General features: G+C 65.2%; 51 protein-coding genes (2 of these 51 cut by a window edge). 23 read left to right on the plus strand and 28 right to left on the minus strand.

Annotated features, from left to right (window positions below; genetic code table 11):
- Together BMW89_RS04820 and BMW89_RS04825 are read left to right on the plus strand one after the other, a co-directional pair.
- Positions 1-917, plus strand: the 3' portion of a protein-coding gene (locus BMW89_RS04820; RefSeq protein ID WP_092023425.1) for a cytochrome c. Its footprint begins 13 nt before the window's first position; the window shows 917 of its 930 coding nt (coding positions 14-930); its start codon lies beyond the left edge, outside the window; the stop codon is at positions 915-917.
- Positions 918-1095: 178 nt separating this feature from the next.
- Positions 1096-2691, plus strand: coding sequence for a nucleotidyltransferase family protein (locus BMW89_RS04825; RefSeq protein WP_244547520.1), 1596 nt, complete (start codon positions 1096-1098; stop codon positions 2689-2691).
- On the opposite strand, the gene BMW89_RS04830 is transcribed toward BMW89_RS04825, so the two are convergent.
- The 5 genes from BMW89_RS04830 to BMW89_RS04850 form a co-directional block, all read right to left on the minus strand.
- Positions 2666-3346: a glycosyltransferase family 2 protein gene (locus BMW89_RS04830; RefSeq protein ID WP_092023160.1), complete on the minus strand. Its 681-nt coding sequence runs from the start codon at positions 3344-3346 to the stop codon at positions 2666-2668. The genes BMW89_RS04825 and BMW89_RS04830 overlap by 26 nt on opposite strands.
- A 6-nt stretch (positions 3347-3352) precedes the next feature.
- On the minus strand, positions 3353-4345 hold the full coding sequence (locus tag BMW89_RS04835; protein WP_092023427.1) for a hypothetical protein: 993 nt from the start codon (positions 4343-4345) through the stop codon (positions 3353-3355).
- The gene (locus BMW89_RS04840; RefSeq protein ID WP_244547521.1) at positions 4335-4751 is read right to left on the minus strand and encodes a PqqD family protein; all 417 of its coding nucleotides are present in this window, start codon (positions 4749-4751) and stop codon (positions 4335-4337) included. Before BMW89_RS04840 ends, BMW89_RS04835 begins: the two co-directional genes overlap by 11 nt.
- A gap of 108 nt (positions 4752-4859) precedes the next feature.
- Positions 4860-5105 (minus strand): Lrp/AsnC ligand binding domain-containing protein, encoded by a 246-nt coding sequence (locus BMW89_RS04845; protein WP_045008738.1) that lies wholly within the window; start codon positions 5103-5105, stop codon positions 4860-4862.
- Between the two features lie 88 nt (positions 5106-5193).
- Positions 5194-7245, minus strand: a complete 2052-nt coding sequence (locus tag BMW89_RS04850) for a hybrid sensor histidine kinase/response regulator (RefSeq protein ID WP_244547522.1) — start codon at positions 7243-7245, stop codon at positions 5194-5196.
- Positions 7246-7438: 193 nt separating this feature from the next.
- On the opposite strand from BMW89_RS04850, the gene thiD reads away from it, so the two are divergent.
- From thiD to BMW89_RS04870, 4 genes are all read left to right on the plus strand, one after another.
- The gene (thiD, locus tag BMW89_RS04855) at positions 7439-8239 is read left to right on the plus strand and encodes a bifunctional hydroxymethylpyrimidine kinase/phosphomethylpyrimidine kinase (protein ID WP_092023166.1); all 801 of its coding nucleotides are present in this window, start codon (positions 7439-7441) and stop codon (positions 8237-8239) included.
- A gap of 217 nt (positions 8240-8456) precedes the next feature.
- Positions 8457-9269, plus strand: coding sequence for a UDP-2,3-diacylglucosamine diphosphatase (locus BMW89_RS04860; protein WP_092023168.1), 813 nt, complete (start codon positions 8457-8459; stop codon positions 9267-9269).
- Positions 9269-10312 carry a glycosyltransferase family 4 protein gene (locus tag BMW89_RS04865; RefSeq protein ID WP_092023170.1) on the plus strand — a complete coding sequence of 348 codons (1044 nt, stop codon included), beginning with the start codon at positions 9269-9271 and terminating at the stop codon, positions 10310-10312. Before BMW89_RS04860 ends, BMW89_RS04865 begins: the two co-directional genes overlap by 1 nt.
- Positions 10313-10375: 63 nt before the next feature.
- Positions 10376-11359, plus strand: a complete 984-nt coding sequence (locus BMW89_RS04870) for a threonine/serine dehydratase family protein (RefSeq protein WP_177195817.1) — start codon at positions 10376-10378, stop codon at positions 11357-11359.
- 73 nt (positions 11360-11432) lie between these two features.
- Here the strand turns inward: BMW89_RS04870 and BMW89_RS04875 are convergent, their stop codons facing one another.
- Positions 11433-13211 carry a caspase family protein gene (locus BMW89_RS04875; protein WP_177195818.1) on the minus strand — a complete coding sequence of 593 codons (1779 nt, stop codon included), beginning with the start codon at positions 13209-13211 and terminating at the stop codon, positions 11433-11435.
- Between the two features lie 170 nt (positions 13212-13381).
- Here BMW89_RS04875 and BMW89_RS04880 point away from each other — a divergent pair, with 170 nt between their 5' ends.
- Together BMW89_RS04880 and BMW89_RS04885 are read left to right on the plus strand one after the other, a co-directional pair.
- Entirely contained in the window at positions 13382-13825 is a 444-nt protein-coding gene (locus BMW89_RS04880) for an RbsD/FucU family protein (RefSeq protein WP_092023176.1), read from the plus strand.
- 100 nt (positions 13826-13925) lie between these two features.
- Positions 13926-14285: a hypothetical protein gene (locus BMW89_RS04885; protein ID WP_177195819.1), complete on the plus strand. Its 360-nt coding sequence runs from the start codon at positions 13926-13928 to the stop codon at positions 14283-14285.
- Here the strand turns inward: BMW89_RS04885 and BMW89_RS04890 are convergent.
- Both BMW89_RS04890 and BMW89_RS04895 read right to left on the minus strand, forming a co-directional pair.
- A complete protein-coding gene (locus BMW89_RS04890) occupies positions 14282-14635 on the minus strand; it encodes an ADP-ribosylation/crystallin J1 (protein WP_092023180.1) in 354 nt (117 codons plus the stop codon). The two genes, BMW89_RS04885 and BMW89_RS04890, sit on opposite strands and share 4 nt — an antisense overlap.
- Before the next feature lie 125 nt (positions 14636-14760).
- On the minus strand, positions 14761-16107 hold the full coding sequence (locus BMW89_RS04895; protein ID WP_177195820.1) for a hypothetical protein: 1347 nt from the start codon (positions 16105-16107) through the stop codon (positions 14761-14763).
- Between the two features lie 75 nt (positions 16108-16182).
- On the opposite strand from BMW89_RS04895, the gene BMW89_RS04900 reads away from it, so the two are divergent.
- Positions 16183-17379: an MFS transporter gene (locus BMW89_RS04900; RefSeq protein ID WP_092023184.1), complete on the plus strand. Its 1197-nt coding sequence runs from the start codon at positions 16183-16185 to the stop codon at positions 17377-17379.
- Here BMW89_RS04900 and dgcA read toward each other — a convergent pair.
- Positions 17349-18344 carry an N-acetyl-D-Glu racemase DgcA gene (dgcA, locus tag BMW89_RS04905; protein ID WP_092023187.1) on the minus strand — a complete coding sequence of 332 codons (996 nt, stop codon included), beginning with the start codon at positions 18342-18344 and terminating at the stop codon, positions 17349-17351. The two genes, BMW89_RS04900 and dgcA, sit on opposite strands and share 31 nt — an antisense overlap.
- 143 nt (positions 18345-18487) lie before the next feature.
- Here dgcA and BMW89_RS04910 point away from each other — a divergent pair, with 143 nt between their 5' ends.
- Genes BMW89_RS04910 through BMW89_RS04920 form a run of 3 tightly spaced genes read left to right on the plus strand, consistent with a single transcriptional unit; the run spans position 18488 to position 21307 of the window.
- On the plus strand, positions 18488-19621 hold the full coding sequence (locus BMW89_RS04910) for an MlaE family ABC transporter permease (RefSeq protein ID WP_092023189.1): 1134 nt from the start codon (positions 18488-18490) through the stop codon (positions 19619-19621).
- A 2-nt stretch (positions 19622-19623) separates the two neighbouring features.
- Complete coding sequence (locus BMW89_RS04915) at positions 19624-20406, plus strand: ABC transporter ATP-binding protein (protein ID WP_177195821.1); 783 nt, start codon at positions 19624-19626, stop codon at positions 20404-20406.
- A 16-nt stretch (positions 20407-20422) separates the two neighbouring features.
- Entirely contained in the window at positions 20423-21307 is an 885-nt protein-coding gene (locus tag BMW89_RS04920; protein WP_092023193.1) for an MlaD family protein, read from the plus strand.
- Positions 21308-21600: 293 nt separating this feature from the next.
- On the opposite strand, the gene BMW89_RS04925 is transcribed toward BMW89_RS04920, so the two are convergent.
- Entirely contained in the window at positions 21601-27315 is a 5715-nt protein-coding gene (locus BMW89_RS04925; RefSeq protein WP_092023195.1) for an apolipoprotein A-IV repeat region-like domain-containing protein, read from the minus strand.
- Positions 27316-27712: 397 nt separating this feature from the next.
- Here BMW89_RS04925 and BMW89_RS04930 point away from each other — a divergent pair, with 397 nt between their 5' ends.
- A complete protein-coding gene (locus BMW89_RS04930) occupies positions 27713-28087 on the plus strand; it encodes an Hpt domain-containing protein (protein WP_092023197.1) in 375 nt (124 codons plus the stop codon).
- Positions 28088-28201: 114 nt separating this feature from the next.
- Positions 28202-28522, plus strand: a complete 321-nt coding sequence (locus BMW89_RS04935; RefSeq protein WP_092023199.1) for a 2Fe-2S iron-sulfur cluster-binding protein — start codon at positions 28202-28204, stop codon at positions 28520-28522.
- A 26-nt stretch (positions 28523-28548) separates the two neighbouring features.
- Here BMW89_RS04935 and BMW89_RS04940 read toward each other — a convergent pair whose 3' ends face one another.
- Positions 28549-29016, minus strand: coding sequence for an acyl-CoA thioesterase (locus BMW89_RS04940; RefSeq protein WP_092023201.1), 468 nt, complete (start codon positions 29014-29016; stop codon positions 28549-28551).
- Positions 29017-29198: 182 nt separating this feature from the next.
- Here BMW89_RS04940 and BMW89_RS04945 point away from each other — a divergent pair, with 182 nt between their 5' ends.
- A complete protein-coding gene (locus BMW89_RS04945) occupies positions 29199-30227 on the plus strand; it encodes an NAD(P)/FAD-dependent oxidoreductase (RefSeq protein ID WP_092023203.1) in 1029 nt (342 codons plus the stop codon).
- 107 nt (positions 30228-30334) lie between these two features.
- A complete protein-coding gene (locus BMW89_RS04950) occupies positions 30335-30958 on the plus strand; it encodes a DUF2147 domain-containing protein (protein WP_177195822.1) in 624 nt (207 codons plus the stop codon).
- A 95-nt stretch (positions 30959-31053) separates the two neighbouring features.
- On the opposite strand, the gene BMW89_RS04955 is transcribed toward BMW89_RS04950, so the two are convergent.
- Complete coding sequence (locus BMW89_RS04955) at positions 31054-32193, minus strand: hypothetical protein (RefSeq protein ID WP_092023207.1); 1140 nt, start codon at positions 32191-32193, stop codon at positions 31054-31056.
- A gap of 356 nt (positions 32194-32549) precedes the next feature.
- Between BMW89_RS04955 and BMW89_RS04960 the strand changes: the two genes are divergently transcribed.
- On the plus strand, positions 32550-32906 hold the full coding sequence (locus tag BMW89_RS04960) for a hypothetical protein (protein WP_092023209.1): 357 nt from the start codon (positions 32550-32552) through the stop codon (positions 32904-32906).
- Positions 32907-32957: 51 nt separating this feature from the next.
- Here BMW89_RS04960 and BMW89_RS04965 read toward each other — a convergent pair whose 3' ends face one another.
- The 10 genes from BMW89_RS04965 to BMW89_RS05010 form a co-directional block, all read right to left on the minus strand.
- Complete coding sequence (locus BMW89_RS04965; protein WP_177195823.1) at positions 32958-33227, minus strand: hypothetical protein; 270 nt, start codon at positions 33225-33227, stop codon at positions 32958-32960.
- 191 nt (positions 33228-33418) lie between these two features.
- Positions 33419-34624: a mandelate racemase/muconate lactonizing enzyme family protein gene (locus BMW89_RS04970; protein WP_092023213.1), complete on the minus strand. Its 1206-nt coding sequence runs from the start codon at positions 34622-34624 to the stop codon at positions 33419-33421.
- Between the two features lie 34 nt (positions 34625-34658).
- Positions 34659-36200 (minus strand): galactarate dehydratase, encoded by a 1542-nt coding sequence (garD, locus tag BMW89_RS04975; protein ID WP_092023215.1) that lies wholly within the window; start codon positions 36198-36200, stop codon positions 34659-34661.
- Between the two features lie 118 nt (positions 36201-36318).
- Positions 36319-37767: an aldehyde dehydrogenase family protein gene (locus BMW89_RS04980; protein ID WP_092023217.1), complete on the minus strand. Its 1449-nt coding sequence runs from the start codon at positions 37765-37767 to the stop codon at positions 36319-36321.
- 18 nt (positions 37768-37785) lie between these two features.
- Positions 37786-39129: a glucarate dehydratase gene (gene gudD, locus BMW89_RS04985; protein WP_092023219.1), complete on the minus strand. Its 1344-nt coding sequence runs from the start codon at positions 39127-39129 to the stop codon at positions 37786-37788.
- A 23-nt stretch (positions 39130-39152) separates the two neighbouring features.
- Positions 39153-40097, minus strand: coding sequence for a 5-dehydro-4-deoxyglucarate dehydratase (gene kdgD, locus BMW89_RS04990; RefSeq protein ID WP_092023221.1), 945 nt, complete (start codon positions 40095-40097; stop codon positions 39153-39155).
- A 130-nt stretch (positions 40098-40227) separates the two neighbouring features.
- Positions 40228-41133: a LysR family transcriptional regulator gene (locus BMW89_RS04995; RefSeq protein WP_092023223.1), complete on the minus strand. Its 906-nt coding sequence runs from the start codon at positions 41131-41133 to the stop codon at positions 40228-40230.
- A 126-nt stretch (positions 41134-41259) separates the two neighbouring features.
- Positions 41260-42612 carry an MFS transporter gene (locus BMW89_RS05000; protein ID WP_177195824.1) on the minus strand — a complete coding sequence of 451 codons (1353 nt, stop codon included), beginning with the start codon at positions 42610-42612 and terminating at the stop codon, positions 41260-41262.
- Positions 42613-42885: 273 nt separating this feature from the next.
- On the minus strand, positions 42886-44841 hold the full coding sequence (locus BMW89_RS05005) for an SGNH/GDSL hydrolase family protein (protein ID WP_092023429.1): 1956 nt from the start codon (positions 44839-44841) through the stop codon (positions 42886-42888).
- Positions 44842-44942: 101 nt separating this feature from the next.
- Complete coding sequence (locus BMW89_RS05010; RefSeq protein WP_092023227.1) at positions 44943-46025, minus strand: lysylphosphatidylglycerol synthase transmembrane domain-containing protein; 1083 nt, start codon at positions 46023-46025, stop codon at positions 44943-44945.
- A gap of 427 nt (positions 46026-46452) precedes the next feature.
- On the opposite strand from BMW89_RS05010, the gene BMW89_RS05015 reads away from it, so the two are divergent.
- Positions 46453-46959 (plus strand): YciE/YciF ferroxidase family protein, encoded by a 507-nt coding sequence (locus BMW89_RS05015; RefSeq protein ID WP_092023431.1) that lies wholly within the window; start codon positions 46453-46455, stop codon positions 46957-46959.
- 177 nt (positions 46960-47136) lie between these two features.
- Complete coding sequence (locus BMW89_RS05020) at positions 47137-49536, plus strand: bifunctional diguanylate cyclase/phosphodiesterase (RefSeq protein WP_092023229.1); 2400 nt, start codon at positions 47137-47139, stop codon at positions 49534-49536.
- A gap of 4 nt (positions 49537-49540) precedes the next feature.
- Here the strand turns inward: BMW89_RS05020 and BMW89_RS05025 are convergent, their stop codons facing one another.
- Positions 49541-49975, minus strand: a complete 435-nt coding sequence (locus BMW89_RS05025; RefSeq protein WP_092023231.1) for a hypothetical protein — start codon at positions 49973-49975, stop codon at positions 49541-49543.
- An 80-nt stretch (positions 49976-50055) separates the two neighbouring features.
- On the opposite strand from BMW89_RS05025, the gene BMW89_RS05030 reads away from it, so the two are divergent.
- Together BMW89_RS05030 and BMW89_RS05035 are read left to right on the plus strand one after the other, a co-directional pair.
- Positions 50056-50643: a hypothetical protein gene (locus BMW89_RS05030; protein WP_092023433.1), complete on the plus strand. Its 588-nt coding sequence runs from the start codon at positions 50056-50058 to the stop codon at positions 50641-50643.
- Between the two features lie 80 nt (positions 50644-50723).
- Positions 50724-51323: a YdcF family protein gene (locus BMW89_RS05035; RefSeq protein ID WP_092023233.1), complete on the plus strand. Its 600-nt coding sequence runs from the start codon at positions 50724-50726 to the stop codon at positions 51321-51323.
- An 11-nt stretch (positions 51324-51334) separates the two neighbouring features.
- Here the strand turns inward: BMW89_RS05035 and BMW89_RS05040 are convergent, their stop codons facing one another.
- The gene (locus BMW89_RS05040) at positions 51335-52678 is read right to left on the minus strand and encodes an aminotransferase-like domain-containing protein (protein WP_092023235.1); all 1344 of its coding nucleotides are present in this window, start codon (positions 52676-52678) and stop codon (positions 51335-51337) included.
- A 186-nt stretch (positions 52679-52864) separates the two neighbouring features.
- Here BMW89_RS05040 and BMW89_RS05045 point away from each other — a divergent pair, with 186 nt between their 5' ends.
- Complete coding sequence (locus tag BMW89_RS05045) at positions 52865-53098, plus strand: DUF1127 domain-containing protein (protein ID WP_092023237.1); 234 nt, start codon at positions 52865-52867, stop codon at positions 53096-53098.
- A 135-nt stretch (positions 53099-53233) separates the two neighbouring features.
- On the opposite strand, the gene BMW89_RS37225 is transcribed toward BMW89_RS05045, so the two are convergent.
- The 4 genes from BMW89_RS37225 to BMW89_RS05060 are packed head-to-tail and all read right to left on the minus strand — an operon-like array spanning position 53234 to position 55002.
- Positions 53234-53455, minus strand: coding sequence for a hypothetical protein (locus BMW89_RS37225; protein WP_143062716.1), 222 nt, complete (start codon positions 53453-53455; stop codon positions 53234-53236).
- A gap of 30 nt (positions 53456-53485) precedes the next feature.
- Complete coding sequence (locus BMW89_RS38330; RefSeq protein ID WP_244547523.1) at positions 53486-53953, minus strand: hypothetical protein; 468 nt, start codon at positions 53951-53953, stop codon at positions 53486-53488.
- A 29-nt stretch (positions 53954-53982) separates the two neighbouring features.
- Complete coding sequence (locus BMW89_RS05055; RefSeq protein WP_092023239.1) at positions 53983-54408, minus strand: universal stress protein; 426 nt, start codon at positions 54406-54408, stop codon at positions 53983-53985.
- 57 nt (positions 54409-54465) lie between these two features.
- Positions 54466-55002 carry a SixA phosphatase family protein gene (locus tag BMW89_RS05060; protein WP_092023241.1) on the minus strand — a complete coding sequence of 179 codons (537 nt, stop codon included), beginning with the start codon at positions 55000-55002 and terminating at the stop codon, positions 54466-54468.
- 173 nt (positions 55003-55175) lie between these two features.
- Here BMW89_RS05060 and BMW89_RS05065 point away from each other — a divergent pair, with 173 nt between their 5' ends.
- Positions 55176-56476, plus strand: the 5' portion of a protein-coding gene (locus BMW89_RS05065; RefSeq protein WP_092023243.1) for an NAD(P)/FAD-dependent oxidoreductase. Its footprint extends 157 nt past the window's final position; 1301 of the gene's 1458 nt are visible here — the first part of the coding sequence; the start codon lies at positions 55176-55178; its stop codon lies beyond the right edge, outside the window.

Consider the following 56476-nt stretch of genomic DNA (forward strand, 5'->3'; position numbering starts at 1 on the left):
CAATTCTGGCGGCGCTGTTTGCAGCGATTGCCGCTGTCGGTGTCTATTGGTGGCTCAGCGCGCCGGTGGTCGCCGCCGTCAACGCCGGGCCGGCCCATGTGCCTGACCTCGCCAATGGCGAGGTGATCTTCAACGCCGGCGGCTGCGCGTCCTGCCATGCCGTTCCCGACCAGCCCGATCGTCTCAGGCTCGGCGGCGGGGTCGCGATCAAGTCGCCGTTCGGAACGTTCTACGCGCCGAACATCTCCTCAGATCCGACCTACGGCATCGGCAAATGGAGCGAGGCCGATTTCGTCAACGCGGTCATGCACGGGGTCTCGCCTGGCGGGCAGCATTATTTCCCGGCCTTTCCCTACACCTCCTACCAGCACGCCAAGCGCGCGGACGTGCTCGATCTCTTTGCCTATCTGAAAACGCTGCCGGCGGTTGCAGGAAAAGTGCGTGATCACGATTTGCCCTTTCCGTTCAATATAAGGCGCAATGTCGGCATCTGGAAATTCCTGTTTCTGGACGGCAAGCCGTTCGTCGCCGATGGCGGCAAGTCGCCGCAATGGAATCGCGGCGCCTATCTCGTGAATAGCTTTGGCCATTGCGCCGAATGTCACAGCCCGCGCAATGTGCTGGGCGGCATCATCTCGAGCGAGTGCTTTGCCGGTGGGCCCAATCCGGAAGGCGAGGGATGGGTGCCGAACATCACGCAGAAGCGCCTTGGCGAGTGGAGCGTGAAGGATATCGCCTATTTCCTCAAGACTGGCGAATTGCCCGACGGCGACAGCGTCGGCGGCGCGATGACGCGCGTGATCAAGAATACGTCGCAATTGTCCGACGACGACCTTGCCGCGATGGCGGATTACCTGAAGTCGCTGCCACCGGTGGACGGTCCGCCGCGACCGAAGCGCAAGGAGGGCGGCGCCTGACGCAGGCCCTTTCCAATTGACACGCAAGGGGCGCGCCCGCATGTTTTGTTGCCGGTTGAGAATTGGAATTGCGTCACGATGGGTTGTCTGGTCTCTGCGCGAGTAGTGCCTGTTGTTTCGACGCGTGATTGTACCGGGTCGGATGCAGTGGGCCTCGCGGTTCAACCGTTTGGTTGAGATGGCGCGCACAGCAAAGCTCCCGACCGTGCTCCATGGGCGTTTCCTGACGCTGTTTCGGGCCGCTCTCGGACAGGGGCAGACCGCTGTCGACGCCTATCGGAACTGGCGCGCCTCCGAGCCGCTGGAGGCTGCCGACGAGATCGTCTACCGCACCATGCCGTTGCTCGTCGCCACGGTCGACAGGGCCGGAATTGTCGATGCCGATACCAAGCGGATGCGCGGCGTCGTCAAGCATGTCTGGCTGTCGAACGCGACGCGGGTGCGCGATCTCGTCGAGGCCAATCGAGCGCTCGAAAGCGCCGGCATCGCCGCGCTGCTGATCAAGGGCGGTGCGCTGTTTGCGCGCGACGAGAGCTACATGGCGAAGCGCATGACGGGGGATTACGATCTCCTGGTTCGCCGCGTTGAGGCGCAGCGCGCCATCGAGGTGCTGCGGCAGGCTTCGTTCCGCAGCCATGGCATGAAGGTCGAGCTGTTCTCGGAGTCCGATTTCGACCGCGACATCCATGCTGTCGCGATGTCGCGCGCCGGCTTCAGCCGGGCCATCGACCTGCATTGGCGCGCGATCTTCTGGCTCGACGACACCGGTTTCACCGAAGAATTGTTCAGGACCGCCGAGCGGGCGAAGCTGCTGACCCATGACGTGTTGATCCCGGGTCTTGCCGAGCAGCTGGCGATCGCGGCCATGCGGCCGGAGCCCGCCGATCAGAAGGAGATGGTTTTCCGGGCGCTCGAGGTCGTCCACGTGCTGGAAAACTACGGCGACAAGGTCGATTGGGATCGCTTCCGCTCGATCGTGACGCGTTACAACGGCAGCCTGTTCGCGGCGCAATTGCTCGACGTCGTCGCGCGGGAGATGCCGGCGCTCGTGCCGGATGGTCTGGTGGGCCAGTTGTGGCACTACGGTCCGCCCGGGAAATCCGTCGAGATCGCGGTGCGCAGCGTGCCGCGGGCGCAGCGCACGCAATGGCAGCAGTTCTGGGTCGCCTTCTTCGCGGCGTTGCGCGCGCAGTTCAAGGCGCCGTTTCGCGGGTTGGATTGGCTGAGGCTGCCGGGCGCGGCCATCGCCGCGTTCGACGCCAGCGTCATGCATTTCCCCTTGTTTCGGGACGCGATCCTGAAGCGGGTCTGGCAGCAGGCGGCCGATACGCCGCATCCGCGGCGCGGAAAAGGCGTCTGGTTCGGGCAGGGGTTTTCCATTCCGGAAGACGAGGGGCGGTGGACTGATCATCAGTTCGCGGTCATCGACGTGCCGATCGACGGACAGGCGCAGACGTTCGCTGAGGTCGAGCTAGGCGTGATCCCGTTCCTGCCGCCGGGCACGGAAAGCTTTCGCTTTGCGGCCTATACCGGGACCGGTGAAGTGTTGCAGATGATTGCGGGGCGCAACGATCCGATGCCGTTCAAGCTGACGCTGAAGGCGAAGATCGTCGGCACAGGCGAGCGGAAGATCGTCGTTGCGTTGCGCATGCTCGATACCGGCCGTCCGATGGATATCGGCCATTCGATCGACCATCGCCTGCTCGGATTGTTCGTGAAGTCGGTGTCGGTCAACGGCGTGCCGGTGTTCACTCCGGCGGCCGCTGCGCCTTGATCGCCTTGCGCAGCGCCATCAGCGTCTGGAGGTTTTGAGCCTCCGTATTGGTGCGGCCGCCATTGCCGAGATGCAGTCGGCGCCGGACGACGATGTCATCGACATGGGCGGTTTTCATCCCGCCCTGCTTGGCGTGACCGAGCCAGGCGATGAAGAAGGTCGCCGGCAGCGTCTCGTCGAACGGGCCGGCCCGGTCGAGCGCAGCGCGGTGGATCAGCATGCATTGCTTCAGCTCGCCCGGCATGATCTCGACGGCGGGCTTGATGCGCGCGCGGTGCTGTTCCGGCACATCGGGGCTGACGAATTGCTGCACCTTGCCGAACGCGGCCTCGATGCCGCCGTCATGGTCGAGCAGCGCCAATTGCAGTTCAAGCTTGCGCGGGGTCCAGAGGTCATCTGCATCGCAGAAGCCGATCAGCTCGCCGCGTGCGCGTGCCAGGCCCTTGTTGACGGCGACGGCCTGACCGCTGTTGGCCTGGCTGAGCGCGACGATGCGACCACTGAAGCCATCGAGAATGCCGCGCGTGCCGTCCGTGGAGCCGTCATCGATGACGATGACCTCATCGGGCGGGACGGTCTGGCCGAGCACGCTCTCGATCGCCTCGGCGATGTAGGCCTCGGAATTGTAGGCGGCGATGACCACGGAGACGCGCATGCGGCCTCACAGCCGTTCCAGCTGGTGGGCGAAGGCCGCAGGAATCTCCATCGGCGCGGTGCCGGTGTCGACGAAAAACACCGGCGCGAGGCCTGCGATCTTCGCGACCTTGTCGGCGATTTCGTTCGGCCATCCCGGCAATTCGTAGGCGGTGGTCGGCAGCAGCGCGCGAAACGCGTCCGACTGTTTTGCCGGCGCAAACTCGGGAGACGCCGCGCCACGCCGACGCGGGATGAACGTCGCGCGCAGCCTGCCGCCGCCGATGCGGTCGCCGAGACCGGCGAGGCTCAGCTCGTGGCGCGGCTCGCCGTTGAAATCCGAGACCGCCGTGGTTTCGCCGATGAAATTCTGAAAGGTCTCGACGAGGGCAGGGCGCAAGCGCGCCGAGCAGAACAGCGGCTCGATCTGGCCGGTGGCGCTGTTGACCGCGACAAAGTCGTCACCCGCATAGCGCCAGCCGGCCTTGGTGCAGGCCAGCGCCGCCGTGGTCTTGCCGCTGTGGCCTTCGCCCGCGAGCAGCGTAAAACCTGCGTCGTGTCCCACGGCCGCGCCATGGACGGCGCACCAGGGCGTGTCGTGCATCATGGCATGGATCAGCGAAATCGCCGGACGGCTGCGGATCCAGGGCGGCGCGTCGCCCTTCGGCAGCCAGGCAATGCCGCGCTTTGCGGTGAGATCGACCGCATAGAGCACGGGAATGACGGCGGGCTGCCATACCGAATAGATGCCGTCCTCGATCAGCAGGCGCGGCTTCTCGGCCGCCTCCGGCACCAGCGCGGAGAGATCATGGTGGGCGGCGGTTATGACGCGCAGGTCGAGATCGATCGTGCTGGGCGTGGACTGGATATAGGCCGGCAGGAACATGCCGGCCAGATCCTGTGAGGCAAAGCCGATGTGCATGCCGAACGGGCCGCAGCGGGCGTACGCTTCGACTGGCACCGACGCCGTCTCGGCGAAGATCGCCGCGATCTCCTGCCGGATGAGGCCGCTAGCTTTCATGAGGCTCGCGCAGCGGCCAGCCTTCGTCGCCGGCGTCATGCACGGGATCCATCAGCAGCAGCTCCCTCAGATTGTCGAAGCGCTGGAATTCCGGGGCGACGAATGCGCCCGACAACACCGGCGCCCAAGCCTCAATGGAGGCCTCACTGCGCGCATCGGCTACGCCTTCGGCGATGAGCCCTTCCGCCAGCATGCTGTCGACGAAGGCCTGCACCTGTTGTGTGATGGACGGCACATCGCCAGCGGTCGCGGTCGCGACGGCGCTGCCGATCTCCTCAACCGTTCGGTTGGCCTTGAGGCCGAGCCAGACTTGCGCGGCGCTGCCGTCGAGGTTGTAGTAGACGCCGTTCTGATAGTTGGCGAGCACCACTTCACTATCAAATTGCTGGCTGATCAGCAGCGGCACCGACGTCGTGAGAGCCATGACTTGCAGTACTCAGTTCAATTTCAACGGCCGAACGCTAGCACAGGCGGCCGGCTGCGCAACCATGCGGCTTGCGCCAAAGGCGGGCAGTCAGCTGGCGCCAAAGGCCTTGAAGGTGATGATGGTGAGGGTGTCCTGGATGCCCGGCAGCACCTGCACCTTCTCGTTGATGAAGTGGCCGATGTCGGTGTCGTTGTCGACGTAGAACTTCACCAGCAGATCGTAATGGCCGGCGGTGGAGTAGATCTCGGAGGCGATCTCGGCTTCGGCAAGCGCATTGGCGACCGTGTAGGACTGGCCGAGCTTGCATTTGATCTGGACGAAAAAGGGAACCATTGCAGTCACTCCGAAAGCGTAGCTGGCGGATAATAGGCCAAAACTGCCCCGCTTTAGCAAGCGGACTTGCCGGCCGCCAGTCCGGCGCTCAGGAGGTCACGGTCGCCGCGGCAAATGCGTCCCTGAGCCGCTCCGCCAGCTCGGCCTTGCGGTAGGGCTTGGTCAGGATGATCGCCTGCGCCTGCGCGCGGCCCTGCTCGACCAGGGCCTCCAGCGCATAGCCCGAGGTGAACAGGACCGGCAGCGAGGGGCGAAGCCGCCGGGCCTGTTCGGCGAGGTCCCAGCCGCTCATGCCGCCGGGCATGATGATGTCGGTGAACAGCATGTCGATGCCGGGGTCGGTACGCAGCCGCTGCAAGGCCTCCTTGCCGTTGACGGCGGCGACGACGCGATAGCCGAGCGCCTCCACCCTCTGGATCACCGAGGAGCGCACGAACGGATCGTCCTCCGCGATCAGGATCGTCTCGTGGCCGCGCGGCGCGGCCTCGTCGTTCTCCAGCATGTCGCCTGAGGATTGTCCGGCGCCGGCGCGCGGCAGGTAGATCCGGACCGTCGTCCCCAGCCCCTGCTCGCTATAGATCGAGACGTGGCCGTCGGATTGCTTGGCGAAGCCATAGACCATCGAGAGCCCGAGTCCCGAACCCTTGCCCACGTCCTTGGTCGTGAAGAACGGCTCGAAGGCATGCTCGACGACCTCAGGCGTCATGCCTTCGCCGTCGTCGGTGACGGAGATCAGGGCGTAGCTGCCGGACGTCACCTCCGGGTGCATAGCGCGATAGTCCTCGTCGATCGCGGCGAACTCCGTGCTCAGCGTCAGATGTCCTCCGGATGGCATGGCGTCTTGTGCGTTCAGCGCAAGGTTCAGCACGGCGGATTCGAGCTGGGCGCGGTCGGCGAATGCCAGGACCGTGCCGAGCCCGAAGGCCGTCCTGATCTCGATGCTCTCGCGCAAGGTGCGCTTGAGCAGCTTGACCATGGATTCGAGCAGCTCGCGGCAATCGATCGCTTGCGGCTGGAGGAACTGGCGGCGGCTGAACGCGAGCAGCCGCTGCGTCAGCTCCGCGCCGCGTTCGCCGGACTCGCAGATGTCGTCGGCAAACTGCCGCAAGTCGGGGCGGGCCTTGAGCTGCTCGCTCAGATGCTCGGCATTGCCGATGATGACGGTCAGCAAATTGTTGAAGTCGTGGGCGATGCCGCCGGAGAGCTGGCCGACCGTTTCCATCTTCTGTGCCTGCTGGAGCTGCTGCTCGGTCAGCTTGCGCGCGGTCAGGTCGTGGATGATTCCGACGAAGATCAGTTCGCCGTCCTGCGTCGCCTGTCCGACCGACAGCTCCATCGGAAAGGTCGATCCGTCCTTGCGCAGGCCCGTGGCTTCGCCGCCGGTCGCGAAATGCCTGGCGTCGCGGTCGGGCAACATGCTCGCTCCGCCGGGCATCAGCATTCTGACGTTGCGGTTCATCACCTCGCTGGCGTTGTAGCCGAACAATCTTTCGCAGGCCGGGTTGAACAACAGGATGCGGTCCTGCGCGTCGAACAGGATGACCCCGTCGACTGCGGTCTCGACGATCGCGGTGAGGCGGGTCATGCTTTCACGCGTCGCGCGCTGGGCATCTCTGACCTGCCGGAGCAGCAGCGTTGCGTCCCGGCTCTTGATCTCCTCCTCCTCGAGCGCGGCCTGGACCTTCTGGAGCTCGAACGGGGAGGGGATCGTCAGGATCTTCGGCAACAGCGGCCAGAGCGCCCCGGCCGTGAAGATCGATGCAACCGCCGTCGCCGCCTTGACCAGGCCCTCGATGCCGTAGACCGGGACCCAGAGGGTGTAGATCGACAGCACATGGGTCAGGCCGCACGCCATGATGAAGATCGCGAAGGCCCAATAGACCCAGCCGAACTGGAGGTCGCGCCGCTTGGTGACGAGGATCGTGAGGGCAAACGGAATCGAGAAATAGGCGGCCGCGATGAGGGCGTCCGAGACCACGTGGAGCCAGATCAACTCGGGCTCCCACAGCAAGCAGATGCCGTGCGGTGAAAACATCGAGGAGTCGAGGATGCGTTCGAAGTAGGCCCACATGATTCCACCCCGGGAGAGCTGCGGGCCGGGGGTGGCCCGCAACATGGTGTCGCTGGACGGTTCCACCACCTAACTTCTCACTCATCGATGTGGACGCCAAGGCCTAAGCTAAATCGCCCTTATATTTTGCAGCCTGTGCACGATTCCGGGACGACAAGGCCGCGCCGCATTGTCTCCGCCTGATTCGTCCGGCTTGCCGGCGTTCCGTGGTCGCGCTAGGACAGGCCATGGCGGTGTCCCTCTCAAGCGAATGTCTCCGGCGATGACAACTGCAGTCGCGCTCACCATTGCGGGCTCGGATTCGAGCGGCGGCGCCGGCATCCAGGCCGACCTCAAGACCTTTGCCGCGCTCGGCGTCTATGGCGCCTCCGCCATCACGGCGCTCACCGCGCAGAACACGCGCGGCGTGACCGGCATTCACGCGGTGCCCGCCGAATTCGTCACCGCGCAGATCGATGCCGTGTTTTCCGATCTCGACATCGGTGCAGTGAAGATCGGCATGGTGGCGCAGGCTGCCAGCATCGATGCGATCGCGGCCGCGCTGTCGCGCTGGAAGCCTCAACACATCGTGCTCGATCCCGTGATGGTCGCAACCTCCGGCGACCGCCTGCTGGCGTCCGAGGCCGTCGAAGCGTTGCGCAAAAAACTGATGCCGCTCGCCTCGGTGATCACACCGAACCTGCCGGAGGCCGCGGCTCTGCTCGACGAGCCCATTGCACGAAGCGAAGCCGAGATCGAGAGCCAGGGGCGGCGGCTGATGGCGCTCGGCTGCCGTGCGGTCCTGATCAAGGGCGGCCACGGCGAGGGTGCCGAGAGCACCGACTATCTCGTCGATTCCCGGAAAACGATCGCGCTCGCCGCGCCGCGCGTCGCCACTCAAAACACCCATGGCACCGGCTGCTCGCTGTCCTCGGCGGTCGCGGCGGGGCTCGCCAAGGGCGAGGATCTCGAGCACGCGGTGCGCAATGCCAAGGCCTGGATCAGCGCCGCGATTGCGGCCGCCGACCGTTTCAGCGTCGGTCACGGCCACGGGCCGATCCATCATTTCCACAAGTTCTACTGACGCCGGCGGCGCGCGGCGCCACTGATCCCGGCATGAACCACCAAGGCCGTGCGATTCCGCAGCTTTGCGGAGGCCGCCGCGGCCCCATGTCGCCTGATTGTCGCATGCGACTGATATTCGCGGGGAGGGCGAGGCAAGGTCTGATTCGTATCTGAGGGTGCCTCAAGGGTTCAATCTGTCATCCCCCTGTCACGGGACATTTGTTACAGGCTGACGCATGGGAAGTTACGATGTGAGTGACGAGAGCCCGGAACGGCGCTTTCGCACGTTGTTTATCTCCGACGTCCATCTCGGAGCCCGCGGTTCTCAGGCCGACCTTCTGCTCGACTTCCTGCGTTTCCATGATGCCGACACGATCTATCTCGTCGGCGATATCGTCGACGGCTGGGCGCTGAAATCGAGCTGGCACTGGCCGCAATCGCATAACGACCTGGTCCAGAAGCTGCTGCGCAAGGCGCGCAAGGGCGCCAAGGTCATCTACATCCCCGGCAATCACGACGAATTCCTGCGCAACTATTACGGCACCCATTTCGGCGGCATCGACGTGGTCGAGAACACCGTCCACACCAGCGCGGACGGCAAGCGCTACCTCGTCATCCACGGCGACATCTTCGACCTCGTGGTGCAGAACGCGCGCTGGCTCGCGCATCTCGGCGACAAGGCCTACGACTTCGCGATCCAGATGAATCGCTTCGTCAACTTCTTCCGGCGCATGTTCAAGGTGCCCTATTGGTCGCTGTCGCAATGGGCCAAGCAGAAGGTGAAGAACGCCGTCAACTATATCGGCGCGTTCGAGCAGGCGCTTGCCGCGGAAGCGCGCCGCCATGACGCCGACGGCGTGATCTGCGGCCACATTCACTACGCCGTGATCCGTGACGAGGGCGGCATCCGCTACATGAATTGCGGCGACTGGGTGGAGAGCTGCACCGCGCTGGTCGAGCACGACGACGGCCATTTCGAGATCATCACCTGGGCGGATCACGCGCAGAAGCCTGCGGAAGTCCCGCAGGTCGCGGCAAGGGCTGCCTGATGCGCATCCTGGTCGCGACCGACGCCTGGCACCCGCAAGTCAACGGTGTGGTTCGGACGCTGACCAAGCTTGCCGACGCAGCCGAGGCGCTCGGCGCCGAATTCACGTTCCTGACGCCGCAATCGTTCCCAACATTTGCGATGCCGAGCTATCGCGACGTGCGGCTGGCGATGCCGCGCCCGGCGCGAATCGCAAAGCTGATCGCAGAAGCACGCCCGGACAGCATCCACATTGCGACGGAAGGGCCGATCGGCCTGATGGTCCGCCGATATTGCCGCCAGCGCAAACTGCCGTTCACGAGCAGCTTCCACACGCGCTTTCCCGAATATGTCCGCGCCCGGATGCCGGTTCCGGAATCTCTGATCTGGCGGGCGCTGCGTCGTTTCCATGCGCCCAGCCGCGCCGTGTTGGCGGCAACCCCGGCACTCGCCCGCGAACTGACCGACCGCGGCTTCGACAATGTGCTGCTGTGGCCGCGCGGCGTCGACACCGGTTTGTTCCATCCCCGCGCCATCGATCTCTGCCTGCCGGCGCCGGTGTTCCTGTCGGTCGGCCGCGTCGCGGTGGAGAAGAATCTCGAGGCGTTCCTCGACCTCGATCTGCCCGGCACCAAGGTGATCGTCGGCGACGGACCCGCACGTGTCGCGCTGGAGGAAGCCTATCCGGATGCGATCTTCCTTGGGGAAAAGCACGGCGAGGCGCTGGCGGACATCTATGCTGCCGCCGACGTGTTCGTGTTTCCCAGCAAGACCGACACGTTCGGTCTGGTCCTGCTGGAGGCGCTCGCGAGTGGCCTGCCGGTTGCGGCCTTCCCGGTGAAGGGCCCCCGCGACGTGATCGGCGATGCGCCGGTTGGCGCGCTGGATCACGACCTGCGCAACGCCTGCTTCGCGGCGCTCGACGTCTCCCGGCAGGACTGTGTGGAGTTCGCCTCCAACTACACCTGGGAGGCCTCGGCGAGGGCCTTCATAGACAGCATTTTGGCGGTCGGCGCGGTGCTGCCGGGCCGAAACGGCACGGAACAGCCACGCTTCGTCGCCTGAGGGGAAGAAATCCTCACGCCGGGGTGTCTTGCCCGGGCCTCGATAGCCGCGGTACAGTCGGCAATGACCGAACAGCTCCTCCCGATCGGGCCTGCCGATATCGATGCCGCGGCGCGCGTGCTCGCGCCCTTCGCCGTCCGCACCCCACTGTTGTCCTTTCCCGTGCTCAACGAGCGCGTCGGTGCAAAAGTGTTCCTGAAGCCGGAGATGCTCCAGCGCACCGGCTCCTTCAAGTTCCGAGGCGCCTTCAACAAAGTGTACTCGATCCCGCAGGACAAGCGCGCCGGCGGCGTCGTCGCGTTCTCGTCCGGCAATCATGCGCAGGGCGTGGCGGCGGCGGCAAAGATCCTCGACATGCACGCAACCATCGTGATGCCCGCGGACGCGCCGCTGTCCAAGCGCGAGCGCACCAAATCCTATGGCGCCGACGTCGTGCTGTACGACCGCTACAACGACGACCGCGAGGCGATCTCGCGCGGCATCGCCGAGAAGCGCGGCGCGACTCTGGTCAGGCCCTACGACGATCCCTTCGTGATCGCGGGGCAGGGCACCGCCGGCCGTGAGATCGCCGAGGACATGGCAACGCTCGGCCTTTCGCCTGACATCGTGGTAGCGCCGGCCTCGGGCGGCGGCCTGATCGCAGGCGTCGCGACCGCCGTGAAAGCGCGCTATCCGCTGGCCGAGATCGTGGTGGCCGAGCCCGAAGCGTTCGACGATCACAGCATTTCGCTGACTGCGGGGCACCGTGAGCCGCATGCGCCTGCGGGCCGCACCATCTGCGATGCGCTCATGGCCCTGATCCCCGGTGAGATGACCTTTGCGATCAACAGCAAGCTGCTGGCGCGCGGCGTGACCGCCTCGGACAAGGAAGTCGGCGCGGCGGTTTCGTTCGCCTACCACGAGCTGAAGCTCGTGGTCGAGCCGGGCGGCGCCGTCGGCCTCGCCGCGTTGCTCGCGGGGCGTCTCAACGTCGCCGGCAAGAACGTGGTCATCGTGCTCTCCGGCGGCAATGTCGATGCGGATCTGTTTGCCGAGCTGGTGGCCTGAGTTTCTAAGCTTTTGACATGAAGAAGGGGCAGAGCGTTTCCGCTCTGCCCCTTTGTCGTTTGGCGTGTGGCGATCAGTGCATGAAGCCGCGGTGGTTGTTGCCGCCGCCATTGTTGCCCTGCGACTGGTTCATCGACTGGCGGAAGTTGTTGCTGCCGCCATTGCCCGTCGCGTTGAATTGCGGCCGGTTGTTCTGCTGGGTATTCTGAACCTGCACCTTGTTCACCGGGTTATTGTTGATCTTCGCGCCATTGTTGATGCGGATCGGGTTGGTCTGCGTCTGAACGACCGGCTTCGTATCGACCGTCGTGCCACCCTTGCCGACATTCACCGGCATGCTCACGATCTTGCCAGGAGTGCCGTTGGCATTGCCGGCGTTCGGCGTAGTGTTGGTCGCAGGCAGCGTCACGATCTTGCCGATGCCGCCATTGGTGTTGGTCGGCGCAGGCAGGGTGACGATCTTGCCCGGGGTTTGCGACGACGTGCCGTTCGGCTGGTTGTTGCCGGCCGGCAAATTGACGATCTGGCCGCCATTGCCGAGCTTGCCGATGACGTTGCTGTCGACCGGCTTCTGCACGACCGGCAGATTGCCGTTCATCTGCGACCCGCCATTGCCCTGCTGCATCAGCGGCATGTATTTGGGCTGGCCGAGATTGCCGATCTTGAAGATCGGATTGACGTTCTGTGGCGCCAGGAACTTGGTGGCCTGCATCAGGGGGATTTGCTTCGGCTGCGCCTCGAGGTTCAGCGCTACCTTCGCATAAGGGGTGTTGCCGTAGCTGTCGTAGAAGTTCTTGTAGCCGAGCGGCGAGTTCGCGAGTACCGCCTTGTGCCAGGCCTGCGTGAGCAGCAGGTTGTTCAGCAGCCAGCGGACGTGGTCGCACAGCGGGTCGTGCGGATACATCTGGATGAACTCCTGATAGTACTCCGGCCGAGCCTCGGACACGACGTAGTCATAGGCCTGCCGGGTCGAGCGGCTCGGCAGGTTGGAGGCCATCTGCACGACGGGCGCATTCACCGGCGCGCGGTTGGCGGCAATGGCGGTGTCACCGAAGAAGGTGAAGTCAGACGTCAGCGACGAGCTCTCCCACGGGATCTGCGCGCCGAGGGTGGTCTGGTTCACTTCGAGGCGCACGCGCTTGAACAGCTGCTCGATCGGCACGTTGGGCTCGCGCGCAACGTTCAGGAAGGCCTGGGTGTAGGGGCTGTGGCCGCCGGTGCCGTCCTGCGCTTCCGCGCCCGGGGCGGTCGAGTAGCCGACGATCGAGCCGTTCGGGGCATCGACGATGGCGAGGCCGCGGCCGGCATCATTCACGTTCGGGAACGGGTTGTTGCGGCAGGCATCGAGGATGACGATACGCATGCGGCTCGGGATCGTCTCCAGCGTCGACATCACGTCGACGAGACGAACCGAATTGTTGACGAGTTCGGTCTGGCTGGAGACCTTGGCATCGACCGGAACCAGATAGTTCTCGCCGGCGAGCTGCACGCCGTGGCCGGCGTAATAGATCATCGCCACCGTGTTCGGACCGCGCGCGGAGACTTTTGCGGAAAAGTCCTGCACGACGCGGAGCATGTCGTTCTGGGTCAGGTCGGTCGCCGCAACCACCTCGAAGCCGGCCGAGTTCAAGAACTGCGCCATCGACTCGGCATCATTGTCGGGATTGGCGAGCTGCGGCGCGTTCTGGTAGTTCGAATTGCCGATCACCAGCGCAACCCGCTGTTCTGGGCCTTGCAGCGCGGTGGGGGCCGGCTGGACCGGGGCGACTTGCGCGGAGACAGGGCCGCAGGCGAAGCCGAACAGGCTTCCCACGAGGCTAGCCGTCATCAGGAAAGGCTTTAGGCGGAACATGGCGTGCTCCTCTGGCACTGATCTCGATGCGAGATTGGTTGCGAGGAAGCCTGGCCGCGTTCGAGGCGGAGGTCCGTGATGGCGATCACCATGGTAGGCTGCGTGATCTGAATCACGCTTGGAACCTGCTATGGTGAGCGGAAGAGACGCTTGGGAGGACATTCCGTCACATGCTGAAATCGATCGATCCGATCCTCACGCCCGATTTGCTCTGGCTGCTGGCCTCCATGGGCCATGGCGACGACCTCGTGTTCGTCGATGCCAATCATCCGGCCACCCGCATCGCGCAGAGCACGACATCGCAGCGCCTGATCCAGCTGCCGGGCATGAGCATGGAGACCGCCATCCGCGCCATCATGTCGGTCTACCCGCTCGACGATTTCGATCCCGATCCGGTGCGCGTGATGGCGCCGGTCGACGATGCCGACCGTGTGCCTGATGTCCAACGCGCGGTGCTGGCGGAAATCGAACGCGCCGCCGGCCGCACTGTTGCTCCCGGAAAACTCTCGCGGCCGGATTTTTATCGCGCGGCGGCGGCGAGCTTTGGTGTGGTGCAGGTGGGGGACAGCCGGGGCTATGGCTGCTTCCTGATCAGGAAGGGCGTGATCGGCTAGGAGACGTCATCGGCTCGGAAGGCCAGCGATGCGAAGCGGCGAAAAGTCTCGCACCCGGATTTGAATGGCCATCTCGCGAGCGACTGTCTATGGTCTCTCCATGTCGCGCCTTATGTGTCTATCCGTTGCTGTCATCCTGTCGCTGCTGCCCGCTATCGCGTCCGCTGCGTCAATTCAAAAACGCCCCAAGCAGGCCTGGCATGGCTATGGCTTCCTGCCGGGCTATCGTCAGCCGCTGAGCAACAGCGTTCCGCTCTACAAGCAGAAAGAGGCGATGCGGCGCATGTCGCCCAGCGACCGCCGCCACTGGTACATCGATCCGGTTCCCCAATATTACGGCTGGGATGGCGAATGGCGCTATTTCGGCCGGCCCGGCTTCGGTGGTGGCCGCTACAATGGCGGCAGTTTTGGCCCGTGCTGGACGCGGACGCCGATCGGCGCGGTCTGGAATTGCGGCTAAGGGAAGCTGCGGACGACTTCGATCAGGCCGACGATCGCGGCATTGAACGCATCGAGGTCTTCGGCCGGGATCCAGTACTCAAGATGCGAGCGGCCACCGGCCTCCTGCACGTCGTATTTTGCGATGAAGTCGCGCCTGACCTCAAAGCGCGTCACGAAGCCCGCGCCGCTCGCCGGGACATTCCAGTCGCGTGCGATCTTGACGGCGTAGTCTTCGGTCAGCACCGGATAGAAGATCGGCTGGTCCGGCAGGCGCGGCGGAAACGTGCGCATGCCGGATTGCTGGATCAGTTCCAGCTCCTGCGGGCCGACGGGACGCCAGAGGGTGAGAGTCTCTTCGGTGGGGGACATGGTTGTGACGATCGGGCTTATGGGATGTCATTGCGAGCGTAGCGAAGCAATCCAGATTTTTGCTGCGGAGGGATTCTGGATTGCTTCGCTGCGCTCGCAATGACGATGGAGAGAGTCTGCGCGCCTTACGAGAAGAACGCGATCTTCTCGGCCTGGGTCATGCGGCGGATGGGCGCCATGGGATCGTTGGCAGCCGCGCGGGGCTTTTGCAGGATGCCGCTGGCGAGGATGGTGGCGCCGAGCGAGGGCTCGGACAAGGGCGAGGGCATCGGCAGCGTCGCGGTCGGCGCCGCGCCGAATATTGCCGTGGCGGCGATGGCCTGCGGCGGCTGCTCCATCACTTCGGCGGCAGCTTCCGCAATCGCGTTGGTAAGACGCGCCAGCGACTCCATCGCGATCGGCGCTTCCTCGGCAGGCTCTTCCATGATCGGTGCGGCGGGCGCCGGTGCGATCGGTTCCGGAAGCTCGGCGGCAATCGGCGCTGCGACCTCCATCGGCTCCGGAACAGCCACTTCCATCTCGACCGGCTCGATGATCGCGTCGAACTCCGGATCGGGCGCGGCCATCTCCAGCGCGATGGCGTCGAGGATGGCTTCGTCCTCGGCTTCCGCGGCGGCGTCGAGCGAGACCTCGTCGGTGACCTCCGCGAAGGCGGCGGGCTCGACGATCGGCTCTTGCGCGACGTTTTCGAGCACGGTGTGGTCTTCGGCGGCGACCTCCGGCGCGACGGCAGCGTCCATTGCCGCCTCGGCAATTGCCAACGCCTCGGTCGTGCTGGACGCTTCAATTGCTGCTTCGGGCTCGATAGCCTCCGCGATGTCTTGCGGCGCCTCCGTAAAAGCCACGGGTGCTTCGCTGACCATCGCCGCAGGCTCCGCCACGGATGGCGGTGCTTCCTGTACCGGCGCCGGACTCACTGCCGCTTGCGGCGCTGTGTCGCCGTCGAGCTGCCCGATCCGATCCCTGAGCAGATCGAATGCGGCCTTGAGCTCGGCGCGGGGGTCGATGGTCGAAATCTGTCCGCAAGCCGCCTCGATGGAGGAGAGCTGCGAATCAATGAGGTCGCAGATTCGCCCGTCGGCGCCGATCTCGCGCCAGCGCCAGGAGATTTCCTTGATGATGCGCACGCCGCGCGGGATCGCTGCGAGGCTCGCCTCGATCTCCGCGGGATCGCAGGCCGCGATCGCGATCGTCTCGGCCTCGCGAATCGCGCGGCGGATCTCGACCAGCGCCTCGGGCAGGCGGTCCTCGACGACGGGTTGCCGCTGTGCCGCAAGGGTTTCTTCGATTTTCGCGACCGCGTCGAGCACCATGCTGGTGTCGGCATTGCGGTTGCGCCTGGCATATTCGCCGAGGAACCAGCGGCCGCGCGCGGTCTCCATGAAGGCTTCGCTGATCGCGTCGTAATCCTGCTCGTTCGGCTCGGCCGCGCGGGCAGACATAGGCGAGAGGGCGAATGCTTCGTTGGCCATGTCAATCTCGTCGCGCAAATCAGTGCGCGTTACTGTAACGATCACCACGATATCGACCGAATCGCAATTGGTTTGATGCCGCCCGAATCACAAATCCCCATCGCAGCAACCGTCAAGCGGCGATTCGCCGTGAGTCTCGCGCTGTTCTATTCGGCTGTCTTTGCTGTTTCGGGCACGCATCTGCCGTTCTTTCCGGTCTGGCTGAAGGCGATCGGCATCGACCCAAGCTGGATCGGTCTGATCAACGCGCTGCCGGCGATCACGCGCTTCACCACGCTGCCGCAGATCACTGCCATTGCCGAAAAGCGACACGCCATTCGCACCGCAATGATGGTGTCGGTGCTGGCGACCGCGATCGGCTTTACGGCGGTCGGCTTGCAGCAGCAGCCGCTGGCGCTGTTCCTGATCTACGCGATCACCTGCATGATGTGGACCCCGACCACCCCGCTGACGGACGCCTATGCGCTCCGCGGCGTCGCGCGCTACGGGCTCGACTACGGGCCTTTGAGGCTGTGGGGTTCGGCGGCGTTTGCGGCCGGCTCGCTCGCCTGCGGCTTTCTCGTCGACCACATCGCGGCGCGCGATCTGATCTGGGTGATCGTCGCATGGGCCGTCGTTGCGGTCGCGGCCAGCCTTCTGCTTCAGCCGCTCGACGATGTCAGGCGCAAGACCGCTGAAGCGCATCCAGGCAAAGCGTTGCTGCGCGACGGCGGCTTCTGGGCCGTGATCGTCTCGGCCGCGCTGATCCAGGGCAGCCACGTCGCGTACTACACGTTCTCCGCCATCAACTGGCAGCTCCACGGTCTCGGGGGCTTAACCATCGCGGGGCTGTGGACGCTGGGCGTGATCGCCGAGATCGTCGTGTTCGCGCTGTCACCGCGCTTCTCGCTGCATCCGTCCACGATGATCGCGATCGGGGGCTTGAGCGCCGTGGCGCGCTGGATCGTCACCGCCAACGAGCCGCCGCTCGCGCTGCTCGCAATCGCACAGCTTGGTCACGGCCTGACCTTCGGCATGACCATCGTCGGCACGATGACTTTGCTGGTGCAGCGTGTGCCCTCGCATCAGATCGCACGTGGGCAGGGCTACTATGCCGCATGCAGCGGATTATTGGGCGCGACGACCTCGATCGCGTCAGGCGCGATCTACGCCCGCATCGGCGACAATCTCTATTACGTCATGGCTGCGATGGCCGCTGCCGGCGCGCTCGTCATCTGGTCGGCGCGGGATCGGCTGAGCGCTCATCCCCAGAGCGAGGCATCAGGCGGATAGACCAGGCTGTCGTCGTAACGCAGGGCGTGATCGCGGTCGCGCGCCAGCAGCAGGGGACCGTCGAGATCGACGAAGCGCGCCTGCGGCGTCACCAGCATGGCGGGGGCCATCGACAATGAGGTTGCGACCATGCAGCCGATCATGATTTCGAAGCCGAGCGCCTGCGCGGCATCCGCCATGGCGAGGGCCTCGGTGAGGCCGCCGGTCTTGTCGAGCTTGATGTTCACGGCGTCGTAGCGCTCGCGGAGCGGCGCGAGCGAGTTGCGGTCATGAACGCTCTCGTCGGCGCAGACCGCGAGCGGCCGCTTGATTCGCGCCAGCGCCTCGTCCTTCCCGGCCGGCAGCGGCTGCTCCACCAGGGTAACGCCGACGGCATCGCAGGCGGCAAGATTCTGCTCCAGATTGGCCTCGGTCCAGGACTCGTTGGCATCGACGATCAGCTCGGATTCGGGGGCCGCCTTGCGCACGGCCGCGATTCGCTCGGGATCGCCGTCGCCGCCGAGCTTGATCTTGAGCAGCGGCCGGTGCGCCGCCTTGGCTGTGGCGGCCGCCATGGCCTCGGGGGTGCCCAGCGAGATCGTGTAGGCCGTGGTGCGCTCACCCGGGATCGGGCGGGCCAGCAGGTTCCAGGCTCGCAGGCCCGCCGCCTTGGCCTCGAGGTCGATCAGGGCGCAATCCAGCGCGTTACGGGCCGCACCGGGCGGCATGGCGGCTTGCAGGGCCTCTCGCGAGAGGCCGCCCGCCACGGCCGCCTGCATGGCCTGGATGGCCGCAAGGGTCGCCTCGGGCGTCTCGCCATAGCGCGGATAGGGCACGCATTCGCCGCGGCCGGTCAGGCCGCTCCGGCTGATTTCGGCCACAACGGTCACAGCCTCGGTCTTGGCGCCCCGGCTGATGGTGAAACTGCCAGCGATGGGAAAGCGCTCGATTCGCGCGGCCAGGGCCGGAACTTTGCTGGAAGTCATTTTGAACTCTGGCGAAATCTGAACCTGCTAGTTACCTCTAGCAACTAACATTAACCAGTTGGGGATAGCTTCTCCGGGTAAGGGCGCGTGCGCAACCATCTGATTTCATCCGTTTCTGGCGCCCCGGCACGGGAGCGGACATCTTGAGCGGCGATCCGAAGCTGGAGCGGATAACCAAGGGCAATGCGCTGGCACTCTGCGCCACCGGAACCTGGACCGCGAGTTTCGCGCCGGTCCTTGAGCGGATGGTGGCGGATGCCGAGAAACTGGCCGGCAGCCCCCAAAGCATCTTCATCGACGTCTCCGAGGTCGCCAAGCTCGACACTTTTGGCGCTTGGCTGATCGAGCGGCTGCGCCGCAGCCTGACGCAGGGAGCGGTCGAGGCGCAGATCGCGGGCCTCTCGGCGAACTATTCGAGCCTCGTGGACGAGGTGCGGCGGGTTAGGGCAAACCCCGTGACCGACTCGGGCACGATCACCATCACCGGCATGCTGGAGCAAATCGGGCGCACTGTTGCCGGCGTGGCCGGTACGGTGGCTGGCCTCGTCGACATGCTCGGCGCGGTGCTCGCGGCAGGCTTTCGCACTCTGATCCACCCCCGCTCGTTCCGCCTGACCTCGACCGTGCATCACATGGAGCAGGTCTGCTGGCGCGCTGTGCCGATCGTGGTGCTGATCACCTTCCTGATCGGCTGCATCATCGCGCAACAAGGGATTTTCCATTTCCGCCGCTTCGGCGCCGACATCTTCGTCGTCGACATGCTCGGCGTGCTGGTGCTGCGCGAGATCGGGGTGCTGCTGGTCGCGATCATGGTCGCGGGCCGCTCGGGCAGCGCTTACACCGCCGAGCTCGGCTCGATGAAGATGCGGGAAGAAATCGACGCGCTGCGCACCATGGGTTTTGATCCGATCGAGGTGCTGGTGCTGCCGCGCATGTTGGCTTTGGTGCTCGCGCTGCCGATCCTCGCCTTCCTCGGTGCGATGGCTGCGCTCTATGGCGGCGGTCTCGTCGCCTGGCTCTACGGCGGCGTCGATCCCGAAGCCTTCCTGCTGCGTCTGCGCGACGCCATCTCGATCGACCATTTCATCGTCGGCATCGTCAAAGCACCTGTGATGGCCGCGGTGATCGGCATCGTCGCCTGCGTCGAGGGCCTCGCCGTGCAGGGCAGCGCGGAATCGCTCGGCCAGCACACCACCGCGTCGGTGGTGAAGGGCATCTTCTTCGTCATCGTCATGGACGGCGTGTTCGCCATCTTCTTCGCCTCGATCGGGATGTGACGATGGCAAGAGAAGCTCAAAGCGAGATTCAAGATCCCATCATCCGCGTCCGCGACATCACCGTGCAGTTCGGCGCAACGCGTGTGCTCGACGGCCTCGACCTCGACGTCAAGCGCGGCGAGATTTTGGGATTTGTCGGCCCGTCGGGCGCCGGCAAATCGGTGCTGACGCGCACCATCATCGGCCTCGTGCCGAAGGTCGCGGGCTCCATCGAGGTGTTCGGGGTTGATCTGGATGCCTCCAACACCTTGCAGCGCCGCAAGGTGGAGCGGCGCTGGGGCGTGCTGTTCCAGCAGGGCGCGCTGTTCTCCTCGTTGACCGTGCGGCAGAACATCCAGTTTCCGATGCGCGAATATCTCAGGGTTTCGCAACGGCTGATGGACGAGATCACCATTGCCAAGCTGACTATGGTGGGCCTCAAGCCCGAAGTGGCCGATCGGTTTCCCTCGGAGCTGTCCGGCGGCATGATCAAGCGCGTCGCGCTGGCCCGTGCGCTGTCGCTCGATCCCGACCTCGTGTTCCTCGACGAGCCGACCTCAGGCCTCGATCCGATCGGTGCCGGCGATTTCGACGAGCTGGTCCGGACCCTCCAGCGCACTTTGGGGCTGACCGTTTTCATGGTAACGCACGACCTCGACAGCCTTTACACAGCATGTGACCGCATCGCCGTTTTAGGGAACGGTAAGATCATTGCGGCAGGCTCGATCGCCGACATGCAGGCTTCGCAGCATCCCTGGCTGCGGCAATATTTCCATGGCAAGCGCGCCCGCGCGGTGATGGGCTGAGGTGCCGGAGTAGCTGATGGAAACGCGCGCCAATTACGTATTGATCGGGTCGTTCACGCTGGCGGTGATCGCTGCGGCGATCGGCTTCGTGCTGTGGTTCCAGTCGCTGCACTCCACCAAGCAGCGCAGCCCGCTGCGCGTGGTGTTCGAGGGTCCCGCCGCGGGCCTGCGCAATGGCGGCAGCGTCAATTTCAACGGTATCCGGGTGGGTGAGGTGGTCTCGGTGAAGCTCGACAACCCGCGTCGGGTTGTCGCACTCGCCATGATCGAGAACAACGCCCCGATCCGCAAGGACACCCTGGTCGGCCTCGAATTCCAGGGCCTGACCGGCGTCGCCGCGATCTCGCTCAAGGGCGGTGAGGAGGCCGCACCTCCGCCGCCGCTCGACGAGGACGGCATCCCGACGCTGCTGGCCGATCCGAACAAGCTCCAGGACGTCACTGAAGCCATCCGCGGCACGCTCCAGAACATCAACAAGATCGTCGCCGACAATCAGGAATCGGTGAAGAACTCGCTGAAGAACCTCGAGACCTTCACCAACTCGCTCGCGCGCAACTCCGAGAAAATCGACAACGTGATGGCCAAGGTCGACGGCGTGATGCTCAAGGCCGACAGCCTCATGCTCGGCCTCAACACGCTCGCGGGCGGCAAGGACGGCGGTGAGTTGTTCCTGGCGGTGAAGTCGATCCGCGAACTCGCCGACGATTTTGACAAGCGCTCCGGCGCGTTGATGACCGACGGCCGCCGTACGCTCGGCGACATCAGCCGCGCCGTGAACAATTTTGACCGCAACCCGACCCGCGTGTTGTTCGGCGCCAGCAACAGCGCACCGGCCGCCGCTCCGCCGCCGGCGGCCGAGCCGCCGAAGCCCGCCGCGACGCCCGAACGCAGGCGGCAGTAAGCGTGTAGTCGACGGATCTCTCCTCGTTATCGCAGCGTCCGGTCTCGTGTCCCGGACGCGCTGCAGCGTGTAACGCTGCTGCGCAGAGCCGGGACCCAGAACGCAGCACGGTAAAATGCAGCGCGATGGGCCCCGGCTCTGCAGCGCACCGCCGAAGAGGCGCTGCGCAGCGTCCGGGGCACGAGAGTGCCGGGTGACGCGCAAGCTTTCTCAACGGCATCCTCGCAAGGACGAGCTCAAACAAAAACGGAGGCCGCGAGGCCTCCGTTTTCTCATTCGTTATTTGTTGTCGCTCACCCCAGCCGGCCCGCGCTGTGCGCGAGCAGCGTGTAGACCAACCCCGTCTCCGAGGTCAGGTGGTTGCGCAGCTCCTGCGGGCCGCGGCCGTCGCGGGCGACTTCGTCGAGCAGGCGTTCGAACTCGGCGACATAGCGGTCGACCGTGGCCTTGAAGTTGCGATCGGAACGGTACTTGCGGGCGACCTCGTCAAAGGCCTTCTGGCCGGCGGGCGTGTAGAGGCGCTTGGTGAAGGCCTTGTTCTCGCCGCGCTGGTAGCGGTCCCACATCTCGGCGGCTAGGTTGCGGTCCATCAGCCGGCCGATGTCGAGCGACAGCGATTCCAGCGGATTGCTGCTGGCCTGCGGGGCCTGCGGCTGCGGCGCGGGTGCCGCACGGCCGCGGGGCGCCTCACGACCGGTCGGCGCGCCCTGGTTGGCGTCCGTGCGGTTGAGGAGGTCCGACAGCCAGCCGTCACGGCCCTGGTCGTTGCTGGAGGGCGCAACCGGCGGCGCTTCGGTGCGGCGCGAGGGGGCGGGCATGCCGAGGTCCGGCGGCGGCAGCGTGGAGGCGCTGCCGGTGTCGCGGCCGCGGGTCTCGGTGCTGCGCGCGCCGGCGGTTGCCATCATCGGCTCTTCCTGCTGGCGCTGGACGGCGACAGAAGCGCGGCCCGTCGTCGAGACGTCGAGACCACGGCCATGCTGGGCCACGATGCGGTTGAGCTCGGCGAGGGCCTCGATCTGGTCGACGATCACCTTGCGCATCTGCGCAGTGCTCTCGGCGGCCTCCTGCGGCATCTCGAGCACGCCGCGGCGCAGCTCGTTGCGGGTGGCTTCGAGCTCGTTGTGCATCTCGAAGGCCATCTGCTTCATGCTGGAGACGAGATTGGAGAACTTCTCGGTCGACTGCTTGAACATCGCATCCGCCTCGTCCGTGGTCTGGCGGTAGATGTCGTGCATGGACTCGACGGTCTGGCGGTGCTCCTCCTCCGACGCCGCGCGCACGGCCTCGAACTGGCGGGTGATCGCGGCGGAACCTGCGCCGGCGGTCTCCGCGACCACGCGGGCGATGTCGCGGGCACGCTCTTCGGCGGCGGCCAGCGATTCATCGAGCAGGCCGGTGAAGCGCGACAGGCGCTGGTCGAGATCGGTCGTGCGCAGGTCGATCGTGGTGACGAGCGATTCCAGCCCGAGCTTGCGTTCGGCGAGCGAGGCGGTGGTGTTCTTGTTGCTCTGCTCCACAACCTGGGCGGCTTCGACGAGCGCCTTGCCGTGCGCGTCGAACTGGGTCGACAGCTCGCCGAGATCCTGGAGCGCCCGCGTGGTCTTCGTATTGAAGACGTTGAGCTGGTCTTCCAGGTTCTGCGTCGCCGCGCCGTTGCGCGAGGTGACGTCGTTCATCGCCGAGACGAAGTCGGCGACACGTGTCACCAGCGCCCGCTCGAGCGAATTGAGGTTGTCGTGCGCACCGGTCAGCACCTCCTGGAGCAGGATGTTGCCTTCGCGCAGCCGCTCGAACAGGGCGACCGTGTCGGTGCGCAGGATCTTGCTGGTCTCCTGCATCTCGGTGACGGCCGCAATCGACACCTGGCGCGACTGGTCGATCGCCGAGCGCGAGGCCTGCTCGAGGTCCTTGAGCGACTTGTTGACCGCGCCGGTGGCCATCTCGCTTGCCGAGTTGATGGTCCGGGCCACCTCGGAGCCGTTGCCCATCATGGTCTGCGAGAACGCGGTACCGCGAGTCTCGATCGACTTCAGCGCGTCGGAGGTGACGCGATCGATGTCGAGCGTGAGCTGGCTGGTCTTCGAGCCGATCGCATCCACGAGCGAGCCGCGCTTGGCGTCGATCATGTTCGAGAGGCGGTCGGCCTGCTGCTGCACATAGGTGACGATTTCGTCGGTCTTGCCGGTCATGGCCTGGCCGAAGCTGCTGCTGGCGGCGAGCACCGAGCGCTCGACGTCCGCCGAACTCGACTTGACCCGCGAGCTCGCCTCGTTGGAGGCGTTGATCAGCGCGTTCTGGGCGTTCATTGCGCTGGTCTGGATGTCGTTGGTCGCATTCGCGGTGGCTGCGCCGAGCGCACGCTCGATCTCGGTCGAGATCGTGCGGATCTGGCTCGCGGCATCCGCCGAGGTCGAGGTCAGCGAGGTCTGCGCCTCGCGCGCGCTGTTGAGGATGGTCGAGGCGGTGTCGGCACCGACCGCGGTCAGCGTGCGCTCGATGTCGGTGGTCAGCGACTTGATCTGGCTGGCCGCATCGGTCGAGGCGGAGATCAGCGTGCCCTGGGCCTCGCGGACGCCGCTGGTGAGCGCCTCGATGGTGGCGCCGCCGGCGGTCGCCAGCGCGCGCTGCATCTCGGCTGCGAGCGAACGGACCTGGCCGGTCTGTTCGGCCGAGACGGAGAGCAGGGTGCTCTGGGCGTCGCGGGCGCTGGTGGTGATCGTCTCGGCGGTCGACTGGCCGACCTGAGAGAGCGAACGATGCACTTCGGCCGCGAGCGACTTGACCTGGCTCGCCGCATCCGTGGACGCATTGACGAGCGTGCTTTGCGCTTCGCGGGCGCCGGTCATGATGGTCTCTGCCGTCGAGGTGCCGGCCATCGAGAGCGAGCGCTGCACGTCGGAGGACAGCGCCTTGATCTGGTTGGCGGTCTCGCTCGAGGCCGCGATCAGCGCGCTCTGCGCGTCGCGGGCGCCGGCGGTGATCGCCTCGGCCGTGGTGGTGCCGGCCAGCGACAGCGAGCGCTGCACGTCGGCGGTGAGCGTCTTGACGTGGTTGGCCGCGTCCGATGAGGCCGTGACGAGCGTGGTCTGCACCTCGCGGGCGCCGGCCAGGATCGAGGCTGCGGTGGCAGAACCGGTCGCCGACAGCGTGCGCTCGACGTCGGCTGCGAGACCCTTGATCTGGTTGGAGGCATCGCCGGAGGCGGCGACCAGGGTCGACTGCGCTTCGCGGGCGCTGGTCAGGATCGAGTTCGCAGCACCGGTGCCGACCGCAGTCAGCGCGCGCTCGACCTCGGCGGAGGTCATCTTGAGCTGGGCGTTGACGTCGGAGGAGACCGTCATCAGCGATTGCTGCGCGGTGCGCGCACCGGTCTGGATCGTCTCGCTGGTGTTGACGACGAGGTTGGTGAGCGAGCGCTCGGCGTCCTCGACATGCGAGCGGATCGCGGTCGAGATCATTTCGGCGCGGGACATCATGTCCTCGCTGGCCTGGCGGCCGCTGCTTTCGATGCGGCCGGCGACGGCCTCGACACGCGAGCCGAGCAGGTCCTCGAACTGCGCCACGCGCACGTCGATGTCGCTGGCGACCGAGCCGACCTTGGTCTCGATGGCCTGGTGGATCTCCTGGAAGCGCGCCGTGACCGTGTCGGTCAGATGCATGCTGCGGCCGTCGATGACCTCGGTGACGCCGGTGATGCGGCGGTCAACCGCCTCGATCGCCTGCGCGGTGCCGTCGGTGAGCGTCGAGGTCAGCAGTGTGAGACGGGTGTCGATCGACTGCACGGCCTGCGAGGCGCCGTTGGTCACGGCGGTGGTCAGGTAGGTGAGGCGGGAGTCGATGGATTCGAGCGCCTGCGTCGCGCCGCCCGTCAGGGTCGTCGTGAGGTGCGTCAGTCGGGTGTCGATCGAATGGATGGTCTGCGAGGCGCCATCGGTCAGCGAGGTCGTGAGGTAGTTGAGGCGGGTATCGATCTGCTCGATGGCCTGCGACGCGCCGTCGGTCAGCGACGTCGTGAGGTGGGTGAGGCGGGAGTCGATCGACTGGATCGCCTGCGCGGCACCGTCGGTCAGCGTCGAGGAGAGCGTATTGAGACGACCGTCGATGGTCTCGGTCACCGACCTGGCGCGGGTGTCGAACGACTGCTCGAGCGCGCCGACGCGACCGCCGAGCTGCTCGTCGAAGGTCTTGATGTGGCCTTCGATCGTGCTGTCGAGGCCGGCGATCTTGCCGTTCAGCGAGGCATCGAGATGGGTGACGCGTTCGCCGACCGTGGTCTCGAACTGCAGCAGGCGCTGGTCGAGCACCGCCGTGATCGCGCCGCCGTTGGAGGTGAAGCGGGTGTCGAAATTGTCGACATAGGTCTTCAGCGACTCATTGATGTCGTGGGTGCGCTGGCCCATCCGCTCGACGATCTCGCCGCCGAACGTCTTCACGGTGCGGTCGAACTCGGAGATGTGGCGGGTGATCAGCGCGCCCAGCGTGCCGGAATCTCGGGCGAACTTCTCGACCAGCTCGGTGCCCTGGTTCTTCACCAGCTCGTCGAACGCGCTCATCTGCAGCGACAGCGAGTCGTGCGCGGTCTCGGTCTGGCTCACGACCTTCGCGACGAGGGTGTTGACGGTGGCGTCGAGCGCCTCGCTGGCCTTGTCGCCGGAGGTCATGATGTGGCCGGCGAGGCGGTTGCCGGCGTCGTCGATCTTGGCGGAGAGGTCGTTGGAGCGCAGCTCGAGCTCGAGCAGCAGCGAGTCCGACGAATTCTTGAGGCTATCGTGCACCTGCTCGGTGCGATCGGAGATGCCGTCGACGATCGCCGAGGAGCGCTGCTCGAATTCGCCGGTGATGCGGTCGATGCGCTCGTTCAGCATCTCGTGGACGCGGTCGGCGAGGTCGACGAACTCGTCGTGGACGTGGCCGGTCTTGAAGTTGAGGCTGGTGGTCAGCCGCTCGCTGGCGTCGAGCACGGCGCGCGTGGTCTCGTTGCTGGCTTCCTCGAGGCGGTCGAGCAGGTCGCCGCCGCGCTCGCCCAGAGCGAGGATCATGTTGTCGCCGGCATTGCTCAGAGCGCCCGTGATGTGGGCACCGCGCTCTTCGAGAGCGCCAGTGATGGACTTGGCAACCTCGTCGACGCGCGAGGCGATCGCGTCCGAGATCAGGGCGATGTCGTGGCGCAGATCGATCTGTACGCCGGAGATGGCGCTGCGGACCTGCTCGGCCTGGCCGACCAGATTGTCGCGCTGATGGGCGATGTCCTGGAGCAGGGCGCGAATGCGCACTTCATTGTCGGAATAGGCGCGTTCGAGCGCTGCGACCTCGTTGGCGACCAGCGTCTCGAGCTCGCCAGCGCGCGCAATGGCGCGCTCGATGCCGTCGCCCATCGCCGCGACCTCGCGGCGGATGGCCTGGCCGACGGTGACCATGGAATCGGAGGCCGAGCCTTCCGGCTCGGAGAAGCGGATCGCGACCTGCGCCATCGCCTGTGCGACCGAACTCATTTGCTGGCCGCGCCAGACCAGGCTCGCCAGGAAGAAGAACAGCATGATCGGCGCGAAGAACATCGTGACGAGGCCGGCAATCGCCAACACGCCGCCACTCTGGCCCATCGCCGCCTGGATCGAGGGCAGGAAGCCGACCGTCAGCGCGGCGCAGGCCGCGAGCCAGACGAGGGTGAAGATGATCGCGCCGGTGTAGATGTTGCGGGTCGGGCGTGCCGTCTGCAACGTCTGCAGCAGCTGGCCGATGGTCGCACGGTCGTCGTTTGCGGCGCGGCGCTGGGAACGCGGCTCCTCGATCGGGTCGAACACGGCACGTTCGTTGGCGGCAGGACGCGGCTCGAAGTTCGGCTCGTCGAACATCGGGGGAGCGGGCGGCGCCATGGAAGATGCCGTTTCGTTGCGCATGGATGCGCTGCGGCTGGTATCGGCCGCGGTGTCGCTGATGTTCAGGGCTTCCTGGATCGCAGAAAGCGCAACTTCCGTGGGGTCTTTGGCCTTTTTCGGAGTGTTTGCCATGTTCAGTCCGAGCCCTCGTTACTTTTACGCGTCCCCCCGCGAGCCCCGCGCGCTACGCAAGCTCACAGACCGGATCATGCCGCTTACGCGGATTTCCGAGCCGTCCCCACCCGGACGGCTTGTCCGCCAATTTCCAAAACATCCTATTGGCAGAGCGTCGCGAATGAAATGCCTGCGATTAAGACAATCTTAATCATCGTTAACAGGATCGCGCCGTAACGCCTTAGCAATAAATGAAATTCTCCACCGGACTCGCCGGATTGCGGCAACTTTTCGGCAATAAACGGGCAGAATTAGGTAAAACAGCCCAAACATTTCGTTAACCATTTTCATGCTTGGGTGGGCGGAACCTGACCGCCGTACCGGCGGACCATCGTGCGATGCCGGGGCCTGCGCCATGACGCCTGAACTGCAACGGATGGACTGGATGCCCTCGCCCCCGCTTGCACCGATCGACAGCCCGCTCGATTTCGACCATCTCTCCCGGATGACGCTCGGCGATTCCGAGCTGGAACAGGAAGTGCTCGCGATGTTTGCCGAGCAGGCGGTCCGCCTGATCGCGGCCATGGCGGCGCTGCCGACTGATGCCGGCGCGCTCGCCCACAAGCTCAAGGGCTCGGCGCGCGGGATCGGCGCCTTTGCGGTGGCGGACGCCGCCGCAAGCCTGGAGACCGCAATCCGGATCGGCCACAACCAGCCCCACGCCTTCGCCGCGCTGAAAGAGGCGGTGGCCGAGGTCCGCGCCGCCATCGAGACGATCCTGAAGCACTAGGCCGGCGATCCCCGTAAAAAGCGCGCGGCCTACGCACTAGCGCGGGCCTGATCGACCCGTTATAGGACAGCCCAGACCCTCCTTTTTCCCAAGATCGCGGCAGCACGAGCACACATGGCCAAAATTCACTTTGTCGATCACAAGGGCGAAACCCGCACGGTGGACGTCGAGAACGGCGCGACCGTGATGGAAGCCGCCATCCGTAACAGCATCCCCGGTATCGAAGCCGAATGCGGCGGTGCCTGTGCCTGCGCGACTTGCCACGTCTATGTCGACGAAGCCTGGCGCGAGAAGGTCGGCAGCCCGACACCGATGGAAGAGGACATGCTCGACTTCGGCTTCGACGTTCGCCCGAACTCGCGCCTGTCCTGCCAGATCAAGGTCGCCGACGAGCTCGACGGGCTGGTCGTGGCGACGCCGGAACGCCAGGCCTAAACATTTCAGGCCTAAACATTTCTCGTCTATGCGGCGGGCGGCGCGACCTCGATGCCGCGCTTGTGCCAGGGTCTGAACTTCTCGATCACCTCTGCGGTCAGCGGCGCCGGCCGCCGCGTCGCCTCGTCGAGCAGGACGCCGACGGACGTCGCCGACGCAATGCACGTCCCGTTTGAAAACACGACCTGCTCGAAGGTCACCGACGTCCGTCCCAGCTTCACGACGCCAAGGCCGAGCTCGATCGTGCTCGGCCAGTGCAGCTCGGCGCGGAAATGCATATCGAGCCGCACCATGATCCAGGCGAGGCCCGGCGGGGTCAGCCCGTATTCGGGAAGCTTCATCAGCGTGACGCGGCCGGTCTCGAAATAAGTGGCATAGACCGCGTTGTTGACGTGCTGGTTCGGATCGAGATCGCCGAAGCGGACGTTGTCGCTGAGGCGAAAAGGGAAGTCCTCCAGGCGCGGCGTCGTATCGAGGCGGCTTGGTGCGTTCACCGATTGATCTCCATCATATCGCATCCCGTTACAGCCCAGTTATCCTGACCCGGCAAGTGGGTACGGCTGCGGGGCGCTCTCGCTTTTATGCCTTCCCTGATCCATCCCCGTTGGCTAGACAGGCAGGGTCACCTCTGCCCACCGGGCGCCGTCCAACCGATAACCATCGACAAAGAGACGACATGAGCGACGTGATCAAAACCGATGTGCTGATTATTGGCGCCGGCCCTTGCGGCCTGTTCGCCGCCTTCGAGCTTGGCCTTCTCGACATGAAGGCGCATTTCGTCGACATCCTCGACAAGGTCGGGGGCCAGTGCGCCGAGCTCTATCCGGAAAAGCCAATCTACGACATTCCCGGCATTCCACAGGTCTCCGGCCAGGGCCTCACCGAAGCGCTGATGGAGCAGATCAAGCCGTTCCACCCGACCTTCCATCTCGGCGAGATGATCGAGACGGTCGAGAAGATCGGCGATCCCGGATTTCGCTGCACCACTGACGCCGGGAAGGTGTTCGAATGCAAGGTGGTGGTGATCGCGGCGGGTGGCGGCTCGTTCCAGCCGAAGCGGCCGCCGGTGCCGGGCATCGAGGCCTATGAGGGCAGCTCGGTGCACTACGCCGTGCGCAAGATGGAGACGTTCCGCGACAAGAACGTGCTGATCGTCGGCGGCGGCGATTCCGCGCTCGACTGGACGCTCAATCTGCATCCACTCGCCAAGCGGGTCACGCTGCTGCACCGGCGCGATGATTTTCGCGCCGCGCCCCACAGCGTCGAACAGATGCGTGCGCTGGTGGCCGACGGCAAGATGGATCTGCGGCTCGGCCAGGTCACCGCGCTCTCCGGCGCCGATGGCAAGCTGACCGGCGCCACCGTCAAGGGTAACGACAACAGCGTGAGCGAAGTTTCCTGCGACGCCCTGCTGCCGTTCTTCGGCCTGACCATGAAGCTCGGTCCGGTCGCGAACTGGGGCATTGCATTGGAGAACAATCTGGTGCCGGTCGAGACGTCAGCGTTCGAGACCAACGTACCCGGCATCTTCGCCATCGGCGACATCAACACCTATCCCGGCAAGATCAAGCTGATCCTGTGCGGCTTCCACGAGGGCGCGCTGATGTCGCAAAAAGCCCATCGCTACGTCTATCCAGATAAGCGGCTCGTGTTCCAGTACACGACCTCGTCCTCCAGCCTGCAAAAGAAGCTGGGTGTCAACTAACGGCGGCGGGAACGGGCGGCGATGCCCCATGTTTCTGGTGCTGGAATCGTTCGCGAAATCGCCGTAGTCTGCGGCCATTCAAGTCGCGGCTTAGCAAGGTGATCATAATGCGGAATCTCTTTTTCAGCTTTCGGCTGCTCTCGCTGCTCGCGCTCGCGCTGTCATTCGGCGCGGTGAACCCGGCTGCTGCGCAAGCCCCGGCCGCGGTGCCGGCCCAGCCAACCGCCGCGGGCCTTTGGCAGAAGGTCGAGGACGGCAAGACGGTGGGATGGTTCCTCTTCATCGACCACAACGGCATCTTCGAAGGCGTGATCGCAAAGACCTTTCCGCGGCCCGGCGACGACCCGAACGAAATCTGCGCGAAATGCGCCGACGATCGGAAGAACGCGCCGGTGCTCGGGCTCTCCTTCATCCGCGACATGAAGCGCGACGGAATGGGATTGAAGTATGAAGGTGGCAACGTGGTCAATCCGCGCGACGGCAACATCTGGAAGGCCAAGATGTCGGTAAGCCCGGACGGGCAGACGCTGACTATGCGCGGCTTCCTCGGCATCTCCCTGTTCGGCAAGGACGAGACCTGGCAGCGCCTTCCGGACGCCAGCATCGCCGAAGTCGATCCCGCCATCGTCGCCAAATATCTCCCCGCGCAGGCCGCCGCGACCAAGCCGCCGCCCGCGCCTGCGACCAAGAAGGGCGGCGCGATGATGATGGCGCCGGCGGCGAAGAAGTAGGCTGCTAGCGCATCCCTTTGTAGCCCGCATGAGCGAAGCGATCTGCGGGGTCGCTTTTCCCGGGTATCGCTGCGCTCACCCGGCTACGGAAACCGTCAATACGTCCGCGCCTTCTTGCACGGCGCATAGAACGTGCCGTTGCCGGCGGCGACGCGCTCGAGGCATTGGCGCGGATCGGTGATCTCGCCGTCGACTTGGAAATAATAGGCCTGCGATCCCAGGCTCAGGACGTAATATCCCGGCGCAAGCTCAAGCTCTGAATCGCTGGCGTGAAGCTCGTACATCTCGGCCTTGCCCGGAATCGGCGAGACCCGGAACGGATAGGAGAAGTTGCGGATGACCCCGACATCGTCTCCGCCGCTCGACGTCTTGCCTGCGGCGTCAGTTGAAAACTCCCTGACTTTCGCGGCAACCCGGACTTCGACGCGCTCCGGGATCACGTTTGCAATATCGCGGCGGAACACGATGAACTTGACGCGGCCGTTCGGCAGATGCGGCCGATCAGGCTTCTTGAACTCCGGTGAAATCGCGATGCGCATGTCCGGCGCCATCACGCCGGTCGCGTTCAACTCCGCCAGCGACTTGTCGTCGATCAATGCGTAGATGCCGTAGTCGGTCGGAAGCACCCGCGTCGGCGGAGGCGGGACCGGCGTCACCATTTCCGGCTTGGCAACCGTGATCGTCGTCTCCGGCTTGGGCGCGACCAGCGCGATCTCCGAAGGCTGCGATGACATCAGCCGGCGCAGCGACGCGATATTCTCGCGCTGCGAGACGATCAGGATGACTGCGCCGACGGCAAGCAGGATAGCCGCCGTGCGCTTGATCACGGGGAGAAGCGGGCCCGAGATCGCAGGCGGCTTGCTGCGCGGCCTGCCGATTCCCGATGGCAAAACCGTCGCGTCGCCGGACACCAGAAGACCGCCCGTCTCCTTTGACGATGTGAGTTGTTGCGACGGCAGGCGCTCGAGCGGCGCCGCGTCACGCGAGAACTTCTCGACCTCCTCGATGGCGACCTCGAGAGCGCGCTTCATCTGGTCGATGTTCTTGGCGTCGGCGTAGGTGAACTGCTCCTGGAGCTTGTAGCGGGCAAGATCGTAGACCATCTGCCGCCTGGCCTCCGGATCCTCCTTCACCGTATCCAGCATGCGCGAAATCACGAGCGCAAACTGCACCTGGTTCGCGGGCAAATCGGTCGGGTCCTGCTGGCTGGGAAGCAGGTCTTTCGAATCACTCATAGCGCTGACGGTCCGATGCCAGTCACGACAGCACCCGATTTCTCTAATCGAAACAGCTGGTTAAACAATGCGATAAGGTTCGCGGCAATGTTCGTACACGTCCCGGCGCGCCAAGGAAAGCCTCGAAAACAGCTGCGTTAAATCGCCGGCGCGTCACATCTGCACGACGCGCACGATCGTGGGCAAGTGCGTGCGGCAGTAGTTCCCCGGAATGCACGCTGGCGCCGGATTTGCATAGCTGTCGCAAAGCTGCCGGGGGAGCTGAGTCGCTGTCTCTGCGCCTGCCGCCACCGCGCGGCAGGCGGACGGCGGTGCCTGTCCCTCGCGGCGCTGACTTCGATCCGCGGGAAGACGACATGAGACTTGCAAGACCGTGTGCGGCGATGCTGCTCGGTTTGACGGCGCTGCTGGCGACGTCGGCGCAGGCACGCGACGACGGACGCTACGCCAACTCGCCGCTCAAACCCTGGTTCGAGAGCCTGCATAGCGAATACGGGCAATGCTGCTCGGATGCCGACGGCTATGTCGTCGCCGATGTCGATTGGGAATCCGACAAGGGGCGTTACCGCGTGCACCTCGATGACGAATGGGTCGTCGTGCCCGACGGCGCCGTCCTCACCGAGCCGAACAAGATCGGCCGCACCATGGTGTGGAAGCACTACATCGACGGCCATCCGCGCGTGCGCTGCTTCATGCCGGGCAGCATGACGTAGAGGTGAGACGTCTTTCCGGGACGACGCACGCCCCGGAAAGACAGGAGTCGCTCAGCGCGCCTCGCTCTCCGCATTCACACTCGCAAGCCGCTTCACGCGCGGCGACAGCACCGACATTTGCGCGGGCGAGGCGGGCATGCCGGCGACGATCATCGCGGGCGCAGTCGACGGCTCCTCGACGCCGGTGCCGCCGAGCACCTGGACTTGCGTCGCCGAGATCGGAAACGACTTCACTTCGTAAGAGGGCAGCTCGCCGGCGAATGCACCGGCCGAGCTCGCAATCATCGCGGCGGAAACGGCAATCATTGTGAGAATACGCATTGGAAAATCTCCGTTGAAGATATCAATCGGAGGTTTGGTCGCGGCACTGCGGCAACAGGTTCGCTTGTATGCGAACATTCGATCGCTGCCAGCGGATAAATTTGGTTGCGTGATACGACGGCACGAAACGAGGACGAAGTTTTCCGCGCCAATGTTTCCGGACGGTTTCGCGAAAAACCGACGATCCCGCTTCACGCGCCGACTTTGGACTCTCGCACCACTGCATCAGCACGTCGGCGCAGGTCCGGATTGAGGGCGAGCCCGAGGCCAGGCGTGGTCGGCGCCAACACGATGCCGTTGTTCACGGCGGGCAGCGCCGTGACGAGATCGCGATACCAGGTCGACAGCGTCGCGCGCACGACTTCCTGGAAAATCGCGGTCGGAGTATGCAGCGCCAGATGCAGGCCGGCCATCAGCGCCACCGGACCGGTACAGTCGTGCGGCGCAAGCGGCTTGTTGTAGGCCTCCGCCAGCGCCGCAATCTTGCGCGCTTCGCTCAGGCCGCCGCACCAGGCGATGTCGAGCATCACCACGTCGACGGCGTCGGCCGCGAGCAGATTGCGGAAGCTCGCCGCGCCGGCCAACGTCTCACTGCCGCAGATCGGTGTTTTCACGCGCCGCCTGAGGTCCGCGAGGCCTTGCACATCGTCCATCTTGTTGAGGGGATCCTCGACCCAGAACACGCCGTAGTCTTCGAGTGCGCGGCAGATCCGTTCGGCGCTGTGCGTGCCCCACAGGCTATGCAGCTCGCACATGATCTCGATGCGATCGCCGACCGCATCTCGGATTTTTCGGAATGGCTCAAGCCCGATCTTGAGGTCGGTGAGCGAGATCGAATGGCCCCCGTTGGCGGCAAACGGATCGAACGGCCAGATCTTCATGGCGCCGTAGCCTTCGCTGAGCAGGCTCTCGGCGAGTGCACCAGCGTCGCGCATGAAGGCGACCTGGTCGTCATAGGGGCCGAGCGCGGCATCATCAGCGCCGATTTCACGGCGTCTCGCGCTCTTGGTGTTATAGGCATAGCCGGCGCAGGTGTTGTAGGCGCGGATCTCCAGCCGGCTCGCGCCGCCGAGCGCCTCGTGCACGGGAATGCCGTGGCGCTGGCCCTTGATGTCCCACAGCGCGATGTCGATGGCGCTTGCCGCGCGGACCTCGGCGCTGACGCTGTGAAAGCCGAGATAGGGCGTCAGTAACTGGCGCGAGATCGCTTCGATGCGGCGCGAGTCCTGGCCGAGCACCAGCGGTGCCGCGAGCTCGTGCACGGCGGCCTCGACGGCTTGCGCGCCGCGAAAGCTTTCACCGAGGCCCGTCAGCCCTTCATCGGTCTCGATCTCGACCCAGATCAGGTTGGGCCGCTCGTCGATGCGGATCGTGCGCAGTGTCGTGATGCGGGACATTGAGACGTCCTCTTGTGGGTGCGCTTGCCGGCCTTCAGGTCACCGGCGCAGGATTGAACAGCGTGAGATCGTTGTGGATGCCCCAGCGATCCGACCACGGTTTTGTCCGGCCGCTAGCGACGTCGAGGATCAGGCGGAACAGGTCCCAGCCGGTTTCCTCGATGGTCTTCTCGCCGGTGGCGATGCCGCCGGCGTCGAAATCGATCAAATCCTTCCAGCGTCGTGCGAGCTCGGTGCGGGTCGCGACCTTGATCACGGGCGCAGCCGCAAGACCATAGGGCGTGCCGCGGCCGGTGGTGAACACTTGCAGCGTCATGCCGGAGGCAAGCTGGAGCGTGCCGCAGATGAAGTCGGAGGCGGGCGTTGCCGCAAACAGCATGCCCTTCCGCGTCGCCCTCTCGCCGGGCGAAAGCACGCCGGTGATCGCGGACGAGCCGGACTTCACAATCGAGCCCAATGACTTCTCGACGATATTGGCGAGGCCGCCCTTCTTGTTGCCGGGCGTGGTGTTGGCGCTGCGATCGGCGCCGCCGCGTGCGAGATAAGAATCGTACCAGGCCATCTCGCGCACCAGCGCGCGCCCGACATCCTCGTTGATGGCGCGGCGGGTGAGGAGCTGGATGGCGTCGCGCACTTCCGTCACTTCCGAGAACATCACGGTGGCACCGGCGCGCACCAGCAGGTCCGCTGCGAAGCCGAGGGCGGGGTTGGCGGTGACGCCGGAGAACGCGTCGCTGCCGCCGCATTGCAGGCCGATGACGAGATCGGCGGCCGGGCAGGTCTCGCGGGTGCGCTTGTTGAGGATCTTCAGGCGGGCTTCGGCCTGGGTCATGATCGCATCGACGATGGCACCAAAGCCGTCGAAGGCTTCGTCCTGCATCCGCACGATGGCGTCGCTGATGCCTTCGGGCACCAGCCGCTCCGGTGCGAGCTTCTCGCAGCCGAGGCTGATGACCAGAATCTCGCCGCCAAAGTTCGGGTTCTGCGCGATATTTTGCAGCGTGCGGATCGGTATCACCGCATCGGGCGCATTGATCGCGACGCCGCAGCCATAGGCGTGCGTCAATGGCACGACGTCGTCGACGTTCGGATATTTTGGCAAGAGTTCAGTGCGGATGCGCTTCACCGCATATTCCATCGTGCCCTTGACGCATTGCACGGAGGAGGAGATGCCGAGGATGTTCTTGGTGCCGACCGAACCGTCGGTATTGCGAAAACCCTCGAAGGTAAAACCTTCGAGCGGCGGCAGTGGTGCGGGGACGGCCGTGGAGATCTCGAGCTTGTCGAGGTCAGGGGCCTCTGGCATGCGAATGCGGGCTTCATCGACCCATTCGCCGGCCAGGATCGGCAAGAGCGCGTGACCGATCACCTCGCCATAGCGGATGATCGGTGTGCCTTCCGCGATATCGACCAGTGCCGTCTTGTGCCCCTGCGGCACGAAGGCGCGCAGCGTCAGCCCGCAGGCGAAGCGGGAGCCGGCGGGAAGCCCGAAATCATTGACCACGATCGCGACATTGTCGCGCTCGTTGAGCTTGATGTAGCGGGGCTGCTCTTTCGCTGCGACGTCCTGGTCCATGGGAGGACTCCGAAGTGTAGGGTGGGTTAGCCGAAGGCGTAACCCACCAATATCTCTATCCGCGGAAGCAGAAGAGGTGGATTACGCTTACGCTAATCCACCCTACGATCGTGGCCTATCAACCCGGAAAGGTATAGGCCGTCTTCACCGTCGTGTAGAACTCGCGCGCATAGGAGCCCTGCTCGCGGGCGCCGTAGCTCGAGCCCTTCCGGCCACCGAACGGCACGTGATAGTCGACGCCGGCGGTCGGCAGATTGACCATCACCATGCCGGACTCGCTGTTGCGCTTGTAGTGCGAGGCGTATTTCAGGCTGCTCGTGCAGATGCCGGAGGCGAGGCCGAACTCGGTGTCGTTGGAGATCGCCAGCGCCTCGTCGTAGTTCTTGGCGCGGATCACGGCGGCGACGGGACCGAAGACCTCCTCGCGCGAGATGCGCATGTTGTTGTTGGCCTCGGTGAACAGCGCCGGCTGAAGGTAATGACCGGGCGTCTCGCGCTTGAGCAGCTCGCCGCCGAAGGCGAGCTTTGCGCCCTCGTCCTGGCCGATCTTGATGTAGCGCAGGTCCTGGTCGAGCTGGCTCTGGTCGACCACCGGGCCGATATGCACGCCGGCCTTGAGCGCGTCGTCCACCGTCAGGCCGCTCAAGCGCTCGGTCATCGCCGCGACGAAGCGGTCGTGGATGCCCTCGGTGACGATCAGGCGCGAGGACGCCGTGCAGCGCTGGCCGGTCGAGAAATAGGAGCCGTTGATGGCGACTTCGACGGCGGTCTTCAGGTCGGCGTCGTCGAGCACGACCAGCGGATTCTTGCCGCCCATCTCGAGCTGGAATTTCTTCATCGGGTTCGAGAGCACGCAGGCCTGCGCGATCTTGCGGCCGGTCTGCACCGAGCCGGTGAAGGAGATCCCGGCGACATCCGGATGCTCAAGCAGGGTCTGGCCGACCACCGAGCCGGAGCCGACCACAAGGTTGAACACGCCGGCGGGAATGCCGGAGCGGGTGATGATCTCGGACAGCGCATGCGCCGAGCCCGGCACCAGCTCAGCCGGCTTGAACACCACGGTGTTGCCGTAGCAGAGTGCGGGCGCGATCTTCCAGGCGGGGATCGCAATCGGGAAATTCCAGGGCGTGATCATGCCGATGACGCCGACCGGCTCGCGGGTGAGCTCAACGTCGAGGCCGGGACGGACAGACGCGCCCTTTTCGCCGATCAGGCGCAGCGCTTCACCTGCAAAGAACGCAAAGATCTGGCCGGCGCGCGCGACCTCGCCGATACCCTCCGGGAGCGTCTTGCCTTCCTCGCGCGCCAGAAGACGACCAAGCTCTTCCTTGCGGGCGATGATCTCGAGAGAAATCTTGTTCAGCGCGTCATAGCGCACCTGCGGCGTCGACTGCGCCCAGGCGGGGAAGGCGGCCTTGGCGGCGGCGATTGCCTTCTCGGTCTGCGCCTTGTCGGCCTTGGCGTATTCGCCGACGAGATCATTGGTGTTGGAGGGGTTGATGTTCTTGGTGACGCCGGAGCCGTCGACCCATTCGCCGCCGATGAAGTTCTTCAGGATCGCAGTCATCTCATTCCTCCAGAATTTTTAACGAACCAGGCAAGGACGCTTGTCGTCAAACGTCCAGCCGGGGATCAAATCCTGCATGGCTGTAGCGTCATCGCGGGCGCCGAGTCCATGCTTCTTGTAGAGTTCATGCGCGGCCTCGATGGCCGCGCGGTCGATCTCGATGCCGAGGCCCGGCCTGTCAGGCACGGCGATCTTGCCGCCCTTGATCTGGAGCGGCTCTCTCGTGAGCGCCTGGCCGTCCTGCCAGATCCAGTGGGTGTCGATCGCGGTGACCTTGCCGGGGGCTGCGGCGCCGACATGGGTGAACATGGCGAGCGAGATGTCAAAGTGGTTGTTGGAGTGCGATCCCCAGGTCAGGCCGTTGTCGCGGCAGGTCTGGGCGACGCGCACCGATCCCTGCATGGTCCAGAAATGGGGATCGGCCAGCGGAATGTCCACCGCGCCGAGGCGCAGGGCATGGGAGAGCTGGCGCCAGTCGGTGGCGATCATGTTGGTCGCCGTCGGAAGCCCCGTGGCGCGGCGGAACTCGGCCATGATCTCGCGGCCGGAGAATCCGGCCTCGGCACCGCAGGGGTCCTCGGCATAAGCGAGGATGCCGTGCATGTTCTTGCAGAGGCTGATCGCCTCGTCGAGCGACCAGGCGCCGTTGGGATCGAGGGTCACGCGTGCGTTGGGGAACCGCTTGGCGATCGCGGCGACGGCCTCGATCTCCTGCTCGCCGCGGAGCACGCCGCCCTTGAGCTTGAAGTCGGCGAAGCCGTAGTGGTCGTGGGTGGCCTCAGCGAGCCGCACCACGGTGTCCGGCGTCATCGCCTGCCGATGGCGAAGGTTGAACCAGTCGGGCTTGCCGGTCTCGCCCTGGACGTAATTCAGCTTCGACTTGCTGATATCGCCGACGAAGAAGAGATAGCCGAGCGTCTCGACGCTCTTGCGCTGCTGGCCTTCGCCGAGAAGCGCTGCGACCGGCAAATTGAGATGCTGGCCGAGCAGGTCGAGCAGCGCGGATTCGATCGCCGTGACCGCATGGATCATGACGCGGAGATCAAAAGTCTGCTTGCCGCGGCCGCCGGCGTCGCGGTCGGCGAAGGCGGTGCGGATGTCGGCCAAAATGTTATTCATCGCGCCGACGGTCTTGCCGATCACGAGATCCCTGGCGTCCTGGAGGGTCTGCCAGATCTTTTGCCCGCCCGGCACCTCGCCGACGCCGGTGTGGCCGGCATTGTCGGTGAGGATGACGATGTTGCGGGTGAAGAACGGCGCATGCGCGCCGCTCAGATTGAGGAGCATGCTGTCGCGGCCGGCGACCGGGATCACCTGCATCGATGTGACGATTGGTGCGCCAGAGATATCAGTCTGGGCCATCGCACGCTCCTCCCTGTTGTCTCTTATTCTGCAGCTTGTTGTGACGATCGGATGGCGGGCAGATTTTTCACCAGCGCGGCCACTTCCGCTATCTCCTGCTCGGTCAAATCGGTGAGCGGCGGGCGGACCGGACCGGAATCGCGGCCGATCACCTTCATGCCGGCCTTGATGATCGAGACCGCGTAACCCTTCTTGCGGTTGCGGATCGCGATCAGCGGCAGGATGAAGTTCTTCAGCCCGGCATTGATCGTCTCATGGTCGCGCTTGCGAACCGCTGCGTAGAAGTTGGTCGCGAACTCCGGCACGAAGTTGAACACGGCCGAGGAATAGGTCGTCACGCCCATGTCCAGATAGGGCAGCGCGAAGGTTTCCGCGGTCGGGAGGCCGCCGACATAGGTCAGGCGATCGCCGAGCTTGGTGTAGACGCGGGTCATCAGCTCGATGTCGCCGATGCCGTCCTTGTAGCCGACGAGGTTCGGGCAGCGCTCGGCGAGGCGGGCCAGCGTGTCCGGCTGGAGGATGGCGTTGTCGCGGTTGTAGACGATGACGCCGATCTTCACGGAGGCGCAGATCGCCTCGACATGGGCGGCAAGGCCGTCCTGCTCGGCATGGGTGAGATAGGGCGGCAGCAGCAGCAGGCCGTCGGCGCCGGCCTTTTCCGCGCCGATCGCGATCTCGCGCGCGGTGGCGGTGCCGTAGCCGGTGCCGGCGAGCACGGGGACGCGGCCCTTGGTCTCGTCGACGGCGATCTTGACCACCTGCGGCACTTCAGACGGCGTCAGCGAGAAGAACTCGCCGGTGCCGCCGGCAGCGAACAGGCCGGCGACATCATAGCCGCACAGCCAGTCCATGTTGGCGCGATAGGTCGCCTCGTCGAAGGAATAGTCAGCCTTGAACGGCGTGACGGGGAAGGACAGGAGGCCCGATCCGATCTTCTGGGCCATTTCCTGGGGGGTCATCTTGCTCACGAGCGCTGCTCCCTGATTGCGTGTTGTGGAGGACGCGGGCTTGAGGCCTGCGCGTCCATGCGCCGTGGTTTAGGAGACCGTTCGATGCGCGTCCAAGCCAAAGCCTATATCGACCGATGCGGATTGAGCATCAATCCTCCATCACCTCCGCGGAGGACAATTCGCCGGCGATTTTGACCAGCGCCGCCAGCAGCGGATCCTCGTTGTCGCGGCGCCAGACCATGAACAGCTCGACGGGAACACGCGTGCGCAGCTTCAGGGGGCGCAGCCGCACGTCCGCGATCTTCAGGCTCGCCGCCGCCGCCGGCACGATGGCAAGGCCGAGGCCGGCGCGCACCATGGCGAGGATCGAGTGGATCTGGCTCAGATGCTGGACATAGCGCGGCAGGATGTCGGCGCGGGTGAACAGCGCCACCAGCAGATCGTGGAAGTAGCGGCTCTCATAGGGCGAATACATCACGAAGGGCTGGCCGTCGAAATCCTTGATGGTGATGCTCTCCGCATTCGCCAGCGGATGTTTCTTCGGGATCGCGGCGAGCAGGGGCTCGGCGACGACGCGGCGGCTGGTCAGCTCGGGGCGCGCGATCGGCGGCCGCAGCAAACCTGCGTCGATCTGGCCCGAGGTCAGCGCCTCGAACTGGTCGCCCGAGACCATCTCCTTCAGCGAGAAATCGACCTCGGGCAGCCTGGCGCGGCAGGCCGCGACGAGCTCGGGGAGGAAGCCGTAGGCGGCGGCGGCCGTGAAGCCGATCTTCAGCGAGCCGGTCTTCCCGAGTGCGATGCGGCGGGCGACCTGGGAGGCGCTTTCCGCAAGCTTCAGGATGCGCCGCGCCTCCGGCAGGAAGCTGCGCCCCGCCGGTGTCAGGCGCACCGAACGGCTGGTGCGCTCGAGCAGCGGAGCGTCGATGATGTGCTCGAGCACCTGGATCTGCCGCGACAGCGGCGGCTGGGTCATGTTCAGCCGCACGGCGGCGCGGCCGAAATGCAATTCCTCCGCGACTGTGACGAAACAGCGGAGCTGGTTGAGGTCGAACATCGATACATGCCTTAGATGAATAAGGCGTTTCCCCGGCACTTCTAGCATCGATCACTCCCAAAACAAAGACGGCGGCTGAAGAAGCCGCCGTTGAGTTGCCTGTCCCGCTCCGATTACTCGGAGCGCTCAGGAGGAACGTTTGAGCACCACCCGCTCGATCTTGCCGACGATCACGAGGTAGGCGAACGCCGCCACCAGCGCATTGGCGCCGACGAACACCAGCGCCCCGTTGAAGGAGCCGGTCGCGGCCAGGATGTAGCCGATCACGATCGGGGTGGTGATCGAGGAGAGGTTGCCGAAACTGTTGAACAGTCCGCCGGAGACGCCGCCGGCTTCCTTGGGCGAGGTGTCGGAGACGACAGCCCAGCCGAGTGCGCCGATGCCCTTGCCGAAGAAGGCGAGCGCCATGAAGCCGACCACCAGCGCCTGGCCGTCGACATAGTTGCAGGCGATGATCGACATCGACAGCAGCATGCCGCCGACGATCGGAATCTTGCGCGCCATGGTCAGCGAGCCCGTCTTGCGCAGGATCGCATCCGAGATGATGCCGCCGAGCACGCCGCCGATGAAGCCGCACAGCGCCGGCAGCGTCGCGACGAAACCGGCCTGCAGGATCGACAGGCCGCGCTCCTTGACGAGGTAGACCGGGAACCAGGTCAGGAAGAAATAGGTCAGCGTGTTGATGCAGTACTGGCCGAGATAGACGCCGAGCATCATGCGGTTGGAGAGCAGCTGGCGGATGTGGTCCCACCCGGAGCCGGACTCGGGCGCGCGCGCGTGCTTCAGATCGTCTTTGGGCGCGTCGAGATCGACCAGCGCGCCTCCCTCCTTGATGTAGTCGAACTCGGCCTCGTTGATGCCGGGATGCTCCTTCGGGCCGTACACCGTCTTGATCCAGGCCAGGCCCATGATGACGCCGAGCCCGCCCATCACGAAGAACACGTAGCGCCAGCCGTAATCATGCGCGATCCAGCCCATCAGCGGCGCGAAGATCACGGTCGCGAAATACTGCCCCGAATTGAAGAAGGCCGACGCGGTGCCGCGCTCATTGCCTGGAAACCAGGCCGCGACGATGCGGGCATTGGCGGGGAAGGACGGCGCTTCCGCGACGCCGACCAGGAGGCGAAGCGCGAACAGCACGGTGATCGCCGTGCCGGCGCTGAGGAAGCCGACCCAGCCCTGCATCATCGTGAACAGCGACCAGACGATGATGCTGAAGGCATAGACGAGGCGCGAGCCGTAGCGGTCGAGCAGCCAGCCGCCCGGCACTTGGGCTGCGACATAGGACCAGCCGAAAGCCGAGAAGATCCAGCCCATGGCGATGGGATCGAGATGCAGCTCCTTGGAGAGCGCGGGGCCCGCGATCGACAGCGTGGCGCGGTCGGCATAGTTGACGGTCGTGACCAGGAACAACATGGTCACGATGAACAACCTGACGCGAGACCTCCTCACGTCCGTTGCGGACACCACTGCGCTCATCACGCGCCTCCTTAGAACTTGAAATGTTTCCTCACGACGACTCCTAGAGGCGCGCGCGGCAAAGTGTCCAAGCTCAAAGGGGTATCGATTGATACCGTTTTTGGATTGATGGAACGGCAGGTGGGTGGGAACGACGGTGGCGTGAGAGCCGAGATGCGATCCCCAATCTCGTCATTGCGAGCGCAGCGAAGCAATCCAGAATCTTTCCGCGGAGGGACTCTGGATTGCTTCGCTGCGCTCGCAATGACGGAAGGAGAGAGCTCGCTCTTGCTTCTACTGCTGCGCGCTCGGCAATAGCGGTGCGAGCAGGCTGCGCGTCACGCCCGGCGGCACCGCATCCAGCCCGAGCACGGTGCTCGCAGCCGGCAGTGTGGCATCAGCCATCGCAGCATGGCCTTCCGCGCTGGGATGCACGGCGCCGCCATACACCGCCGAGAGCACGCCCCAGGTCGCATCGTGGATGTCGGTCGGCTGGCTCGCCGCCGGCAGGCCTTGCGGATAGGTCATCGCGGCGAAATAGCTGTCATTGGCATCGCGGATCCAGCGTGCGCGGGGCAGGTAGGCGCGGTATTCCGAGGCGCCGCGGCCGCACAGCATCGGCTGGCTCGCCGCGGCCACGATGTCGGGATTGAAGCTCTTGCCGTTCTCGGCGAAACACGAGCGGTCGAATTCGGGATCGTTGCCCGAATGCGCGCAAAAACCGTGATCGGCAAACGCGGCCTGATGCGAATCCACGAAGGTCATGCGGTCGGCTTCGGGATCGCGGCACAGCGCGCCGCGCGTGCAGGTGGCGAGCCCCTTCAGCTGCGGCAGGAATTCAGTGTCGACGAAGGTCGAGACGCGGGTAAGCCGCTGCGGATCGGCGTTGAAGGACGGATGGATGTCGAAGCCGCCGCGGCCGCCACGGCACGGTGCGCCGCCGTCGGCGAGCGCCGGATTGGCGTAGGAGACGTAAACCACGTGCGAGAGGTCGCCGCCGACCAGCGGCTTCAGCGCTTCACGTAGCTTGACGAAATTCTGCGGCAGCTCGCGCGCCAGCGCATCGCGGGAATCGTCGACGCTCGCCATCACGCCGGAGCGGCGGAACAGCGCGCGCTCGGTCGCGGTCTCGACGATGACGTCGGCGACGAGGCCGGAGAAGTAGATGTCGTTGGCGCCGACCGACAGCAGCACGAGGTCGAGGTTGCGGTCCGGCTGGCGCTTCCTCGCCGCGGTAAGTGCCTCGCGCAGCTCGGCGACCTGCGCGTTGACGCTGGTGTTGCAGACGCCGGTTTTGCCGGGCGGGCATTCGCGGGCGCGCTGCGAGCCGAGCAACCCGTCGCTGATGCTGGCGCCGGTGCAGGCGAGCGGCAGGAAGGTCACGGCGATGTGGGTGTAGCGCACCGCGAGCGCCAGCGCGGTGCGGGCCTGGTAGCTGTAGAGCGAGCGATGGCAGGGCGAGTTGAACCAGAGCGCGCTGTAGTGCTGCCAGTTGGCGAGCGTATCCGGCGCCTCGCAGGCGCGCCCGCCCTTATATCCAGCCCGGCTCGGCCGGTAGTATTGGCCTCCGCCGGCAGTGCCTAGATAGGAGCGGAAGCAGAAGCCTTCGTCCGACAGCGGCAGCGGCCGGTCCGGATTGCCTTCGCCGGAGGCGATGCTGTCCCCGAGACCGGCGATGAAGACGTCGCGGACCTGGATCTCGGTCTGGACGCGCTGGGTCGGATCGGCGCCGGAGGAGACGTCGACGCTTGCGACCGTCTGCTTGCCGTAGCGGACGCGTAAATTGATCGGCTCGGCGCAGTCGAAGGTCGAGGTCTGCGGTCCGTCGCCGTCCTCGAACGACCAGGCGCAGGTGGCCCCGACCGGCACCGCGCCGGTCAGCCGCACCGTGACCGGGTGGTCGACGGGCGTGATGTAGTTCTCTTTGACGTTGTCGCGGGTGCAGGGCTGGTTGACCCGGCCCTGAAGGTCGATGCAGAGCCGGTTGACCATGTTGCGGGCCCAGCCGCGGCCCTCGCTCTGGAGCTCCAGCGACTGCTCGGCGGCGAGGATGCTGCGGTTACGCGCATTCTCGACATGGAGCTGGAAATCACGCTCTTCCCGGAACAGCCGGAAGCGATTGCGCACCTCCCAGGATATTTGCATCGCGCCGGCGTCCTGCGCGGTGGCGCGCGGAAGCGGCAAAACGGTCAGAATCCCGACAAGCAGCACGGCGCTGGCGGAGAAGGTACGAAGGAATACTGAGATCATGGCCCGCGTCTTCAACGGCAAAGTTGAGGCGGAAATAAGAGAGCATTGCTCTGCCGCCTGCAACCTTTGTCCGATGATCTTGCGGGCCGCCCTCCGGCGGCTCAGCGCTTGCTGACCTGTCGCAGCGCCCGTTCGCGCTCCATCTCGGCCACCTGCTTGGGCAGATTGCCCTGGGCGCAGGCCTCGGCCAGCCGCCGCCGCTCCTGCCACGGCTTGACCACGTTCATCCAGAGCTCGCGCGTGCCCATGATGGAGATGGCGAGGCCGAACGGGATCACGAAATAGAGGATGCGGAAGACCAGGAGCGTCGCCAGCAGCTGCTCGCGGCCGTATTCGGGCAGCGCGACCAGCATGGCGACATCGAACACGCCGATCGAGCCGGGCGCGTGGCTGGCAAAGCCGATCAGCGTCGCCAGGATGAACACCACCGCCAGCGACATGAAGTCGATCGGCGGATTGGCCGGCATCAGCAGGTACATCGCCGTGGCGCAGAAGCCGAGGTCGACCACGCCGATCAGGATCTGCACCAGCGTCAGCGGCGCCGAGGGCAGTGCCACCTTCCAGCCCTTCTGGCCGAGCTCGCGGCGCTTCTCGCCCATGCAGAGCCAGACCAGATAGGCGCCGATCGAGGCGAGGCCGCCGAACGCGATCAGCCGATTGATCGACGACGGCAGCTGATCCATCGATGAGGCGGCATCCGGATGGATGACCATGCCGATCGAGAGCACGAAGATGTTACCGAGCCAGAAGGTCAGTCCGGACAGGAAGCAGATTTTGGCGACGTCGATCGCGTTCAGTCCGTAGTCCGAATAGATCCGGAAACGGATCGCGCCACCGGTAAAGACGGTGGCGCCGATGTTGTGGCCGATCGAATAGGACGTGAAGCTCGAGAGTGCTGCAATGCGATAGGGAACGTGTTTCTTGCCGATCGTTCGCAGTGCAAAAAAGTCGTAGAAGGTGAGCGTACAGAAGGCGAAGACAACGCAGATCGCCGCCAGGCCGATATTGGCGCGGGGAATCTCGGTCAACGCCGTCAGGATGACGCCGGTATCGATGTGTTTGAGAGTGCGCACAAGCGTCGTGATCGCGAAGGCGATGATGAAGACGCTCGCGGCAATGCCAAGCCGTCGCCAGCCGATCCATCTCTTGAAGCCGCGTTTCAGCGCGGGCAGCAGTCCGTGCATTCATCCTCCCGGCGGGGGCAAGACCGACCGGGCCAGACATTGGCCGGTCGGGTACGATCACTGCCCGAAATGGGCTTCGATCGCTAGGCATGATGTAGCTCATTTAAGGCAAAAACAGCGGCTTGTGCAGCCCTTGACAACGATAGGTTCTGCGCCACACCGGCTACTTTTGTCATACGCGGTTCACATCGGCGGCGCGTTAAGCATATGAGTCGCAAGTCCGGCCCGGATCGCGCGTTCGGATGTCGGCATGGTTTCAGATCCGCCCACCGGCGGCATTGTTCCAGCGCAAGCGGTGCGGGACTTTTTTGGAACGTCGATGCCATGCGCTCGTTAGCGCCTCATCAGCAATCGAACATGGCGGAATAGGCGGCTTTTCGTGCAAGCCGATGCCTCCGTGTTCCCGAAACCCGAGAGGATCGGACCGATGGGACTGTTCACAAAAGACATCAAGACCATGAACGATTTGTTCGTGCATCAGCTTCAGGACATCTATTACGCCGAGCAGCAACTCACCAAGGCGCTGCCGAAAATGGCAGATAAGGCGACCGATCCGCAGTTGAAGCAGGGCTTTTTGACGCACCTCGAAGAAACCAGGCAGCACGTCAAGCGGCTCGAGGAAGTGTTCAAGATGCATGGCGCAGAGGTGAAGGCGGTCGATTGCCCCGCGATCGACGGCATCATCGAGGAAGCCGACGAGACCGCCGGCGAAGTCGCCGACAAGGCGGTGCTGGACGCCGCGCTGATCAACGCGGCGCAGGCTGCCGAACACTACGAGATCGTCCGCTACGGCAGCCTGATCGCCTGGGCCAAGCAGCTCGGCCGCAACGACTGCGCTGCCGTACTTGCCAAGACGCTCGAGGAAGAGAAGGCGACCGACAAGAAGCTGACGACGCTTGCCGAGAGCAAGGTGAATCTGCGGGCGGCGGGCTGAGGCCAGGCATCGGGCGAGACGCCGCGCGCCGGACGCGCGGCGTCTTCGTTCCTGCCCCGTCTCCCCAATGTGAGCAAACGCACACATCCTGCGTTCACCATCCGGGGAGCCAGTACATAGCCGGTTACCGACTATCCACCTCTGCGGTCTCTAGTGCAGGCTGGATAGAGGCCGGCAATGTATCAAGTTCTTTACTGTCTCACGGACCAGCATGATTGGCGTCTGGTCGCACTCGGCGGCGCGGTATGTCTGCTCGCGAGCGCGGCAGCCATCAGCCTGTTTCACCGCGCGCGTGCGGCGATCGGGGGGGCTCGCGTCTCGTGGATCGCGCTTGATGCCGTCGTCGCCGGCAGCGGAATCTGGGCAACCCATTTCATCGCCATGCAGGCCTACGGGCCCGGCGCGGGCGGCGCCTACAACATTCCGGTGACGGTGCTGTCGCTGATCTTTGCGATCGCGGTCACTTTCATCGGGCTGAGCATCTCGGTGTCGGCGACGCGGACGATCTCGATTGCGCTCGGTGGCGCCGTCGTTGGCAGCGGCGTTGCGGCCATGCACTACACCGGCATGATGGCGCTCGAAATCCCGGCGCATATCGGCTGGGCGACCGGCACCGTGACAGCCTCGATCGTCCTCGGCATCGTCTTTGGGTCGCTTGCGCTGGTCGTCGCAAGGCGACGCGACAGCCTCGCCGGTGCACTCAGTGCGACGGTCCTGCTGACAGTCGCCATCGTCTCACATCATTTCACCGCCATGGGCGCCGTGGAGCTGACGCCGGATCCGGCGATCGTCATCAGCGGCCTGTCGATCCCGCCGGCGTCCTTGTCCATTCTGACCGCCAGCGCCGCAGTCGCGATCATCGCGATCGCGCTCGCGGCCGCCGTGCTCGACCGCCGTGCCAAGGGCGAGCTCGGACGTCAGCAAGTCGTGCTGGACAGCGCGCTCGAGAACATGTCGCAGGGCCTGTGCATGTTCGACGCGGACGGCAAGATCATGCTGTTCAACGAACGCTACGCGGCCATGCTTCGTCGCACCGACATCGCACTCACCGGCCGCCTGCTGGTCGACGTGCTCAGGGAAGAGCAGGCCAACGGCCAGTGGCAGGGCGAGGCGGACGAATTCTTCGCGCGCCTCGTGGCCGATGCGCGGGAAGGCCGCACCACGACCGACGTCGTCAACCGGTTCGGCCGCTCCATCCGCGTCGTCAACCAGCCGATGCAAGGTGGCGGCTGGGTCGCGACCTTCGAGGACATCACCGAATGGCTGGAGGCCCAGGCCAAGATCTCGCACATGGCGCGCCATGACGCGTTGACCAGTCTGCCCAACCGCGTGCTATTCCACGAGCAGCTCGTGCAGGGACTGCGCCTGGCGGGTTCGAGCGACCAGCTCGCGGTGCTCTGCCTCGATCTCGACCACTTCAAGGACATCAACGACTCGCTCGGCCATCCCATCGGCGATGCGCTGCTCAAGGAGGTCGGCCGCAGGCTGAAGGCGACCGTCGGCGAGAACGACACCGTGGCGCGGCTTGGCGGCGACGAGTTCGCGGTGGTCCAGATCGGACGGTCGGAGGAAGCGGCAGCCAGGTTCCTCGCCGGCCGGCTCGTCGAGGTGATCTCCGCGCCTTATGAGATCGACGACCATCAGATCATCATAGGTGTCTCGATCGGCATCTCGTTGTCGCCGCAGGATGGCAGCAATCCGGACGAACTGCTCAAGAACGCCGACCTCGCGCTGTACCGCGCCAAGGCGGACGGCCGCGGCACCTATCGTTTCTTCGAGACCGGGATGGATGCGCGCGCGCAGGCGCGGCGCCTGCTGGAGATGGATTTGCGCGCAGCGCTGCAACGCAACGAATTCGAGGCCTACTATCAGCCGATCCGCGACGTCGCCAGCGATCGCGTCGTCGCCTTCGAGGCGCTGCTGCGCTGGAATCATCCGCAGCGCGGCCTGATCGCCCCCCTCAACTTCATTCCGCTGGCCGAGGAGACCGGCCTCATTGTCCAGCTCGGCGAGTTCGTGCTGCGCAGCGCCTGCGCTGATGCGGCCACCTGGCCGGACGATGTCGACATCGCCGTCAACCTGTCGCCGGTGCAGTTCAAGAGCCCGAACCTGATCGCATCCGTGACCGACGCGCTGGCCGCCACGGGACTCAACGCGGACCGTCTCGAACTGGAGATCACCGAATCCGTGCTGCTCCAGAACAGCGAGGCGACGCTGACCACTCTGCACGAGCTGCGCGCCATGGGCGTGCGGATCTCGCTCGACGATTTCGGCACCGGCTATTCGTCGCTGAGCTATCTGCGCAGCTTCCCGTTCGACAAGATCAAGATCGACCGGTCCTTCGTGTCGGAGCTTGCGACGCGCGAGGATTCCATGGCGATCATCCGCGCCGTGACGGGCCTTGGTCGCAGCCTCGGCATCGTGACCACCGCGGAGGGCGTCGAGAACGCCGCGCAGCTCGAGCTGCTCAGGCGCGAGGGTTGCACCCAGGCGCAGGGCTATCTGTTCAGCAAGCCGCGGCCCGCCTCGGATGTCCCATTGATGCTGGAACGACCGCTGCTGCGCGCCTCAGCTTAAGGTGTTAGCCGCGGCGCAGCGCGAAATGCGCGCCGCAGAACGCCATCACCGCGCCGAGGCACAGCGCGGCAAGCCCGGCCAGCACGCCGGAGACGGTTGGGACCGAGCTCGGCGCCGAGGCGACCTGGCCCGCACCCGCCAACAAGAGCACACCGACGGCGATCAGGAATTGCCGCATCCGTTGCGGAATCTGGCCGTCGACGGCGCTCTGCATCAAGCTCGCCGTGAAATAACCGCCCGAGAAGCCGACGGTCGCGATCAGCCACCAGGCGATCGCCGCGCCGGCGGGCATGAATTCATGCGTGTCGGAGCGCCAGAGGCCGCCGAGGTCGAGCCCATAGCGCGCGCCCAGCATGTGCACCGCGAGTGCGAGCAGCACGCCTGATATCACGGCGGCACCGAGAATCAGGCGGCGCGGAAAAAAGGTCGTCTCAACCATGCCTCGCTTGTAGGATGGGCGAGGGCGATCGCGCAAGCGGATCGCAGACGGGGATTGCGCAGACGGGATCGATCGTGAAGATGCAGCTTTTCGAGGCGCGGCCCGCTTCAGCCACGAGCTATGCCTACAAGGCGTCGCTGATCGGTTCGGCGCATCGCTTCGAGCTGACCGACGAGGGGCTATCCTGGCACATCTCCGGCCGGTCCGGCTTGTGGCGCTATGACGAGATCTCGGCGATCCGGTTGTCGTTCCGCCCGGTGTCGATGCAGCAGCACCGCTTTCGCGCCGATGTCAGCCGCAGCGGCGGCGGCCGCATCGCGATCCTGTCGACGAGCTGGCAGACCGCGGCCCTGATGGCCCCGCAGGACAATGGTTTTCGCGCGTTCATCGTCGAATTGCACGCGCGGATGGCGAAGGCGGGCAGCCGCGCGACGCTCACCGCAGGCCTCGGCCGCAAGACCTATGCGGTGGTGCTCGCGTTCCTGGCGGTGCTGACGGTGGCGATGACGGGCCTGCTGATCCGCGCGCTCATGATCGGCGAGCTCGCCGGCGCGCTGTTCATCCTCGGCTTTGCCGCGCTGTTCGCCTGGCAGGTCGGCGGCTTCGTGCGGCGCAACCAGCCGCAGAGCTACAGCTTCGATCGTGTGCCCAAGGCTTTGTTGCCGTAAGAGGCTTTGTTGCCGTAGGTGCAATCGACCGCAATCAAACGTGACTTCGCGCCGCTGCGCTGCTGTCGCATCTTGCGGCCATGCCAGCCCAGGATCGCAGCACGCGCCCGCCGACGGCGGATGAAATCGCCAGCATCAACCGCACGCATCTGATCGATACGCCGCTCCGGCAAGCCGACCTGTTGTTCCTGTTCGGGACCCGCGAGGACGTTGGCTTGCGCGCCGACACTGCCGCGCAGCTGTGGCGCAAGGGCTTGTTCAGCTGGTCGATTGTCAGCGGCGGTGTCACGCCGGGCTCGGAGCAATCCGAGTGCACCATCATCAAGGCGGCGATGGCTCAGGCAGGCATCCCGGCGGACAGAATCCTCGAGGAACATCGTGCGATGAACACCGGCGAGAACGTGATCTTCTCGCTGCCGATCATCGATGCCGCGCTTGGGCTGCAAAATATCCGCAGCGTGATCTGCCTCGGCAATAGCTGGACCGCGCGGCGCTACCCGATGACGCTGCACCGGCATTGGCCGGAGGTCGAGAAGATGCTTCTGACCGTCGACAGCTTTGCGACGCCACGCGAACTCTGGCACACCGATGTCGAGTTTCGCCGTCGTGTCCTGCACGAATGGGACAAGATCGAGCCGTACAAGGCGAAGGGCTTCATCGCGGAATGGCCGGAGGGCTGACGGCGACGGCGTTACTCCGTCGAGTCGAAATCTTCTTCCTTGGTGCCGAGCAGCGACACCAGCGTGCGCAGGCCGGAATCGAGCTGCTCGAGAGTGGGCGGGGCGAGCGCGAGCCGCACCGCATTCGGCGCGTGACCATGCGCGACCGCGAATGTCGAGGACGGCGTCAGCGCGATGCCGCGCCGGGCGGCGGCGGCCACGAATGTCTGCGACCGCCAGTGCTGCGGCAGCGTCAGCCAGAGATGATAGGAGCGCGGATCGGCCGAGATCTGGTAACCGGCGAGTAGCCGCGCGGCGGTCTGCTGGCGGCGCGCGGCGTCGATGCGCTTCAGCCGTGTCAGCTCGGCGACGGTACCGTCGGCCATCAAGCGCTGCCCGGATGCGAGCGCGTGGCCGGAGGCAATCCAGCCGCCGGTCCGCACCGCGCTCATCACGCTTTCGCGCAAGTGCGGCGGCGTGACGAGGATGCCGAGCGCAAGACCCGGCGCGACCTTCTTGGACAGGCTGTCGAGCACGATGCAGCGGTCCGGCCCGAGCGCTGCCAGCGGCGTGTCGTCGGCGAGGAAGCCGTAGACGGCATCCTCGATGATGGTGAGGTCGAGCTTCTCGGCGACGCGCATGATGTCGGCGCGCCGTGTCGCGTTCATGGTGACGCCGAGCGGGTTCTGGATGATGGGCTGGAGATACAGTGCCGACAGATGCGCTTCGCGATGCGCTTTCTGAATTGCATCGGGCCGCGCGCCGAATTCATCCATCGGAATCGGCACCAGCGTGATGCCGAGCCGTGCGGCGATGCTCTTGACGTAAGGATAGGTCAGCGCCTCGACGCCGCAGCGGCCGCCGGTGGGGACGAGGGCTGCGAGCGCGGCGGCGAGCGATTGCTTGCCGTTGGCGGTGAAGACGATCTGTTCGGCCTGCGGCGTAAAATCCTTGCGCGCGAGATAGGCGGCGGCGGCATTGCGCGCGCTCTTGGTGCCGGTGCTGGTCGAGACGCGCAGCGCGGATTCGAGAGCGTCGACGCGCTCGAGCCCCGCGAGGCTCTTGGCGATCATCGCCCATTGCTGCGGCAATAACGGATAATTGACCTCGAAATCGATCCGCGCATCGCGCGGCTCGCTCAGCGACTCGACCTCGCGCCTGATGTCGCCGGAGATGAAGGTGCCGCGCCCGACTTCGCCGACCACGAGGCCGCGGCGGAGCAACTCCGTATAAACCCGGCTCGCGGTCGAGACGGCGATGCCGCGATCGTAAGCAAAATTTCGCTGTGGTGGCAGACGGTCGCCGGGCCTTAACGTCCCGTTAGAAATATCCGAGGCTATTGCATCGGCAAGCTTCACGTACTCGAACTTGGACATTATTGCACCGAGAGCAATGTTTCACTTGCTCCGAGTAGTGTACGGGAGCATTTAAGTTCCATCAAGGTCCGCGATTGAGCCGAGGAGAGCGAGAGCAATCCGACGGCAAATGAGGTGCAGGCGCTTTCAGCGTCGGCGCCAACGGCATCTGCTTCGCCGCGCAGGACAGAAGTCCGGAGAAGAAAAATGACCACGATCTCGCAAACTGCCGGGCGGAGTTTACGCCCCTCGTCGAGCGGATTTTTTGGCACGCTCGTCACCGCCGCCTATGCCCTGTTCGACCGCCTGGAGCGCCGCTCCGCCGTCAAGACGCTGAACGAGCTCGACGACCGCGCCCTGCGCGACATCGGGATCAACCGCAGCCAGATCGAGGATGCGGTCTACGGCCAGTTCAAAGCCGAGCTGACGCGGTATCTGTAAGCTTGGGCTGAGCGAGCGTTGCTGCTCACTCTCGTGTCCCGGACGCGCTGCAACGCCTCTTAGCGTTGCTGCGCAGAGCCGGGACCCAGGAGGCCGCAGCGATCGCAGCAACATGGGCCCCGGCTCTGCAGCGCATCACTTCGTGCTGCGCAGCGTCCGGGGCACGAGACTGTCGTTGAACAACAAGCACAGCTTCTCGTCCTCGCGGCTCATTTCGCCCGAGCTTTGCTTCGCCGTTTCACCCTCACTTGAAAGAGGGCGCAGGGAAGACCGGGTGCCGGCCGGGCACCCACGGTCCACTGTGCGGAAGGTGGCAACAAGAATTTGCACAGCGGCATACAGGTGTAGCCAGGACATCCGGCCTTCCCTGCGCAGTGGCTTTACGGCTTATGTCGTGCTCTCCCCGGGGAGCGATGCACTATTGCCCCCGTCGTCTCGCAGATAGCTGATGCATGCACCCGGTTGGGCCGCATACATCACCACGAGCCTTGGCGCACAGACCCCGGGCGCCAGGACCACACGATTTTGCCGTACGCCGATCACACCGGTCGTGCGCGCGAGGCCTTCGCTCACGGTTGCCCGCCCTGCAAAACCCTTCGCGCCGATGTGGCCCGCGTCCACCGCCGTCCGGCCCGCGTTCGTGACGATCGCGATACGCCCCTCTTCCTTGGGCCGGGTTGCGGCGATGGATACGCCGTTTCCGAATTTCGGTAAAGAGGAATATTTTTGGCGGCGGGCGTTGACCCATTGCTGGGGTGTTTTGCCCGTCGGGCAGCGCGAGCTCTTGTAGCCCGGATGAGCGAAGCGACATCCGGGATCAACGGTGCGAGCGGTCCCGGGTGTCGCTTCGCTCACCCGGGCTACGACGGAGTTTGCGGCAACCCTCAGTGCCTGACCACCAGCACCGAACACTTCGCGTAACGCACCACATGCCCGGCGTTGGAGCCGAGGAAATAGGTGCGCATCGCAGGCCTGTGCGAGGTCATGACGATCAGATCGGCTTTCATCTGCACGGCTTCCTCCAGGATCTCGTGGTAGATACCGCCCTGGCGCACCACGCTGGAGATGCGGGACGCCTCGATGCCGGATTCGCGCGCGACGATCGCTAGGGCTTCCTCCGAGGTCTGGCGCTGCTGTTCGTCGAAATCGGCCGGCACGTATTCGGCCAGCATCACCGGCGTCATCGGCAGCACGTTGAGCAGTCGTATCGATCCGCTCCAGGTCTGCGACAGCGTGACCGCGGTCGCGAGCGCCGGCTTGGCCAGATCTGTGTCGGCGAGGTCGATGGGTACGAGGATGGACTTAAACATCTACGCCTCCCTATGAACCAAGCTGGGATCAACCGGTCGAGACGGCGCCCGCGCGTCTCAACCCGATCGAAGCAGCTTTGGACTGACGAACAGTACCAGCTTGCCGCGGCGGTAGGCCACGTCCCCCCAATCCATGACGTCAAAGTCGAAGATCGCAAGCCCCGTGGTGGGCAGGTTGTCGGCGAGCGCCTTTGCAGCGGCCTGATCGCCGCCGCCCATCAGCATCAAGGCGGCCTCGTGCATGCCGGGATTGTGGGCGACCAGCAGCAGCTGCCTGGGGTCGCTTGGCGCGGTTGCAGTGCGAATGGTCTCCAGGATCTGCGCGGGATCGGCGCCATAGAGTTCCGGCAGGATTTCGACCTCAGGCGCCGGGACGCGGTCCTTCATCGTCTCCCAGGCCATGTCCCAGGTCTGCCTGGCACGGACGGCATGCGACACCAGCACGGTCTCGGGGAAGGGCGAATGGGTGGCGATCCAGTCCCCGATCTCGGCCGCGTCCTTGCGGCCGCGGTCGTCGAGGCGGCGATCCTGGTCACGGCCGCTCGGCGCGTCAGTCTCGGTCTTGGCGTGACGCAGCAACATCAAACGGCGCATGGCATTCCCGAATCGTTCAACGTCCAGAATAATCTACAGGCGCCGGTCGAGGACAAGGTGACAAGCGCCCGCTGGGTTATTGTTTTGAGCATGATCTCCGCGCAAACGCTTTTTGCGTTTGTCGCGAGGAAAACCGCTGCACACTTTTCCGGATCATGCTCTAAGAAAACGATATGAGCGAGACTTTCACAAGCGTGTCCCAGGAAGAAGCCGGGTTTCGCGACCGCGCGCGCCTGTCGTTCGATCTCGATGCCGATATCTGCGTCATCGGGGCCGGGCTTGCCGGGCTCTCGATCGCGCTGGAGGCGGCCCGGCTCGGGGCCAGTGTCGCGGTGCTCGAGGGCCGCCACATCGGCTGGAACGCCTCCGGCAATCAGCTCGGCACGGTCATGCCGGGCTTTGCGCTGCCGCTCACCGAGCTGATCGAGCGGATCGGCTTCGAGGATGCGCGCGAATTGTGGACGCTGTCGAAGGAGGGCGCCGAGTTTGTCCGCGCCAACGCCTCCGAAGAGAACATGCCGGGGATCGGTCTTAGCGACGGCGTGCTGGAGGTCTCCAACGTCGATGCCGGCGACCGGCTGATCAGCCGCTTGCAGATGCTGAACGAGGATTTCGACACCGAGGTCGAGGGCTGGCAGGTCGATCGCGTCCGCGAGGCGCTCAAGACCGATCATTACTTCCACGGCGTCCATTATCCCCGGGCCTTCCAGGTCGACGGCCGCAAATATGTGCATGGTCTTGCGGCGCTGGCGCGGCGCGCTGGCGCCCGCATTTTCGAGGATACGCCGGTCGTCAGCATCGACCATTCCGGTATCCGCAAGCGCATCGTCACACCCTCGGCGCGGCTGCGCGCCACGCACATCGTGCTTGCCGGCAACATCCATCTCGGCGCGCCCCTGAGGCGGCTATCGGAGACATTGCTGCCGGTCTGGCGCTATGCGGGCGTCACCGCGCCGCTCGGCGAGCGCGTGCACGAGATCATTGCCTTCAAGGGATCGGTGGTGGATTCCGATGGCGTCGACCATTTTCGTGTCGTCGACGGCGACCGGCTGATGTGGGAGAGCCCGGAGACCACCTGGGCCGCGCGGCCGCAGCGTTTTGCCGGCGCCGTCAGGCGGCGGATCCGGTCGATTTTCCCCGAGCTCGGCAATGTCGAGATCGCCGAAACGTTCGGCGGCGCCACCGGCCAGACCGTGCACGGCATGCCGCAGATCGGCCAGCTGCGCAAAGGCCTGTGGGTGGCGAGCGGCTTCGGCCGCCAGGGCATGAACACCTCCGCCATGGCCGGGCAGCTGATCGCGCGCAGCATTTTGTGGGGCGACGAGCGCTGGCGGTTGTTCTCGCCATTCGAGCTGGTCTGGGCGGGGGGTACCACGGGGCGGGTCGCCGGCCAATTGGTGGGAGTCTGGGGCAGGGCGAGTTCCGCCGCGGCAGGCTCGCTCGCCCGCTACCGGGAGCGGGCGCGGGTCAAGGA

Origin of the sequence: Bradyrhizobium sp. OK095 (assembly GCF_900109945.1) — a bacterium.
In the GTDB taxonomy this organism is placed as follows: domain Bacteria; phylum Pseudomonadota; class Alphaproteobacteria; order Rhizobiales; family Xanthobacteraceae; genus Bradyrhizobium.

Bases quoted from the DNA above. Each gene is read 5' to 3' on its own strand.
- BMW89_RS04935 (WP_092023199.1), top strand. From the start codon at position 28,202: ATGGCCAAAATTCACTTTGTCGATCACAAGGGCGAAACCCGCACGGTG.
- BMW89_RS04930 (WP_092023197.1), top strand. From the start codon at position 27,713: ATGACGCCTGAACTGCAACGGATGGACTGGATGCCCTCGCCCCCGCTT.
- BMW89_RS04915 (WP_177195821.1), top strand. From the start codon at position 19,624: ATGGCAAGAGAAGCTCAAAGCGAGATTCAAGATCCCATCATCCGCGTC.
- BMW89_RS04980 (WP_092023217.1), bottom strand. From the start codon at position 37,767: ATGACTGCGATCCTGAAGAACTTCATCGGCGGCGAATGGGTCGACGGC.
- BMW89_RS04825 (WP_244547520.1), top strand. From the start codon at position 1,096: ATGGCGCGCACAGCAAAGCTCCCGACCGTGCTCCATGGGCGTTTCCTG.
- BMW89_RS04965 (WP_177195823.1), bottom strand. From the start codon at position 33,227: ATGCGTATTCTCACAATGATTGCCGTTTCCGCCGCGATGATTGCGAGC.
- BMW89_RS37225 (WP_143062716.1), bottom strand. From the start codon at position 53,455: ATGTCCTGGCTACACCTGTATGCCGCTGTGCAAATTCTTGTTGCCACC.
- BMW89_RS04900 (WP_092023184.1), top strand. From the start codon at position 16,183: ATGCCGCCCGAATCACAAATCCCCATCGCAGCAACCGTCAAGCGGCGA.
- BMW89_RS04835 (WP_092023427.1), bottom strand. From the start codon at position 4,345: ATGAAAGCTAGCGGCCTCATCCGGCAGGAGATCGCGGCGATCTTCGCC.
- dgcA (WP_092023187.1), bottom strand. From the start codon at position 18,344: ATGACTTCCAGCAAAGTTCCGGCCCTGGCCGCGCGAATCGAGCGCTTT.
- BMW89_RS05045 (WP_092023237.1), top strand. From the start codon at position 52,865: ATGACCACGATCTCGCAAACTGCCGGGCGGAGTTTACGCCCCTCGTCG.
- gudD (WP_092023219.1), bottom strand. From the start codon at position 39,129: ATGGCCCAGACTGATATCTCTGGCGCACCAATCGTCACATCGATGCAG.
- BMW89_RS04995 (WP_092023223.1), bottom strand. From the start codon at position 41,133: ATGTTCGACCTCAACCAGCTCCGCTGTTTCGTCACAGTCGCGGAGGAA.
- BMW89_RS05010 (WP_092023227.1), bottom strand. From the start codon at position 46,025: ATGCACGGACTGCTGCCCGCGCTGAAACGCGGCTTCAAGAGATGGATC.
- BMW89_RS04950 (WP_177195822.1), top strand. From the start codon at position 30,335: ATGCGGAATCTCTTTTTCAGCTTTCGGCTGCTCTCGCTGCTCGCGCTC.
- BMW89_RS04830 (WP_092023160.1), bottom strand. From the start codon at position 3,346: ATGCGCGTCTCCGTGGTCATCGCCGCCTACAATTCCGAGGCCTACATC.
- BMW89_RS04925 (WP_092023195.1), bottom strand. From the start codon at position 27,315: ATGGCAAACACTCCGAAAAAGGCCAAAGACCCCACGGAAGTTGCGCTT.
- BMW89_RS04960 (WP_092023209.1), top strand. From the start codon at position 32,550: ATGAGACTTGCAAGACCGTGTGCGGCGATGCTGCTCGGTTTGACGGCG.
- BMW89_RS04895 (WP_177195820.1), bottom strand. From the start codon at position 16,107: ATGGCCAACGAAGCATTCGCCCTCTCGCCTATGTCTGCCCGCGCGGCC.
- BMW89_RS04870 (WP_177195817.1), top strand. From the start codon at position 10,376: ATGACCGAACAGCTCCTCCCGATCGGGCCTGCCGATATCGATGCCGCG.
- BMW89_RS04970 (WP_092023213.1), bottom strand. From the start codon at position 34,624: ATGTCCCGCATCACGACACTGCGCACGATCCGCATCGACGAGCGGCCC.
- BMW89_RS04890 (WP_092023180.1), bottom strand. From the start codon at position 14,635: ATGTCCCCCACCGAAGAGACTCTCACCCTCTGGCGTCCCGTCGGCCCG.
- BMW89_RS05005 (WP_092023429.1), bottom strand. From the start codon at position 44,841: ATGATCTCAGTATTCCTTCGTACCTTCTCCGCCAGCGCCGTGCTGCTT.
- BMW89_RS04865 (WP_092023170.1), top strand. From the start codon at position 9,269: ATGCGCATCCTGGTCGCGACCGACGCCTGGCACCCGCAAGTCAACGGT.
- BMW89_RS04885 (WP_177195819.1), top strand. From the start codon at position 13,926: ATGTCGCGCCTTATGTGTCTATCCGTTGCTGTCATCCTGTCGCTGCTG.
- BMW89_RS05025 (WP_092023231.1), bottom strand. From the start codon at position 49,975: ATGGTTGAGACGACCTTTTTTCCGCGCCGCCTGATTCTCGGTGCCGCC.
- BMW89_RS04920 (WP_092023193.1), top strand. From the start codon at position 20,423: ATGGAAACGCGCGCCAATTACGTATTGATCGGGTCGTTCACGCTGGCG.
- BMW89_RS05040 (WP_092023235.1), bottom strand. From the start codon at position 52,678: ATGTCCAAGTTCGAGTACGTGAAGCTTGCCGATGCAATAGCCTCGGAT.
- BMW89_RS04845 (WP_045008738.1), bottom strand. From the start codon at position 5,105: ATGGTTCCCTTTTTCGTCCAGATCAAATGCAAGCTCGGCCAGTCCTAC.
- BMW89_RS04880 (WP_092023176.1), top strand. From the start codon at position 13,382: ATGCTGAAATCGATCGATCCGATCCTCACGCCCGATTTGCTCTGGCTG.
- BMW89_RS05030 (WP_092023433.1), top strand. From the start codon at position 50,056: ATGCAGCTTTTCGAGGCGCGGCCCGCTTCAGCCACGAGCTATGCCTAC.
- BMW89_RS04875 (WP_177195818.1), bottom strand. From the start codon at position 13,211: ATGTTCCGCCTAAAGCCTTTCCTGATGACGGCTAGCCTCGTGGGAAGC.
- BMW89_RS05060 (WP_092023241.1), bottom strand. From the start codon at position 55,002: ATGCGCCGTTTGATGTTGCTGCGTCACGCCAAGACCGAGACTGACGCG.
- BMW89_RS05020 (WP_092023229.1), top strand. From the start codon at position 47,137: ATGTATCAAGTTCTTTACTGTCTCACGGACCAGCATGATTGGCGTCTG.
- thiD (WP_092023166.1), top strand. From the start codon at position 7,439: ATGACAACTGCAGTCGCGCTCACCATTGCGGGCTCGGATTCGAGCGGC.
- BMW89_RS04945 (WP_092023203.1), top strand. From the start codon at position 29,199: ATGAGCGACGTGATCAAAACCGATGTGCTGATTATTGGCGCCGGCCCT.
- garD (WP_092023215.1), bottom strand. From the start codon at position 36,200: ATGGACCAGGACGTCGCAGCGAAAGAGCAGCCCCGCTACATCAAGCTC.
- BMW89_RS05035 (WP_092023233.1), top strand. From the start codon at position 50,724: ATGCCAGCCCAGGATCGCAGCACGCGCCCGCCGACGGCGGATGAAATC.
- BMW89_RS05000 (WP_177195824.1), bottom strand. From the start codon at position 42,612: ATGAGCGCAGTGGTGTCCGCAACGGACGTGAGGAGGTCTCGCGTCAGG.
- BMW89_RS04955 (WP_092023207.1), bottom strand. From the start codon at position 32,193: ATGAGTGATTCGAAAGACCTGCTTCCCAGCCAGCAGGACCCGACCGAT.
- BMW89_RS05015 (WP_092023431.1), top strand. From the start codon at position 46,453: ATGGGACTGTTCACAAAAGACATCAAGACCATGAACGATTTGTTCGTG.
- BMW89_RS04860 (WP_092023168.1), top strand. From the start codon at position 8,457: ATGGGAAGTTACGATGTGAGTGACGAGAGCCCGGAACGGCGCTTTCGC.
- BMW89_RS05055 (WP_092023239.1), bottom strand. From the start codon at position 54,408: ATGTTTAAGTCCATCCTCGTACCCATCGACCTCGCCGACACAGATCTG.